This is a genomic window from Candidatus Binatus sp., from assembly GCF_036567905.1.
Classification (GTDB): domain Bacteria; phylum Desulfobacterota; class Binatia; order Binatales; family Binataceae; genus Binatus.
Map to the genome: position 1 here is coordinate 1 of NZ_DATCTO010000077.1, position 57,671 is coordinate 57,671.

The 57,671-nt window shown below is 60.9% G+C and carries 47 protein-coding genes and 1 other RNA gene (1 of these 48 running past the window's edge); 13 read left to right on the forward strand and 35 right to left on the reverse strand.

All coding sequences use genetic code 11. The annotated features are described in order from the left end of the window. Positions 1-104: 104 nt before the first annotated feature. From VIO10_RS12155 to ssrA, 3 genes are all read right to left on the reverse strand, one after another. Entirely contained in the window at positions 105-1,220 is a 1,116-nt protein-coding gene (locus VIO10_RS12155) for a type I restriction endonuclease (protein ID WP_331964394.1), read from the reverse strand. A 42-nt stretch (positions 1,221-1,262) separates the two neighbouring features. Then, positions 1,263-2,303 (reverse strand): tyrosine-type recombinase/integrase, encoded by a 1,041-nt coding sequence (locus VIO10_RS12160; RefSeq protein ID WP_331964397.1) that lies wholly within the window; start codon positions 2,301-2,303, stop codon positions 1,263-1,265. Between the two features lie 105 nt (positions 2,304-2,408). Then, positions 2,409-2,766, reverse strand: a transfer-messenger RNA (tmRNA) gene (ssrA, locus tag VIO10_RS12165). Positions 2,767-2,900: 134 nt separating this feature from the next. On the opposite strand from ssrA, the gene smpB reads away from it, so the two are divergent. Then, complete coding sequence (smpB, locus tag VIO10_RS12170; RefSeq protein ID WP_331964400.1) at positions 2,901-3,392, forward strand: SsrA-binding protein SmpB; 492 nt, start codon at positions 2,901-2,903, stop codon at positions 3,390-3,392. Here smpB and VIO10_RS12175 read toward each other — a convergent pair. From VIO10_RS12175 to VIO10_RS12195, 5 genes are all read right to left on the reverse strand, one after another. Then, the gene (locus VIO10_RS12175) at positions 3,389-4,249 is read right to left on the reverse strand and encodes a nucleotidyltransferase domain-containing protein (RefSeq protein ID WP_331964403.1); all 861 of its coding nucleotides are present in this window, start codon (positions 4,247-4,249) and stop codon (positions 3,389-3,391) included. The genes smpB and VIO10_RS12175 overlap by 4 nt on opposite strands. Positions 4,250-4,316: 67 nt before the next feature. After that, positions 4,317-5,342 carry a M48 family metallopeptidase gene (locus VIO10_RS12180; protein WP_331964406.1) on the reverse strand — a complete coding sequence of 342 codons (1,026 nt, stop codon included), beginning with the start codon at positions 5,340-5,342 and terminating at the stop codon, positions 4,317-4,319. Positions 5,343-5,370: 28 nt separating this feature from the next. Further along, the gene (locus VIO10_RS12185) at positions 5,371-5,931 is read right to left on the reverse strand and encodes a LemA family protein (RefSeq protein ID WP_331964409.1); all 561 of its coding nucleotides are present in this window, start codon (positions 5,929-5,931) and stop codon (positions 5,371-5,373) included. A gap of 140 nt (positions 5,932-6,071) precedes the next feature. Continuing rightward, positions 6,072-6,494, reverse strand: a complete 423-nt coding sequence (locus VIO10_RS12190; protein WP_331964412.1) for an Hsp20/alpha crystallin family protein — start codon at positions 6,492-6,494, stop codon at positions 6,072-6,074. 206 nt (positions 6,495-6,700) lie between these two features. Beyond that, a complete protein-coding gene (locus VIO10_RS12195; RefSeq protein ID WP_331964415.1) occupies positions 6,701-7,999 on the reverse strand; it encodes a 4Fe-4S binding protein in 1,299 nt (432 codons plus the stop codon). A 227-nt stretch (positions 8,000-8,226) separates the two neighbouring features. Here VIO10_RS12195 and VIO10_RS12200 point away from each other — a divergent pair, with 227 nt between their 5' ends. Then, positions 8,227-8,973 (forward strand): tRNA1(Val) (adenine(37)-N6)-methyltransferase, encoded by a 747-nt coding sequence (locus VIO10_RS12200; protein ID WP_331964418.1) that lies wholly within the window; start codon positions 8,227-8,229, stop codon positions 8,971-8,973. Positions 8,974-8,999: 26 nt separating this feature from the next. Here the strand turns inward: VIO10_RS12200 and VIO10_RS12205 are convergent, their stop codons facing one another. Both VIO10_RS12205 and VIO10_RS12210 read right to left on the reverse strand, forming a co-directional pair. Then, positions 9,000-9,884 (reverse strand): alpha/beta hydrolase, encoded by an 885-nt coding sequence (locus VIO10_RS12205; protein WP_331964421.1) that lies wholly within the window; start codon positions 9,882-9,884, stop codon positions 9,000-9,002. Between the two features lie 36 nt (positions 9,885-9,920). After that, a complete protein-coding gene (locus VIO10_RS12210; protein WP_331964424.1) occupies positions 9,921-11,216 on the reverse strand; it encodes a YhjD/YihY/BrkB family envelope integrity protein in 1,296 nt (431 codons plus the stop codon). A 165-nt stretch (positions 11,217-11,381) separates the two neighbouring features. Here VIO10_RS12210 and VIO10_RS12215 point away from each other — a divergent pair, with 165 nt between their 5' ends. From VIO10_RS12215 to coaE, 3 genes are read left to right on the forward strand one after another with little or no spacing between them, the layout of a single operon-like run. Then, the gene (locus VIO10_RS12215; RefSeq protein WP_331964427.1) at positions 11,382-13,835 is read left to right on the forward strand and encodes a glycosyltransferase; all 2,454 of its coding nucleotides are present in this window, start codon (positions 11,382-11,384) and stop codon (positions 13,833-13,835) included. Then, on the forward strand, positions 13,835-15,613 hold the full coding sequence (locus VIO10_RS12220) for an ABC transporter ATP-binding protein (RefSeq protein WP_331964430.1): 1,779 nt from the start codon (positions 13,835-13,837) through the stop codon (positions 15,611-15,613). The genes VIO10_RS12215 and VIO10_RS12220 overlap by 1 nt, the downstream gene beginning before the upstream one ends. Positions 15,614-15,641: 28 nt before the next feature. Next, positions 15,642-16,247 (forward strand): dephospho-CoA kinase, encoded by a 606-nt coding sequence (gene coaE, locus VIO10_RS12225; RefSeq protein WP_331964433.1) that lies wholly within the window; start codon positions 15,642-15,644, stop codon positions 16,245-16,247. Here the strand turns inward: coaE and VIO10_RS12230 are convergent. From VIO10_RS12230 to alaS, 9 genes are all read right to left on the reverse strand, one after another. Further along, positions 16,244-17,020, reverse strand: coding sequence for an adenosylcobinamide-GDP ribazoletransferase (locus tag VIO10_RS12230; RefSeq protein WP_331964436.1), 777 nt, complete (start codon positions 17,018-17,020; stop codon positions 16,244-16,246). The two genes, coaE and VIO10_RS12230, sit on opposite strands and share 4 nt — an antisense overlap. 209 nt (positions 17,021-17,229) lie before the next feature. Further along, the gene (locus VIO10_RS12235) at positions 17,230-17,949 is read right to left on the reverse strand and encodes a glutathione S-transferase N-terminal domain-containing protein (protein ID WP_331964439.1); all 720 of its coding nucleotides are present in this window, start codon (positions 17,947-17,949) and stop codon (positions 17,230-17,232) included. Positions 17,950-18,046: 97 nt separating this feature from the next. Beyond that, positions 18,047-20,512 carry a penicillin acylase family protein gene (locus VIO10_RS12240; protein ID WP_331964442.1) on the reverse strand — a complete coding sequence of 822 codons (2,466 nt, stop codon included), beginning with the start codon at positions 20,510-20,512 and terminating at the stop codon, positions 18,047-18,049. A 39-nt stretch (positions 20,513-20,551) separates the two neighbouring features. Then, a protein-coding gene (prfB, locus tag VIO10_RS12245) for a peptide chain release factor 2 (RefSeq protein WP_333783813.1) occupies positions 20,552-21,686 on the reverse strand; the annotation gives its coding sequence in 2 pieces (ribosomal slippage) (positions 20,552-21,616 and positions 21,618-21,686; 1,134 coding nt in all). 70 nt (positions 21,687-21,756) lie between these two features. Then, complete coding sequence (lnt, locus tag VIO10_RS12250) at positions 21,757-23,376, reverse strand: apolipoprotein N-acyltransferase (protein ID WP_331964445.1); 1,620 nt, start codon at positions 23,374-23,376, stop codon at positions 21,757-21,759. A gap of 2 nt (positions 23,377-23,378) precedes the next feature. Further along, complete coding sequence (locus tag VIO10_RS12255; protein ID WP_331964448.1) at positions 23,379-23,933, reverse strand: hypothetical protein; 555 nt, start codon at positions 23,931-23,933, stop codon at positions 23,379-23,381. Then, positions 23,930-24,415, reverse strand: coding sequence for an rRNA maturation RNase YbeY (ybeY, locus tag VIO10_RS12260; RefSeq protein WP_331964451.1), 486 nt, complete (start codon positions 24,413-24,415; stop codon positions 23,930-23,932). The genes VIO10_RS12255 and ybeY overlap by 4 nt, the downstream gene beginning before the upstream one ends. A 5-nt stretch (positions 24,416-24,420) precedes the next feature. Then, positions 24,421-25,368 (reverse strand): PhoH family protein, encoded by a 948-nt coding sequence (locus VIO10_RS12265; RefSeq protein WP_331964454.1) that lies wholly within the window; start codon positions 25,366-25,368, stop codon positions 24,421-24,423. 185 nt (positions 25,369-25,553) lie between these two features. After that, positions 25,554-28,241: an alanine--tRNA ligase gene (gene alaS, locus VIO10_RS12270; RefSeq protein ID WP_331964457.1), complete on the reverse strand. Its 2,688-nt coding sequence runs from the start codon at positions 28,239-28,241 to the stop codon at positions 25,554-25,556. Between the two features lie 391 nt (positions 28,242-28,632). On the opposite strand from alaS, the gene VIO10_RS12275 reads away from it, so the two are divergent. Next, a complete protein-coding gene (locus VIO10_RS12275) occupies positions 28,633-29,661 on the forward strand; it encodes a DUF445 family protein (RefSeq protein ID WP_331964460.1) in 1,029 nt (342 codons plus the stop codon). Positions 29,662-29,783: 122 nt separating this feature from the next. Here the strand turns inward: VIO10_RS12275 and recA are convergent, their stop codons facing one another. The 4 genes from recA to VIO10_RS12295 form a co-directional block, all read right to left on the reverse strand. Continuing rightward, on the reverse strand, positions 29,784-30,854 hold the full coding sequence (gene recA / locus VIO10_RS12280; protein WP_331964463.1) for a recombinase RecA: 1,071 nt from the start codon (positions 30,852-30,854) through the stop codon (positions 29,784-29,786). Between the two features lie 153 nt (positions 30,855-31,007). After that, positions 31,008-31,649 carry an RNA 2',3'-cyclic phosphodiesterase gene (gene thpR, locus VIO10_RS12285; protein WP_331964466.1) on the reverse strand — a complete coding sequence of 214 codons (642 nt, stop codon included), beginning with the start codon at positions 31,647-31,649 and terminating at the stop codon, positions 31,008-31,010. Positions 31,650-31,665: 16 nt separating this feature from the next. Beyond that, positions 31,666-32,307, reverse strand: coding sequence for a 2-hydroxychromene-2-carboxylate isomerase (locus VIO10_RS12290; protein ID WP_331964468.1), 642 nt, complete (start codon positions 32,305-32,307; stop codon positions 31,666-31,668). A gap of 50 nt (positions 32,308-32,357) precedes the next feature. Further along, entirely contained in the window at positions 32,358-33,350 is a 993-nt protein-coding gene (locus tag VIO10_RS12295) for a DUF3108 domain-containing protein (RefSeq protein WP_331964471.1), read from the reverse strand. A gap of 39 nt (positions 33,351-33,389) precedes the next feature. On the opposite strand from VIO10_RS12295, the gene VIO10_RS12300 reads away from it, so the two are divergent. Further along, positions 33,390-34,178, forward strand: coding sequence for a HEAT repeat domain-containing protein (locus VIO10_RS12300; RefSeq protein ID WP_331964474.1), 789 nt, complete (start codon positions 33,390-33,392; stop codon positions 34,176-34,178). Between the two features lie 360 nt (positions 34,179-34,538). On the opposite strand, the gene VIO10_RS12305 is transcribed toward VIO10_RS12300, so the two are convergent. From VIO10_RS12305 to VIO10_RS12315, 3 genes are all read right to left on the reverse strand, one after another. Further along, on the reverse strand, positions 34,539-36,953 hold the full coding sequence (locus VIO10_RS12305) for a P-loop ATPase, Sll1717 family (protein ID WP_331964477.1): 2,415 nt from the start codon (positions 36,951-36,953) through the stop codon (positions 34,539-34,541). Between the two features lie 187 nt (positions 36,954-37,140). After that, positions 37,141-38,772: an N-acyl-D-amino-acid deacylase family protein gene (locus tag VIO10_RS12310; protein WP_331964480.1), complete on the reverse strand. Its 1,632-nt coding sequence runs from the start codon at positions 38,770-38,772 to the stop codon at positions 37,141-37,143. A 43-nt stretch (positions 38,773-38,815) separates the two neighbouring features. Further along, positions 38,816-39,262: a DUF721 domain-containing protein gene (locus tag VIO10_RS12315; protein ID WP_331964483.1), complete on the reverse strand. Its 447-nt coding sequence runs from the start codon at positions 39,260-39,262 to the stop codon at positions 38,816-38,818. A 344-nt stretch (positions 39,263-39,606) separates the two neighbouring features. Between VIO10_RS12315 and VIO10_RS12320 the strand changes: the two genes are divergently transcribed. Next, entirely contained in the window at positions 39,607-42,432 is a 2,826-nt protein-coding gene (locus VIO10_RS12320; protein ID WP_331964485.1) for a vitamin B12-dependent ribonucleotide reductase, read from the forward strand. A 312-nt stretch (positions 42,433-42,744) separates the two neighbouring features. Here the strand turns inward: VIO10_RS12320 and VIO10_RS12325 are convergent, their stop codons facing one another. From VIO10_RS12325 to VIO10_RS12345, 5 genes are all read right to left on the reverse strand, one after another. Further along, positions 42,745-43,317 (reverse strand): hypothetical protein, encoded by a 573-nt coding sequence (locus VIO10_RS12325; RefSeq protein WP_331964488.1) that lies wholly within the window; start codon positions 43,315-43,317, stop codon positions 42,745-42,747. 56 nt (positions 43,318-43,373) lie between these two features. After that, a complete protein-coding gene (locus VIO10_RS12330; RefSeq protein WP_331964490.1) occupies positions 43,374-44,048 on the reverse strand; it encodes an SCO family protein in 675 nt (224 codons plus the stop codon). Further along, complete coding sequence (locus VIO10_RS12335; protein WP_331964493.1) at positions 44,026-44,532, reverse strand: TlpA disulfide reductase family protein; 507 nt, start codon at positions 44,530-44,532, stop codon at positions 44,026-44,028. Before VIO10_RS12335 ends, VIO10_RS12330 begins: the two co-directional genes overlap by 23 nt. 71 nt (positions 44,533-44,603) lie before the next feature. Continuing rightward, a complete protein-coding gene (locus VIO10_RS12340; protein WP_331964495.1) occupies positions 44,604-45,401 on the reverse strand; it encodes a hypothetical protein in 798 nt (265 codons plus the stop codon). A gap of 702 nt (positions 45,402-46,103) precedes the next feature. Beyond that, positions 46,104-46,766: a ZIP family metal transporter gene (locus VIO10_RS12345; RefSeq protein ID WP_331964498.1), complete on the reverse strand. Its 663-nt coding sequence runs from the start codon at positions 46,764-46,766 to the stop codon at positions 46,104-46,106. Between the two features lie 149 nt (positions 46,767-46,915). Here VIO10_RS12345 and msrA point away from each other — a divergent pair, with 149 nt between their 5' ends. Further along, positions 46,916-47,599 (forward strand): peptide-methionine (S)-S-oxide reductase MsrA, encoded by a 684-nt coding sequence (msrA, locus tag VIO10_RS12350; RefSeq protein WP_331964501.1) that lies wholly within the window; start codon positions 46,916-46,918, stop codon positions 47,597-47,599. A gap of 72 nt (positions 47,600-47,671) precedes the next feature. On the opposite strand, the gene VIO10_RS12355 is transcribed toward msrA, so the two are convergent. Further along, positions 47,672-49,462: a B12-binding domain-containing radical SAM protein gene (locus VIO10_RS12355; RefSeq protein WP_331964504.1), complete on the reverse strand. Its 1,791-nt coding sequence runs from the start codon at positions 49,460-49,462 to the stop codon at positions 47,672-47,674. Between the two features lie 603 nt (positions 49,463-50,065). Here VIO10_RS12355 and VIO10_RS12360 point away from each other — a divergent pair. Next, entirely contained in the window at positions 50,066-50,647 is a 582-nt protein-coding gene (locus VIO10_RS12360; RefSeq protein ID WP_331964507.1) for an HdeD family acid-resistance protein, read from the forward strand. 12 nt (positions 50,648-50,659) lie between these two features. Here VIO10_RS12360 and VIO10_RS12365 read toward each other — a convergent pair whose 3' ends face one another. Next, the gene (locus tag VIO10_RS12365; protein ID WP_331964510.1) at positions 50,660-51,049 is read right to left on the reverse strand and encodes an Hpt domain-containing protein; all 390 of its coding nucleotides are present in this window, start codon (positions 51,047-51,049) and stop codon (positions 50,660-50,662) included. A gap of 271 nt (positions 51,050-51,320) precedes the next feature. Then, positions 51,321-52,220, reverse strand: coding sequence for an RluA family pseudouridine synthase (locus tag VIO10_RS12370; RefSeq protein ID WP_331964512.1), 900 nt, complete (start codon positions 52,218-52,220; stop codon positions 51,321-51,323). Between the two features lie 39 nt (positions 52,221-52,259). On the opposite strand from VIO10_RS12370, the gene VIO10_RS12375 reads away from it, so the two are divergent. Further along, on the forward strand, positions 52,260-54,344 hold the full coding sequence (locus tag VIO10_RS12375; protein WP_331964514.1) for a hypothetical protein: 2,085 nt from the start codon (positions 52,260-52,262) through the stop codon (positions 54,342-54,344). Positions 54,345-54,350: 6 nt separating this feature from the next. On the opposite strand, the gene VIO10_RS12380 is transcribed toward VIO10_RS12375, so the two are convergent. Then, positions 54,351-55,133, reverse strand: coding sequence for a hypothetical protein (locus tag VIO10_RS12380; RefSeq protein WP_331964516.1), 783 nt, complete (start codon positions 55,131-55,133; stop codon positions 54,351-54,353). Positions 55,134-55,970: 837 nt separating this feature from the next. On the opposite strand from VIO10_RS12380, the gene VIO10_RS12385 reads away from it, so the two are divergent. Continuing rightward, complete coding sequence (locus tag VIO10_RS12385) at positions 55,971-56,780, forward strand: NapC/NirT family cytochrome c (protein ID WP_331964518.1); 810 nt, start codon at positions 55,971-55,973, stop codon at positions 56,778-56,780. A gap of 448 nt (positions 56,781-57,228) precedes the next feature. After that, on the forward strand, positions 57,229-57,671 hold the 5' portion of the coding sequence (locus VIO10_RS12390; protein ID WP_331964520.1) for a hypothetical protein. It continues 388 nt past the right edge of the window; 443 of the gene's 831 nt are visible here — the first part of the coding sequence; it begins with the start codon at positions 57,229-57,231; its stop codon lies off the right edge, out of view.

Genomic DNA, 57,671 nt, shown 5'->3' on the forward strand with positions numbered 1-57,671 from the left:
ATGCGACCGCACGGCAGTCTCGGCGCCTTGACGCCAGCCGAGTTCGCAGCGTTAAAAAGACGGGAAACGCAACCGCCCGAGGAGGGCGAAAAAACCGGCGGACTCTACTTATGATTGGCGGGAAATTGGGGAGCAGGCCAGTCGCCGTAAATGAGCGCGGACCTTATATCTATTTTGATCAACCGGTCGCGGATTTGAGCGAGACTGCTTTCGGCCGGAAGAAAGTGGTCATAGTTGTCTGCGCGGAACAGTTGTCCATACTGCCCGGCGTGAAACGCGAACCCATAGCGAAATATGTCCTGCCAGGTAACTGCGGCAAGATCTTGAGATAGCCCGCGATAGAATTTTCGCGACCGTGCGAAGGTCCTCAGAGCAGCGGTCGCACCGCGGCGATTCAATGCGTTCAATACCTTGAAGCCGAATAGTCCTCCAAGGAGGTCATATTCGGGTCGAGGGAAGAGCGTATGGATGATTCTGGGTGTTCCAGACCCGGCAGATAAATCTTCGATCACCTTGATGAACAGAATCTTCGTCGTGAAGTGCAGCGAGATCGCTTGAAGAGCAATGCGGGTTTGTTTCTTTTGGTCTGAACCGGTACCGCCGATAAACCGTTTTCGTTCCTCAATGATTCTGATTAGGTAAGGCGCCAGACTGGGCGCACGAGAGGGATCGTAGTTCCCTGAAGCCGAATCCAGGAATACGGCTGTTAAATCTGAAACGGTCTGATTTTTGAAATCGATCAGGATCTGCACAAGTGCGGCCGCATCAAGTGATGTTCGAATGGCGCCCGGCGGTTCGGCTGTTACAGCGTTCCACGTGCATTCCGGTATCGGAGCATACTTCAGGCGCCCGTCCTGAACGTCGATAGTTTCGGTTTTTCTGAGAAAGCGGCGCTCTCGTCCATTGGAGATAACGATGAACGAGACAGGGGTTTCGAAGAAATCACTGACAGCGTAGCTTCGAGCCTGGTTTACATCTTCCTCGGTGAGGTCGTGCGAATAACGCTTGGCTTCTAGCACGGCGTATGGATAGCCTTCAGAGAGATAAAGCCCGTCATAACGGCCCTGCTCGCCTTCTCCAACAGGCACTGTGTGCTGCGCCTGGTAATCGAGCGTATCTGGTGAGGGAAAACCTTTATGGTTGTGCAAATAAGGCAGGATCAGTTTGTCGGCCGTGTCTTGCTCAGAATATTGTCGATAAGACTGCTCGGTCAGAGGCATTCGGCTAGTTCCAAAGCGAAAAGTGTTTGGCCCGACTATCTATCACAGCCGCTGCACATCGGAAAACGTCCGCCGCACCACTTCTTCCAATCTCTCCTGCCGTACCTTGACCCACGGGTTATAGTGCCGCTCGCAGACCTTGAGTGAATTTCCCAAAAGCACCGATACCGTTTCCAACGACACCCCATTTGTGAGGAGTCCAATCGCGAAACTGTCGCGAAGCTGATGCGCGTGAAACTTCACGCCGGCGAGTTTTCCGAGCCGCGCCAAAGACCGCTGCCAATCGGCCACGCCCGACTTCGGATTCCCGATACCGGACCAAAAATAGTATTCGCCATTTCCGCATCCCGCGATCGCTGCCAAGACAAATTCCGGCAACGGCAACCACACCGGCACATTCGTTTTCTGTGAATAGAGGAACAGCTTATCGCCCTGGATTTTCTTGCGGGTGAGCATCACGCAATCGCGAATCCGCAGACCCGAATATCGAAGCACGAGAAGAAATGCTTTAATCCGCTCTCCCGTCCTCGCCCCATAGACCCCTTTTTTCGGGAATTTCTCACAAGCCGCGATCAGCTTTTGAAAATCCGCATCCTCAACCGGAAGCGTCGGGCTGAACACCAATCGGGGCGGCTTCAAAAGCGTCGCCGGATTCTTTTCGGTCCACCCGCGCTCCTGACAAAATCGGAAGAACGCCCGGAGCCGCTCGATCTTCTTCCGGGATGAAATTCCGGCCAATTTCCACGTCTGCCGATATTCCGAGAGGTCGCTCAGGGAAATCGCATCGACCGGCCGCGGTCCGAATTGCGCCTTCATCTCGCGTTCCAAAAGCCGGTATTTCCCGAGAGTCTCGAGTTTCAGGTGCCGCGCCTCGGCATCCGTAATGAATTGCACGAACGCTTCGACAACCGAAACACTGCCGCCCTCAATCCGGGCCTCCCAATCCCGCACGATTTTTTGCGCCGATTCCCAATTTCGGATCCCCAGGGACTTCTTCATCCACTGGCCGTGGAGCGTTCCCTGAACCCAGATCGGGCACGAGCATTTGTTATGCTTCCGCGTGGAGTGCTTGCACCGCGCCAAGTGCCGTCGCCACAAATTCAGCATGCGGCGAGCTTAGCAGAAAGGCACGCCATTGGCACGCGCTTTCGGCATCATCCGAAAACGTAATAAAATCAGCTAGTTAGCTGGTGGAGGCGGGGGGAATTGAACCCCCGTCCGAAGGCCTTCCGGCGACGGCCACTACACGCTTAGTCTGCGAATTTTAGCTCGCGTCCGAAACGCCCACAGACGGGCTTTGCTGACGCCAGCCGGCTGAATTTTCGGGACGCCGCCCAGCCGGTGAACTGCGGTTCCCTAGCCCACTAAATGACGCCCCGACCCGCTGCCATGGGCGAGCAGCGGCGGGACGCTAGCGGCCCTTAGGCCGCCAGAGCGTAACCGTTATTGTCTGCGGGTAAATTTCGCAGTCTGCCAGTTTTACGGGTCGACAGCACCCGGCGTGCGACCATGGCCATATTGTCTTCGTCGAATCCAGTTCGCCCCCACGGACCGTGGGTTTTCGATATGAGGCCAGTCGAAACGGTTACATCATTCAATCTAAGGCTCAATCGCCGCGTTCGCAACCTGCCCTCAACCCCCCTTATCTGCGCCGCCGCCTGCGGATAAACTCGCCCTGCGATGGCACGCGACACCCGCAATGGCAAACCGTCGAGCGACGGATTCGATCTGGTCGCCGATAACCGCAAGGCGCGGCATGATTTCTTCATCGAGGAGACGCTCGAGGCCGGCCTCGCACTCACCGGCACGGAGGTCAAGTCGCTGCGGGCGCATCGCGCAAATCTGCGCGACAGTTACGCGCGCATAAAAAACGGCGAAGCGTTCCTCGAGAGCGTCCATATCGGCGCCTACGCTCCGGCGGGCCAATTCAGCCACAAGGAGACGCGCGCGCGAAAACTCCTGATGCATCGCCGCGAGATCGATCGCCTGTGGGGCCGCGTGCGCGAGAAGGGCTATTCGATCGTCCCGCTGAAACTTTATTTCAAAAACGGCCGGGCCAAGGTTGAACTGGGGCTCGCCAAGGGCAAGCACTCCTACGACAAGCGCGACGCGATCGCGCGCAAGACCTCCGAGCGTGAAATCGAGCGCGCCCTGAAAGGACGCAACCGCTAGCGCGCCTCCGGGCTCGTCGCGAGTTGACTCAATTCCGCAACCAGGCTCTGGAAGCTATCGACGCTCGCCGATAGTTCCGCCGCGGTAGAGCCGATGCTGCCCAGCACGCTCGCGGCGGTATCGTGAAATCGCGCCGGTTTGATCGCGAATCGATGCGACTCCGCGAACGCGCCTTTCTCATTGAGAAAAAATCTGCGATTCAGCGCGTAGAGCACCAGCGTCATGAAGCCCGCCGCGCGAAACAGGCATCCCGCGACGTACATCACGTCCGCGCGCTCGGCCGGCTTCGCGGCGATTGAAATTTCGAATTCCGCGTCAAAGAGATGCTTGGCTATTGCAGCGGCCCGAAATTTTTTAGGATATTCGCATACCAGGGACTTGAGTTCGGCGATCGCGCCCGCCGGATCAAACAGCGGACGGCATACATGAACTTCGCCCGCGTAAATTTGCAAATGAAATCCGAGCGGATGACCAAGCTGATAGACGCTGCGGGGGCGTCCGGCGATGCAGTCCTCGATCGCCTCGCGCACCGCGCCAATTTCACGGTAAATGAAATCGACGCGACGGCCGCGAATCTCGAGCCATCCGCCGCCGTTCACCCCCGGCCCCCATTGGCCGAACGAAGTCACCAATCCATCAAGATGACGATCGTCCAGTTCGTGTGCAGCCGCTCCCAGAGCCGCAGTCGAGAATGGATGGGCGCCGTCGTAATAGATTCCGAGATCGATATCCGATCGTTCGTCGGCGTTACCGCGCGCGCGTGATCCGCCAAGCACGATCGCTGCTACGCCGTCGATCTTCGCGACGCGGCCCGCGACCAGGCTGAGTATTTCTTCGATTTCGCGCTGACCAGCCACCCGCCGAGCTTAAGTCGCACGTCCAACTGGAGCAACGACAAGCGCCAACGCGGTCTCGATCTCAGTTCTAACTGCCGGCTGACGTATCAGCGCCGGCCTGCGCGCCGAGTGTGGTCGCGCCAGCCGCACCCAGCAAAGCCTGCAGTCTTGCGATGCGCCGGCCAAGGGGAGGATGCGTCGAAAACAGGTTGGCAAAGAATCCTTCGCTGTCTTCGCGGATGCCCTCGCGGGGGTTGACGATAAACAGATGCGCGGTGCCGGCGGTGCCTCGTTTCAGCGGCGACTCGATTTTCGCGATGTGCTCCAGCGCGCGCAGCAGCGCACGCGGGTTGCGCGTGAACTCAACCGACGACGCATCCGCAAGATATTCGCGCTGCCTCGACACCGCCATCGCAAGCAACTGCGAAAAGATCGGCGCCACCGCCGCCAGGACAATCACCGCAACCGTGATCAGCACCGCCGCCTGATTGTCGCGATCGGAACTGCTCCTGCCGCGCGCGCCGAATCCGCCGAAGAACATCCAGCGGTACACGAAATCCGAGAGCATCGCGATTCCACCGACCATCACCGCGATCATCATCATCGTGCGGATGTCGTAGTCGGCAACGTGCGACATCTCATGCCCGATCACTCCCTGCAACTCTTCCCGGTCCATCTGATCGACCAGACCCTGGGTGACGCAAATCACCGAATGGGCCAAGTCGCGTCCCGTCGCGAACGCATTCGGCGACGGATCATCCATGAGATACGGCTTGGGCACGGGCATCCGCGCCGCGGTCGCCATTTCGTTGATCACGTCGAGCACCATCTGATGTTTCGGCGTATCGGGCGTGAGCGGGCGTGCGTGAACCGAGAGCAGCACCAACGACGCGCCGCTGTAATATGACACGATCGATTGGATGCCGGCGAAGACCAGGGCGGCGATCGTCAGTACCGGGAAGCCGATCAGGTGTCCGTCGATGATCGCAATATCGCGCGCCGCAAAATCGAGGCCAAGCCCGATCGCGCCGAACAGCAGCATGAACGCGACGACCAGCACCGCAGTCTCGCGGCGATTGGTCGCTTCGAGACCCCTGAAATTGCTTGATGCCATCGAGCATGCCCGCCCGCGACGCGTGTGCTCAGGCGCGCGGCGTGGTCATCGAAAGGTCAACCTTGGGAACCGCCTGTTCTTCCGGAGCGCCTTTGAAATATTCCGCGGCCTTGAACCCGAAATTGCTGGCGATGAGATTGGTCGGGAAGATTTGGATGCGCGTGTTGAGAGCGAGCACGACGTCGTTGTATGCCTGTCGCGCGAACGCGATTTGATTTTCCGTGGTCGTCAGCTCTTCCTGCAGTTTGAGCACGTTCTCGTCGGCCTTCAACTGCGGATAGTTCTCCATCACGGCCATCAGTTTGCCCAGCCCGGTAGTGATCTGGGTCTCTGCCGCCATGCGCGAGGCCTGGTCCGGCGCGCTGACGGCCTTGGCGCGCGCCTCGACGACCTGCGTAAGGGTGTCGCGCTCGAACTGCATATAGCCTTTGACGGCTTCGATGAGATTTGGAATTAGATCATGGCGGCGTTTCAGTTGTACATCGATCTGCCGCCACGAATTATCTACCTGGTTGCGCAGACTGACTAATCGATTGTAAGCAAAGACTACCCACGCGACGATAGCCACTACGATAAACAAAAACACCATCTGCGATTCCTCCGTTGAGAGGTCAGCCCGAGGTGGCTTCGTCGGCTGCGCCCACGGCGCCGGCAGTATCGATCATTCCGACCGCCGGCGCCTGGCGCTAAAGCTTACCTGGCCGTGGCTCGAAGCGCCCACTGCGCCTGCTAGTTCTCGAACTCGACTTTGATCTTGAACGGTTTGCTCTCGGGCCGCTTTGGCACCGTCACTTCGAGCACGCCGTCCTTGTAGGCCGCCTTGATTCCGTCGTGGCTGGCGTCGTCAGGCATCGTGAACGCGCGGCGCATCGTGCCGTACGCGCGCTCGGACAGATGGACTTCGGCGTCCTTCGACCACTCGGGCTGTTTGCGCTCGGCCTCGACGATTAGATCTCCGTCCTCGACGCGAACATCGACCGATTCGCTCGCGATGCCGGCCATCTCGAAGTAGAAATGATAGCTGTCAGGATCTTCGACCACGTCCGCCGCCGGCGCCGCCTTGCGCGCGGGTTCGAGCTCGTTCCAGAGCACGTTCCAGCGGCGCAGAAGAGAATCGTTGGGGGTCAGACCGTTCGTCATCAGCACTTCCATGCGAAAGCCTCCTGCCGGTAAATTTCTCCGGTGTGATTTTTTATCTCGGGACGCCCGGCGCGGCGAAAGCTGTATGCGTCTTTCGCTCGAAGCGCCTTGCGTCCCACGATTTCAAGGTAAGTACGAACTCGCACCCGTCAAGGCCAATCGCCGCGGCGCCGCCGCCCGGCGGACCGCATCATCAATATGTTCGGACTAATTCTCGGCTACGACAGGTCTCGGCTGCGGGCCAGCGCCGCGCGAATGAAACGCGAACGGACCTGCTCTCGGGCCAGCATCCGCTGCGCCGGCGGCAGCGCGAGAAGCGTGCGGAAGACCGCGTTGAGGAAATGCGCGCCGCGCCCGGCCCCCTCGTCAAAGAGGAGCTGCGCGAGCCGGCCGCGCTCGATCACCATGCGCAGCGTGCGCTCAAGCGTGTCCTGTGGGATGTAAGGGCGCTTCCCATCGCGCCGCATGCGCATCGCACGCTTGCGGCACGCGTCGGCGCACAGACCGCAGCCGATACAGCGATCTTCGTCGATCAGCGGGTGCAGCTCGTTGGTGCGCCGCGCCTGGCTGCGCTCGGGACGCATCGTGATCGCACCGACCGGGCAGGCCCGCGCGCAGCGCGCGCATCCGGCGCACTTGTGGGGATCGGAGTGCGGCTTGAAGCCGCTGGGGTTTACCCCCTGCAGATCGTAGCGATTGATCGACTGAAGCTGGGTGCAGCAGCATGCGCAGCAGCTGCAGATGTAGGTCGGCTCCTGGCGGACGTTGTCGGCGATATGGACCAGGCCACGGGCGCGCCCGGCGGCGAGGAGCTCGAGCGCCTCCGAGCGCTCGACGGAGCGGCCGAACTTGCGGCGGATGACGAAGTCCGCGCCGGCGTTGAGCGACATGCACGTCTCCTGCGGCGCATCGCAGGCTTTGCCGAGGTGCCCGGCCTTGTGGCGGCAGTAGCAGAGCGACACGGAGCGGGATTTTGCGTCGGAGACGATCGCGGTCGCGCGCTCATAGTCCAGCACCTCGGGGACGTCGTCAGCGAGACCCGACTCGTGGACCAGCGCGCGCCCGATTACGGTCTCTTCGCCAAAGACCTCGCGCACAAACGTGTCATCGCCGTGGATGTAGGCGTCGAGCGCCTCGGCCATGCGCTTTTTCGGGATCGAGTCCTGCGTGCGCATCATCGAAAACTCGAAGAACCCGGCCATCGGCGGCGCCAGCACGTACTTGGTCTCCGCGGTTTCGGGATGGACGAGGTCGAGCACCACGCCACGGTCGCAGAGCGCATCCAGGCGCGGCTTGAGCGCCTGGGGGTCGAGGTTGAGACGCTCGGCAATCCCGTCAAGCCCGGTGGGCGCGACCGGCAGCCGCGAGGCGAGGTCGGCCTCCTCGGGGCTGTACAGGATCTCAAGGATTTCCTTCCAGCCATTCCAAGCGCGCGGGTCGCGCGGCTCCGGAAGCGCCCCCTGGGTAGCCTCCAGGCGGCGCACGAACGCGCGGTACTCCTGCTTAAGATGGCCCAAGTGCCCCATCCGAACCTCCCCCGTTAAACCGGGATTTCCGTTTTGACGCTCCGATTCCAACTCGCCGTATAGACCCAATGGTCTCGCGCTACAAGGTTTTAGCCGGTTTTGGTCCACGGTGTTTCCAGCGGCGCCGGGAGGGGTGAGTTTGGCGGTCTTCGAGACGGTCGTAATCTCTTGCGCGAATCGCCCGGTCATCTTAAAGCTCTCCTTCTTCGGCGGTATTCATGACGGCGAATTCAAGCAACGAAAACGAAACTCGCGACACGATCCTGGACGGGCGTATCACGCTGATCCAGCCCAGGCATGGCTACCGCTTCTCGGTCGAGGCGATTTTGCTCGGCCGCTTCGCGCGCGCGAGTACGCCCGAGCGAGTGCTCGAGTTGGGGGCGGGATGCGGCGTCGTATCGATCATGATGGCCGCCCTCTATCGACCGCGCGAAGTCGTGGCGATCGAGATCCAGCCGCCGCTGGCGGGCATGATCGCCCGTAGCGCAGCGATCAACGGGCTCGAGTCGGTGAATGCAATTTGTGCCGACCTTCGGCAGAGAAGAATCGCGGGAGTCGAGCCTGCAAGTTTCGACCTGGTGGTCGCGAATCCTCCCTATCGCGCGGCGGCGGCCGGCCGCGAGAATCCCGACCGCGGCCGCCGCATTGCACGCGGCGAAAGCGCCGCGGTGCTGATGGATTTCGTCGCGGCGGCGCACCGCTACGCACGCCGCGGCGCGCGGGTTGCGTTTGTCTTCACCGCACGCAGAAGCGCCGAGCTGATTTCCGCGATGCGCTCGAAGCAGCTCGAGCCCAAGCGTATCCGTTTCGTTCATCCGCGGATTGCGACGGCGGCATCGGTGATGCTGATCGAGGCCCGCGCCGGCGGCGGAATCGAAGTAACTATCGAGCCGCCGCTGATTCTCTACGAACGTCCGGGGATATACACCAGCGAAGCGCGCGCAATACTCAGTTCGGCCGGCTGAGCAATAGTATATTCGAAATTGTACTATTACTCAGACGTGAGGAATTCGCTCGCTTGATCCGCGACGTAGCCGGGCATTTCCATCGGCATAAAATGGCCCGCGCCGGCCACATCGATCACGCGCCCGTGCTTGAGCTGCTTGGCGACTTTTCCCGATAGCGCCGCGCCGAGCGAATCGTCGCGCGCGCCGAACATTATCAACAGCGGCGCCGTGCAGCGGAGAATTCGCCCGAGTCCGTCGAAATCGCGCGACGTCTCGTAGAATTTTGCCTCGATCTCGGGCGCGCATTTGAGTTCGCGCCTGCCGTCGCTCGCCGGACGCGTACCGAACCGGCAATAGTCGCGGAGAATATCCTTCTGCCAGGTGCTATACGGCGGCTTGGTGTCGAAGCTCGAGTACATCGCCTCGACGCTGTCGAAAATGCGCCTGCGCTTCAGCGTCCGCTTGACGAACGGATCGCGCCATCCGAGTTCCGGCGCAGTCACCGACTCGAAGATTACCGGCTCGACCAGGACCGCGCGTGAGATCAGGTCCGGGCGCTCGCAAGCAAGCGAGCCGATCGCCGTCGCGCCGGCGGAATGGCCGACCGCCCGGACGCCAGCCCATCCCATGGCAGTTATAAACCCTTCGAGGTCCCGCATCGTCGAGTCCCAGTTATAGTCGCCGCCGGCTGGCGCCGAACTGTCGCCGTGGCCGCGCTGATCGTAACTGTACACGTGGCCGATCGCGCGCAGCCGCTCTGCGAGCGGCCGGTAGATGCGGCCGAGAAATCCGGTCGCGTGCAGAATCACGATTGGCGTGCCGTCGCCGCCCCAATCCAGCGTATGCATCCGGATGCCGTTGACGTTCACGAAGCTCGACGCCGGTTCACTGAATTTCGAGCTGCTGCTTTGGGGATCGATTTTTTCCATGTCTCAGTGTTGCGAGGAACTACGCTCGGGACGGATTCAGCGGTTGGCTTTGTTCTCGATCGCCGCCGACTCCCGATCGACAGCTTTGGCTTCGGGAGAGCGGATGTTTTCGAGTGTAATCGTCTTGAACAGGTCGTTGCGCAGAGCGCCCATCTTCGCCAGCACGCGGTCAACGCGCGGATCGCCGCCGCTGGCGCCGTGATCGAACTCGACGGATTTGAGCGCGTCCGCCAGGACGATCGTCGAAGCCTGGCGCGCGAGAAACAGCCCCTGATTCAGCGGACCGGCGCTCGAATCAGCCTCGATTACAAAGCCGCCGGCCTTGAGCCCGTCGAGAATCGGGATAATTGCGGCTTGCGACACGAAGAGTTCGCGGGCGAGCGTCCACGACGTGACTTCGTCACCGCCGTGATAGGCGCGATCCGCCAGCCGGATCAGGATGTGCATCGTCGCTGAATACAGAAAATCCGGCGACATTGGCCCCAGCATCGGCGGCAGGTCACCGCGCTGCACCGCGGCGGTCAGTTCCGCACCGAACAGAATCACCGACCACGCGATATAGATCCAGACCAGGAAAATCGGCAGCGTCGCCATCGCGCCGTAGATTGCCCGATAGTTGGCGACACCCACCTGGAAGCGCACGTATCCCCACTGCGCGAGCTGAAACAACACCGCGGTGACAAACGAGCCGATCAGCGCGGGAACATATTTGACTTTGGTGTAGGGAAAAAAGACGAACAGGAAAAAGAATCCGGCCCACACGAACAAGTACGGCAATAGCTGGGTGATAAATGGAAAGTGGGAAATCCGCACCGAGAAAACCGCGGTCACGCCGAGCGCCGCCACGATCAGGAACGGCACCGTGAACAGCACGCTCAAATAGTCGGAGAACTTGCGAAAATAACTGCGGCTCTGCGGCACGTTGAAGATTGTGTTGAGCGCCTGCTCGACCGTGCCCATCGTGGAAATAACCGTGATGAGCAGGAACGCGCCACCCGCCGAACCCAGCGCGGCCGCATTCACGTTCTCAACGTAGCCCATCAGCTGCGACGACGATGGGCCGAGTCCCAGGTATTGCTCGACCAGCGGACGCAATCGCTGCGCGCCGCCGAATCCTTTAACCGCGGAAAATGCGAGCGCAAGAATCGGCACGATCGATAGCGCGACCGTGAAAGTCAGCGCGGACGCGCGCAGCAGATCGTTGTTGCTGATGAATCCTTCGACCGCGTGGTTCAGGGTGTGCCAGACGCGAAGCGCGGTTGTGTGCCGCGATGCCCTGGTTTTGAGGTCCAGAGTCTTGCTCTCGAGCCAGCCGGGTGTGCGTCGCGCCACGTCAGATTACAGCTGCGATACCGGCCCGCGATTCCCACCGCACGGTCGCGCCGCCTCCGATTTGCCCTTCACGAATCGATTGTCAGGGCATGACTTGCGCGATGTCAAGCGCACGGCCGCGCGGCGCGTTGCGCGCCCATGCGCTTTGCGATTAGCTCATCGTTCATGGCTCGGCTGGCAGCGCACGGAAAATACCTTCTCGACGGGGCGGAAAAATTCTACCTTCGCGGCGTTTCGTACGGGCCGTTTGCGGCGAATTCCCGCGGCGAAAGGTATCCCGAGCCCGAGCGCGTGGCCGCCGACTTCGCCCTGATGAGCCGGCTGGGCGCCAATCTGATTCGTCTCTACGTTCCACCGCCGCCGTGGATGGTCGAGGAGGCGCAGAAGGCCGGACTGCGCATGATGCTCGGCATCCCGTGGCCGTTTCACATGGCGTTTCTGGATTCACGCGACATGATGCGCGAAATCCGCGACGCGATCCGCCAGACGGTTCTCAAGACGCGCCAATTTGGCGAGACCATCGCAGCCTACAGCATCGGCAACGAGATTCGATCGGATATCGTGCGCTGGCACGGGCCGCGCGCCGTCAGCCGCTTTCTCGCCGAACTCCGTGACCTCGGAAAACAGATCGATCCCGGCGCGCTGTTCACCTACTCGAACTATCCGTCCGCCGAATATCTTGATCTGAGTTTTCTCGATTTCATTTCGTTCAATGTGTATCTGCATCGCGAGGAAGACTTCCGCCGTTACCTGACCCATCTGATGGGACAAACCGGCGAGTTACCGCTGGTGCTCAGCGAAACCGGCATGGACACGGTTCGCGAAGGCGAGCAACACCAGGCCAAACTCCTTTCATGGCAGTGCCGTGCGGCATTCGAACTGGGATTGTCCGGCTTCATCGTGTTCGCGTTCACCGACGAATGGCACACCGGCGGAGCCGAGATCACCGACTGGGCATTTGGACTGACCCGCCGCGATCGCTCGCCCAAACTCGCCTTCGATGCGGTCGCCAAGGTCTTCGGCGACAATCTGCCGCCTCCGCTGGCGGCCGCTCCCAAAGCGACCGTGGTGGTGGCCGCCTACAACGCGGCATCGACGCTTGGCGAATGTCTCTCCTCGATTCGCGAGCTCAACTATCCGGACTACGAAACCATCGTCATCGACGACGGATCGACCGATTCGACTTCTGAAATCGCCAGCCGATCCGGAGTCCGCGCGATTCGCGTCGAGCACAATGGTCTGGCCGCCGCGCGCAACGCCGGCGCCGGCGCCGCTGCCGGCAAAGTCGTCGCGTTCATCGACGCCGACGCGCGTGCCGATCGCGACTGGCTGTATCATCTGGTCGAGACGATCGAGCGCCGCGCGGCGGCGGCGGCGGCCGGCCCGAATTTCGCCCCCGCTCCCGGATCTGCCCGCGCCGCGGCGATGGCTGCCGCGCCCGGACTGCCGCGCGAGGTGCGTGCCGGCGACGATCGCCTCGCACAACTGTGCGGATGCAACATGGCAATTACCAAAGCCGCGCTGCTGAAGGCCGGCGGCTTCGATCCGATGTTTACCACCGCCGGCGACGACGTGGATCTTTCCTGGCGCCTTGCGGCGTCGGCTGAAACGCTCGCGTATGCTCCTGGAGCGATCGTGATTCACGAGCGGCGCGCGACGCTCGCTGCCTACCTGCGCCAGCAACGCGGCTACGGCGCCGGCGAGGGCTTGCTGCTGCGCAAATATCCGCTCCGGATTGCAGACCAGGACGGGATCTACGCGGGGCCGTCATGGATCGGCTCGATGTTCGGCGGCGCGCGCGTCTATTACGGCGCTTTCGGCCGCGGCCTCTTTCAAACCGTCTATTCGACCGGCAACTCGTACGCCGACCTGCCACTGACCATTCAATGGGTCGGGTTGTCGCTGATTTTTCTGATTCTTGGCGGGGTCAATCGGCTGCTGGGCGTGCTCGGCGCTGGTGGAATCGCGCTCTCAATGCTGGCCGCGGCGGCGGGCGCAGCGTCGGCGCCCTTGCCGCGCGCGCATCGCGGCCCGGCGGCGCGAATCTATCTCTGGATCGTCAATCTGCTCGGTCCTGCCGTTCGCAGTCTTGCGCGCGAGCGCGTCAAATGGCGATTCGAGCCCGCGACTGCCGGCGGCGATTGCAACGGCCCGCTTAAATTAAACGGCCAGGTCGAGTTCGTCATGCCAGCCGGCGCCTTGCGAATCGATTCCGCGACGATACTCGTTGCCATCCGCGAGGCACTGGTTCGCCGCGGCGTCGCAGTGGCCGAGACCGACGGCTTCCAGTCCTACGATCTCGAGATCATCGTTGCGCCGATGATTCGCGTGCCGATAAACGCGTTGCTCCAGGGCGACGGCAGCATCGCGCTGCTCTGGCGTCTCCGATTGGCGCCGCGCCGGGGGCTGATCGCCGCGGCGATCACGCTGCTGATTTTGTTGGCCGCGGGATTCTCAGCGCGGGCGGGAATCGCCGGCGTAATATGCGCCGCAATCGCAGTCGGGCTGTTGGCGATCAATCGCGCGCGGCGTATCCCCGCGATCATTAAAGCCGGCGCCGCCGAAGTAGCCGGATCGCTTGGAATATCAATGGCAAAGCGCTCGGAAGACGAAACGTGATGCGCACGCTGGAACTTTACAGCCACGTTATTCGCAGGATGCGTCCGCATCTGGGCCGTCTCGCGATCGCGATCGGCGGCGTGCTGCTTGCGTCGGCGACCGAGGTGCTCAAGCCGTGGCCGCTCAAGATTGTAATCGACAATGTGCTGCGCGGCGCGCCGATGGTGAGCAAATGGATCCCACCGATGCCGCGCGGCGAGCTTCTGGCAGCCGCGTGCATCAGCCTCGTCACCTTGTACGCGCTGCTCGGCCTGCTCAACGTCATGACGAATTACGTCACCGTTTCGATCGGCCAGCGGATGGTCAACGAGTTGCGCGCGCGCCTGTTCGATCATTTGCAGAGCCTTTCGCTGTCATTTCATCGCCGGCGCGAAGTCGGCGACTTGATGGTGCGCATCACCTACGACACCTACTCGATTCAAACGATCGCCATGAATGGATTCTTCCCGGTGTTGTCGTCGCTGATTCTGCTGAGCGGGATGTTCGTTGTGATGATCAGGATGGACGCGACGCTGACGCTCGTAGCGCTTGCCATAGTACCGCTCCTGATTGGGCTGATCATGTCGATCAGCGGTCGAATCGACGCGATCGCGGGTGGCGCGCGAATCAAGGAAAGCCGTCTGTTCACCGTCGCGCACAGCGCGCTCGCCGCGATACACGTCGTGCAGGCCTTCACGCGCGAGGCCGAGTCGTACCGCGAGTTCGTCGAATCGAGCAGTGAAAGTCTGGACGCGACGCTGCGCTTGTACACCCTGCAAACGATTTACGCCGGCGCGGTCGGGGTGTTGATCGCGTGCGGCACGGCGATCGTGATTTACCTCGGCGCGCAGCACGTCCTTGATGGGCGGCTGACGATCGGTGACCTGATCGTTTTCACGACTTATCTCGCCTCGCTCTACGCGCCGGTGAACCAGATTTCCCAAACCTACGGACAGATCGAAGGCGCGAAGGCGGGACTCAGGCGATGCCTCGAGTTGCTCGCAATAGATCCTGAAATCAAGGACCGTGCGGGCGCGCAGACGCTTGGCCGCTCGCGCGGTGAGATCGAATTCGACAATGTCGTGTTCGGCTACGAACCGGGCCGGACCGTGCTCAAGGGGATCAGCTTCAAGGCTGCGCCGGGCGAGACCATCGCGATCGTCGGTCCGAGCGGCTCGGGAAAAACCACGATGGCCAGTCTGCTCGCGCGCTTTTACGAACCACAACAGGGCGCGATCAAGATTGACGGCAACGATACCCGATACCTCACCCTCGATTCGATCCGCGGCAACATCGCGATGGTCCTGCAACCGCCGCTGGTGCTCGGCGACACGATGCGCGTCAACGTCGCGTTCGGGAAGCCGGCGGTTGACGACGCGAAAGTGCTCCGCGCGATCGAAATGGCGCGGCTCGGACCCGTGCTCGCCAAGTTGCCGGCCGGCCTGAACGAAGTGTTGGGACAGGGCGGACACAGCCTTTCCGAGGGGGAGGCGCAGCGCGTCACGATTGCACGCGCGTTGCTGAAAGACGCGCCGATTCTAATCATGGATGAACCGACCAGCGCGCTGGATAGTGAAACCGAATCGCTGGTGCTCGCCGCCGTGCGCGAGGCGATGCGCGGCCGGACCACGCTGGTGATCGCGCACCGGCTCTCGACGGTTCAGAACGCCGATCGAATACTGGTGCTGCGCGATGGCGTAATTGCCGAGCAGGGAACCTTCAACGAGTTACTGGCTCAAGGCGGCTTCTTCAGCTACCTCTACAACATTCAGGCGTGGAGCCGCGAAGCCGCCGGCTAAAGGCGCCGCGCATTTGCCGGGAAGATAGATGCTTACAATTGGTCTCACTGGTGGAATCGGTTCGGGCAAGAGCACCGTCGCGCAAATCCTCGGCGAATTCGGTGCGCCGATTCTCGACGCCGACAAAATCGCGCACACCACCTATGCTCCCGGCGGTCCCGCCTACGACGCAGTCGTCGCGGCCTTCGGCGCGGCTATTGTTGCTCCCGATCGCACAATCGATCGCAAGCAACTCGGTTCCATCGTGTTTGGAAATCCCGAGCAACTGGGCAGGCTGACGTCGATCGTATGGCCCGCCACGTTCGAGAGCATCCGCCGCAACGTCGCCGAATTGCGCGCGAGCGGTACCAAGATGCCGATCGTGGTCGAGGCTGCGATTCTGATCGAGGCAAATTGGCAACCGCTGTTCGACGAAATCTGGCTGGTGCGCGCCTCGCGCGAGCAAGTGGTCGCCCGAATCGAGCGCCAACGCGGGCTGAAACCCGCTGAAACCGAGGCGCGAATCCGCGCGCAGTTGCCCGACGAGCAACGCGCGAAACATGCCAGCTTAGTGATCGACAACAATGGATCGCTCGACGAGTTGCGCGGCCTGCTGAAATCGGTGTGGTCCGATGCACTCAAGCGAAACGCTTAGGCACGAAGCGCCGCCAGCACCGCGAACGTAACGACTTCAACCAGCGCACATCCTCCCGCCAGCATGTAACCCGAGGCCCCGCCCATGCGGCGGCTGAGCACCAGGCGCATCGCAAGAATGGTCAGCGCCAGCGCGACGATCACCGCCAGCCCGAGGTTTTGATACAGCCCCATCGTGAGTCCCAGCGCGACCGCGCTGGAGACGGCGAACTCGCGAAACGAAATGCCGCCTTCATACGGGAGGCCGAGACCCCAATGCTCCAGCGGTTTCAGCCCGTAGCCGATCGGAATGATCGCCCATCGCGACAGCATCATCGCCATCACGATCGCCGCCGCCCGTCCCGCGTCGTCGATGATTCGCGACAAGCACCAGACCTCGAATGCGAACGCTATGATCGCAGCAATCGCCCCGACCGGTCCGATTCGCGCCAGTCCGGTCGAGGCCGGCCGTGTGCCGCGCCGAAGCACTTCCACCGTGTCTGCGACTGCGCGATTTGCCAGCCCCAGCGACAGCCCCGCGGCTATTATCAGCACGACGAACGAGCGTCCGACCGGTCCGGATACCAAGCCGGCGGTTCGATCGGCAATCGCGAGAACTGCGCCGAGGACAAACCCGACAATCGGGAAATAGACCATCGCGCGCACGCGCTGCGCGGCGGTGCCCTGCGATCTTTCGTCGAGGACTGGCCACAGTGTCAGCGTCGCGGCTGCCAGCACGGCTTCGAACAGCAATTCGCGCACACTTGGAAGACTCGTATCGCCCGCCGATTCCATCGCGACCCCGGTTGAATATTCGAAATCTGACTAATCACTCGCCCCCAAACCAGTTCTAACAGGGACGACGTCCCGCATCTTCATCTTAGTACCGGGTGCAGCGGGTCACCCCTGGCCGTGGCGACGGCAGCGCCGTATTAAGCCGTTGGCAGTGGCCGCGCGCGACAACGGAGCGCGGCCTTAATACCGGGTGCAGGGCTCAGCCCTGCCTAGTGCTTCTCGAACTGTTTGTCGCCGAACAGTATCTCCCAGGTTTTTTTGTCATGGGCCGGTTGATTCGCCTTTGCCGCCGCGCGCATCCTTTCTACTACCTCGCTCATCACGGCGAAGCCGCGCTGGGTCGCCGGCCGCGCGCGCAGCTCGTCGTACCATCTCTTCAGGTTCGGAAAATCTTCGAGGTTCTGTCCCTGCATCGAATGCGGCACCAGCCACGGGTAGGTCGCGATATCGGCGATCGAGTAATCGCCCGCCAGGTACTTCGCTTCGCCCAGGCGCTTGTCGATCACTGCGTAAATGCGCTTGGCTTCGTTGGTGTAACGGTTGATCGCATACTCGAGTTTCTCGGGCGCGTAGCGGCGGAAGTGATGCGCCTGGCCGAGCATCGGGCCGACGCTTGCCATCTGAAACATCAGCCACTGGATCACGTTGTACTTTCCGCGCGTGTCCGACGGCATCAGCTGGCCGGTCTTCTCGGCCAGGTACATCAGAATCGCGCCCGACTCGAAAATCGAAATCGGTTTTCCGCCGGGGCCGTCGGGATCGGTGATCGCGGGCATTTTGTTGTTCGGGCTGATTTTCAGGAACTCGGGCTTGAACTGATCGCCCGCGCCGATATTGAGCGGGATCACATTGTACTTGAGGCCGACTTCCTCGAGCATCCAGGTTACCTTGTAGCCGTTGGGCGTTGGCCAGAAATATAGGTCGATCATCCGCAACTCCTTGTGCGATTAACCGAAGCGAAGCGAAGCGTCCGTTTTATATTGCAACTTGGATCAGTCCGGCGCGCGACGCAAGATGAAATCGCGCCTAGCGCGGCATCAGATCCAATTCCGCCTCGGCCGACGACTGCGCGCGGGCAAACCCTGGATCGAGCGGATGATACTCACCGCGGCTCCAGGGGCCGATCATATCGTCGTAGTGCCGCGACGCCGGGTGATCCGATTCGCCGCTGTGATTCATTCCGAGCGCGCCTTCGGGATCGCCAAGGTCCGTAATGAACCGGTACGACGAAATCTGAGTGACCTTGAATTGATCCGGCGCATCACCACCCAAATCGAACCACGAGTTGTTCACCGTATGCCGCCCGCCTTCGGTCGGGAACGGCCCGCGGTTGAAGTACCATCCGAGCACGCCGCCGCGCTCGCCCAGCGGATGGGCAAACTCGATCGTCTCCATCGCGCCCCATCGCCACTTGCCGCGATCGTTGCCGAGTCTCTGCGCAAGCAGCGCGAGCGAATCCTTCAGACTCGCGCGCAACGTCGCATTCGCATTGCCGGCGCCGCCCGGCCACAGCGAACTTGCCGGTCGCACGATGATGTCTTCGCTCGCCGGATATGCTCCGCCGTCCTCGATCAGCATGAACGATTTGTAATCGGCGCCGAGAATAGGCTTGAACACCCGTTGCGCCATCGTCACTTCGGTCGCCGCGACAATCGCAGCCGGCCTGCTGCTCGCCGTCATGGCGCCGTCCCATCCACGGATTTCGCCAAGCGCCCATCGCACGTCTTCGTCGCCGCCGTCACCGGCCCGTACGAGCGCGTCGCGCAGCTTGAGCGCGAAGATCGATACGCGGTCGCGCTGGATCAACTTGAAATCGTCCGCCGTCATCTTGTCGCGCGCGCGGATCAAATCCGAGATACGATCGAAGCGCCACGGCGCGATCCAACTTCCATTCCAAGGTACGTCGGCCAGGCGATTGTTCGCAGTGACGATGAAATGCGAGGGCGGATTCTCGGTATGCGGCAAACTGTCGAATGGGATCATTCCGTTCCATTCGAACTTTCCGGTGAATCCCGCGGTCGGGTATTTGCCATCGAAGCCGGTGCGATTCGGGATCGCGCCAACGATATGCCATCCGATATTTCCCGAATCATCGCCCCAAACAAGATTGAGCGGCGTCGTCGTGAAGGTGCGATAGGCCTCGACCAGCTCCTTTCCCGTGCGCGCGGTGGCCGACCCGAAGCCAAACCCCGCCGCCGGCCCGGGAGTCAGTCCCGCAAATCGCAGGGAGAGCGCGTAATTTCCCCGCAGCTTGACCCCGGTCAGCGGGTTGTCCTCGCGCGCAAGCACGTCGCTGACTATGGGGCCGTGGCGCGTCGAGAGGATCGTCCGGGTCACGTCGCGCGCGTCTCTGACGTGAATCGTCACGTCGCGCCGCTCCAGCGGAAGCCATTTTCCCTGGAACTCGTAATTTTTGCCGTCGGCCGAGAGATGCTCGAGGCTGAGATCCATCACATCCGCGCACACGCTCGTCACGCCCCACGCGACATGGCCGTTGGTGCCGATCGCGACTGCCGGGGAACCCGCAGCCAGCGCGCCTGAGGTGAAGCCGTCGGGAGTGACCAGCACCGCCTCGTACCAAATCGACGGGATCGATTGCGGCAGATGCGGGTCGCTCGCGAGCATCGGCTTGCCCGAAATCGACTTGGTGCCATCGACCACCCAGTTGTTGCTCGCGGGGATGCCCATATGCCCGATGCGCGCGAAGCCGGGCGCGAGCGCGAAGCCGGATGGGAGATAGTCCGAGAACTTTGCGTCGCCGAACACCGCGGTCGTCTCGGGCGGCGGCGCCTCCAGCGGCAGCGACGGATACACCGGCATCAGCGCGGCGATCTCGCTCGGCGCCACCTTCGGCGCGAGGTTGATATACACCGATTCCTCGGTCGCGTTGTAACCGAGCAACGTCGCAATCGTCAGCGCGCCGGCTTCGAGATCTTCGGCCGTGTAATGCGCCGGCTTGATGCCGAGCAGCCGGAACGCGGGCTCCAGACTGTTCTGATGACCGTCGATATAAGCGTTGATTCCGCCGACGAACGCGTCCACTTGCGCGCGCATCTTGGGCGGATAGGTCGCGACACTGTCGCGTGCGAATTTCTCAGGATCGAACAGCCGATAGACATAATCGCTTTCGACCAGGTCGGCGCCAAACACTTCGGCCAGACGGCCCTCGGCCAGCCGCCGGCGCATCTCGAGCTGGAACAGCCTATCCTGCGCCTGCGTGTAGCCCAGCGCGCGGGCGAGGTCGAGCCGGTTCTGTGCATAGATATGCGGCACGCCGGCCGCGTCGCGAATCACCTTGACCGGCGCAATCAGCCCGCCGAGATGGACTACGCCAGACTCCGGCGCGAGCCCGCTCTGGGTCGTTTGGTAGAACAACCCCGTCATCACGGCCACAAAAATGAACGCGACCACGAGTCCGACCACCGTGCGTCTGCGCGCGCGCGGCGAACGATACTGAGGGCGCCGGGGACCCTGGCTTGGATGCTCCGTCATCGGGGTCACACTGGATCGGCGGAGACGGTGCGCGCAAGCCTAGGTGGGCATCGAATCGGTGTCGTTGTCGCCCTTGCGCACGCCCATCAGGTAGGCCTGGATGAACTCGTCGATCGCGCCGTCGAGCACCGCGCCGGTGTTGCCGACCTCGACGCCGGTGCGATGGTCCTTGACCATCTGATAGGGCTGAAGCACGTACGAACGGATCTGACTGCCCCAGGCGATCTCTTTTTTGTCCTTGCTGAACTTCTCGAGCTCTTCTTTTTTCTTGCGCTGCTCGAGTTCGAACAGCCGCGCGCGCAGTATCTTCATCGCCATCGCGCGGTTCTTGTGCTGCGAGCGTTCATTCTGGCAGGTCACGACGATATTGGTCGGGAGATGCGTGAATCGCACAGCCGAGTCGGTCTTGTTGACGTGCTGGCCGCCCGCACCCGATGCGCGGAACGTATCGATTCTCAAGTCGGCCGGATTGATCGTTATCTCGACCTTGTCGTCAACCGCCGGAAAAACAAAGACCGACGCGAACGAAGTATGGCGCCGCGCATTGGCGTCGTACGGCGAGATTCGCACCAGCCGATGAATCCCGGCCTCGGCCCTCAAATATCCGTACGCGAAGTCTCCTTCGACCGTGACGGTTGCGCTCTTGATTCCCGCGCCGTCGCCCGGTTGCAGGTCTGCAATCTCGGTTTTGAAGCCGCGCCGCTCGGCCCATCGTAGATAAAGGCGCAGCAACATCTCGGCCCAGTCCTGCGCCTCCATGCCGCCGGCGCCGGGATGTATCGAAACGATCGCGCCGAGGCGATCGTACTCGCCGCCAAGCATCAGCCGCAGCTCCTGGCGCTCGAGCTCGGCTCGCGACGCCTCCAGGGCGGCGGCAGTCTCGCGCGCCGCTTCGGAATCGTCGGCGCCTTCCTCTTCGGCCATCTGCAGAAACACGCGCGCCTCGTCCAGCTTGTCGCGCAGCATCTTGTAGCCCGCCAGCTGAGCGCGAATCTGCTCCTGCTCCTTGAGCGCGGCTTGCGCGGTGTCCTGCCGATCCCAGAAGTCGGGCTTGGCGGATTGTTCGACGAGTTGGTTCTGGCGGGCAGTCAGTGCGGGGACGTCAAAGACGCCTCCCGAGCTTTTCGGCGCGGTCGTCGAACTCGGAAAGCTGCTGTCTCATGTCGCTGAGCATCGAAAATTTACCTCACGCCGGCGCCGTCGGACGGTCAATGCCGCTATTATGTCACGAAACGCCGCGCGCATTAATGGGGCCTGCCATCGGTCGGTAGCCGCCGCGATCGAACCGGCTCAACTTCAAGCGTTGCCGCGCGCGGCCATCGCCACGCGAGGATCAATCCGATCGCCGTCAGCACGAAACAAATCTCCGCAAATAAATCGCCCACGATCGTGTACACGGTCCGCACCGGCCGCCACGACACGTCCACTATCACCGCGGCGCGCGTGAACAGCGGCGTGCGATCGGTGATTTCCCCCGACGGCTCGATGAGCGCGCTGATTCCCGTGTTCGCCACCCTTACCATCGGGACCTTGGTTTCGACCGAGCGCATCGCCGCCATTGCGAGCACCTGGTACGGCGCCGAACTCTCGCCGTACCACGCGTCGTTGGTGATGTTGACGAGCACATCGGCGCCCCGGTTCACCTCGCGCCGGGTGAAGTCGGGAAAGATACTCTCGTAACAGATCAAAATTCCCAGTCGCGCGCCTTTGAGGTTGAACAGTGTCTGCTCTTTGCCGGGAACCAAATCGCCGAAGCCCTGCACGACGCGATTGACGAAGTAGCCGAGGATCGAGCGAGCCGGAACATACTCGCCGAACGGCACCAGCTCGATCTTGTCGTAATGCGCGGCCACTTCGCCCTGGGCCGACACCAGGTACGCGCGATTGTAAAATCCCAGGCGCCCGTCCGCACGCGCCAGCGCCGGCGCCCCAAACAATATCGGCTCGCCCATATTGCGCGCGAGCGTGAGCAGCGCCGTGCGGTACGCCGCGTCGCCTGCGAGCTCGGCGGGATATTGATCGTCGGGCTGGAACAGGAACGCCGCCGCTGCCTCGGGCCAGACGACCAGGTCGGCGCCGCGCCTGGCCGCGTCCGCGGTTTCGTCCTGGTAGACTTTGTAGCTCTCGGGCAGGAACTTCGGATCCCACTTGAGCGATTGCGGGATATTTCCCTGCACCATCGCGACCTTGAAGCTCCCCGCGTGCGGTGCGTCCTTGAGATTGCCCATCCGCCACGCGCCAAATCCGACCAGCGCGATCATTATCGCGGTCAACGCGCTCAGGCTGATGGTCTGCAAGCGATAGGCGCCGCGGTGGAAAATCACGACATACACCACGGCGTTGAAAAACACGATCAGCGCCGAAACGCCGTAAACGCCGGTGAATTCGGCGAACTGGATCAATTCCAGATTGCGGTAAGCCGCGTAGCCGAGCAGATTCCACGGGAAACCGATCGGGAAGTAGGTGCGAATCCATTCGACCGCCGTCCACGCAACCGGCATCGTGAGCACGGCCGGAATTCGCGTCCGCCGCGCGACGAATTCACCCGCCCAAATGGCAGCCGCCGCGTAGATCGCGACGATGCCCGCCAGCAGCAGCATCGGAAAGATCGCGAACTCCATTCGCACGTCGGCGAAGTCGTGCAGCGGAATCGGAATCCAGTAGAGCGATACGAGGTACGCGGCGAAACCTTGCAGGTATGCCCACGCGAATACGCGCCGCATGCTTTCGCCTTCGATCACGTAAAAGAGCGGCACCAAGGCCACCCACGCCAGCAGCCCGTAATCGAACTTCGGGAATGCCAGTCCCAGCGCGAGACCGCTGGCTACGGCGAGCGCCGCGCGCGTTGCATTGTTCGACGACATCGTCAGGCAGGCGAGCCAAACATCTCGGCAATCGGAATCACGCCGGCGCAGGGCGGCCGGCCGTCGAAGCGCTCAAAAATCTCGTCCACGTCCCTCCAGGTTTCGACCAGCGCAGCCGCCAGCGGCGGCTCGAACGCGAGATCGCCGGCGGCGCGCCATTCGCGCTCGAAGCTCCAATCGACCGGCGGATCCTTGTCGATTTCAAGAGACACCACACGCCAACTCTCTTCCGGAGCGAGGATTTTTTCCGCCTCGCGCCATGGCAGGTAAATCACCGGCCGCGCACCCATCGTGAAAGCATACCGCTTGTCCACCGCGATCCCGAACGGTTCATAACGGCGACGATTGCGCCGGTCGAGGATCGTGCGCAGCTGCGCAATCGGCACGTCGAACATGCAAACCGCGGGACGCGCGCCGCGGACCATTCGGCTTCCACCGCGAATGACGCCGTCCTTGAGAATCGCCACCAGGTTGTCCAGCGCCGACGCGGCGGTCGAGGCGCGGGTGAAATGCGTCAGCATCGCGACCGCAGGAATCCTGACCGGCTCGCGTTTCATCGCGCAAATTCGCCCCCCTTTTCTTCCATCTTCGCCGCCAGCGTTCGCTCGCGCGCAAACATCCGCCGCGCGCCGGCTGCCGAGCGTTCGTGGTCGTAACCGATCAAATGCAGAAATCCGTGAATCAGAAGCCGGCGCAATCGCGACGCGGGGCTCACGCGAAGCTCGCGCGCCTGGCGGATTGCCGTATCGATCGAGATCACCACGTCTCCGACCGGAAGTCCCGGGCTGTTCTTTACGCTGCGTGGTTCCAATGGCGCGGCGCCTGCCTGTTCAATCTGCGAGAAGGAAAGAACGTCGGTGGCCGCATCGACTGCGCGGAAATCACGATTCAGCCTGCGGATCGCGCGATCGGTTGTGAGCGTAAGCGACAGCTCGCAGTCCGCAAGCCCCGCCGCGCGCATCAGCCGGTCCGCGTCGGCGCGAAGCCCGCGCGCGTAGCATCGTCCGCGCGCCGTCGCGCATCGGAACTCCACCGCCACGCGCTTCAATCCCGATGGTTACCGGCAGTTTGCGGCGCCGCCGCCGGTCCTTCAACGTTGAACGATTCGTACGCCTTGATGATCGATTGCACCAGCCGATGCCGCACCACGTCGCGGTCGTTGAACCTCACGAAGGAAATCCCCGCCGTGTTGCCGAGCACGATGCTGGCTTCCTTGAGGCCCGACAGCTTGCCGCTGGGCAAATCGATTTGCGTGACATCGCCGGTGATGACCGCCTTGGAGTTGTAGCCGAGCCGCGTCAGGAACATCTTCATTTGCTCGGAGGTCGTGTTTTGCGCCTCATCGAGAATGATGAATGAATCGTTGAGCGTGCGCCCGCGCATGAACGCCAGCGGCGCGACTTCGATCGTCCCGCGCTCGAGCATCCGCCGCGCCCGATCGAAATCCACCATGTCATGCAGCGCATCGTAGAGCGGCCGCAGGTACGGATTCACTTTCTCCGCGAGGTCGCCCGGCAGGAAGCCCAGCTTCTCGCCCGCTTCGACCGCCGGCCGGCACAGCACCATCCGCGTGACCTGGTTCTTCATCAACGCCGCCAGCGCCATCGCCATCGCAAGGTAGGTCTTGCCGGTGCCGGCGGGACCGATGCCGAAGACGATGTCGTGGCTGCGAATCGAGTCGATGTAAAGTTTCTGGTTGATGCTCTTGGGCGAGATGACGCGCTTGTTCGGGGAGATGTAAACCGTGTCGAGAAAAATATCCTTGAGCTCGGCGTTGCGGTCGCCGCGAATAATCCGAATCGCATACTCGACATCGCTCGGAAAGATCGGGTAGCCGTGCTTGAGCAGATCGTAAATCTCGCCGATCACCTTGCCCGCGAGCGCCTGCTCGGCGTGCGCGCCGGAAATTTTCAGCGAGGTTCCGGTCACGCCGATCCGGACTCCCAGCGTCGCCTCGACGGTGCGGACGTGCGCGTCGTGCTGGCCGAGCAAATCGGTGAACAGGCGGGGATCGTCGAAATGGAGTTCGAGCGAATCTTCGGTGGCTAACTGGGGAATCGCCGGGGCCTCTTGAGGTACTGATTTCGTCTCTGTCGCCCGCCGGCCATGCAGTCGTTCAAGCGCCGGCGAAGCTAATCGTAATCATTTCGCCAGTTGTATGAAAGTGCTTCCAAAGGCTACTTCAACAGCGCGGCGACTTTGGCCAGGGCCTCGTCGAGCTTCGAGGCGTCGCGGCCGCCCGCCTGCGCCAGCTCCGGCCGCCCGCCGCCGGTGCCGCCGACGATCGGCGCGATCTGCTTGATGATGTCGCCCGCTTTGATCTTCGCCGTTAGGTCAGCCGTCACCGCGACCAGGATCGCCACCTTGCCCTCGCCCAAGTCGGAGCCGAGCGCGACCACGCAAGAGCCGTGCTTCTGACGCATCCGATCCGCCATCTCGCGCATCGTGCGCGGATCGACGCCATCGAGCTTGCGCGTCACGACTTTGACGCCGCCGGCCTCGCGCACTTGTTCTTCGGCCTCCGCGCCGCCGGCGCCCGCGGCCAGCTTCTGCTCCATCGCGCGGAGCTTTTTCTCGAGCTCTTTTTCGCGCGCCAGAAGTTTTTCGAGCCGCTCGACGGCCGCGCCGTCGCGCGCGCCGAGCTGCGCGCCGATTTCCTCGAGGATCTTCTCGCGCTTGCGAATCATTTCGAGCGCGCCATTCCCCGTCACCGCCTCGATTCTCCTGACTCCCGCCGCGACGCCCGACTCGGCTTCAAGTTTGAAAACGCCGACGTCGCCGGTGCGCGAGATGTGCGTGCCGCCGCATAGCTCGACCGAAAAATCGCCCATCCTGACTACGCGGACGCGGTCGCCGTACTTGTCGCCAAAAAATGCGAGCGCGCCCGCCTTGATTGCGTCGTCGTACGCCATCTCGTCAGTCGTTACTTCGGCGTTCTCGCGGATACGCGCGTTGATCTCTTCCTCGATCGTCGCCAGCGCGTCGTCCTTGACCGGCCCGGTGTGGGCGAAGTCAAAGCGCAGCTTGTCGGGATCGACCAGCGAGCCCGCCTGATGCACGGTATTGCCCAGGATGTCGCGCAACGCGTAATGCAGGATGTGCGTGGCGGAATGATTGAGCATCGTGGCGTCGCGACGGATTCGATCGATCTTGAGCTTGACGCGTGCGCCGCGTGCGAAGTCGCCAGCCTCGCCACGCAGAATCCGCCCGACGTGAACGATGGAGCCGTCGGACTTGCGTGTGTCCGACACTTCGAGAATTGCGCCTGAGGCGGTCTCGATTACGCCGCGGTCTCCGACCTGGCCGCCGCCCTCGGGATAGAAGGGCGTCTCCGCGACGACGACCGCTACGTGCTCGCCGTCCTTGCCGTCGGCGGCGAGCACTTCGGACTCGCCGTCGTAGCGGTGATAGCCGACGAATCGCGACGCAGTGCCCGCGCCGAGACTGATCTCCGGCGCGCCCGCATCATTTTTGCGGGCGGCGCGTCCGCGCTCTTTCTGCTCGTCCATCAGGCGGTTGAAGCCCTGCATGTCGATCCCAAGCTGGTTTCGGGAAAGCTCCTCCTCGATGAAATCGACCGGGACGCCGTGAGTATCGTATAAGTCAAAGGCTTCTGACCCAGAAAGAAAACCTGGGCCCTCTTGCAAGAGGCGCAGGATCTTCGGACGGAGTAACTCTCGCCCTTCATTGATTGTCAGCAATGCCTGTTGCTCAGCTTCATCAACAACTCGACGAATTTCATCTCGTGCGGCGATTAGTTCCGGGTATCCGTCGGACATTGCGCGAACTACGGATTCGCATACGAGTCCGAGAAATGGTCCGTCTATCAGGATCATTTGACCGTGCCGAACCGCGCGCCGAATCAGTTTCTTCAGAACGTACTCCACTTTGTCGTTGCCCGGCCGTACACCATCGGAAATGAGGAAGGTGATTGACCGGGCATGATCCGCGATCGCTCGTATGTGTATATACGCGTCCGCCACGGTCGCGAATTTGATATCTGCGCCATCTGGATGCTGAGCCGCTAGCCGAGGGTCTAGTGGCTTGGATTGCGCGAGTCGTTCGATCACTTGAATTATTTGCTTGAAGAGGTCGATGTCGTAGTTGCCGAGCAGCTTGCCCTGTTCCAGCCCCTGCAACACCGCGGCGACGCGCTCCAGGCCCGTCCCCGTATCGACGTGCTTCTTCGCCAGCGGCATCAGCGCGCCCGACGCGTCGCGGTTGTATTGAATGAAGACGAGATTCGCCAGCTCGATGTATCGCTCGCATCCATCGACGTTAACGCCGCATTTCGTCCCCGGATGGGGCCGGCCGTCGCACGCCGCCGCGCCGCGATCGATGTGAATCTCCGAGCACGGGCCGCACGGCCCCGTGTCGCCCATCTGCCAGAAATTTTCCTTGTCGAAGCGCAGGACGGGGTTCAGGAGCACTCCGAGCTTCTTCCAAATCTGCTCGGCCTCGTCGTCGTCCTTATAAACGGTGGCATGGAGCAGCTTCGGATCGATTTCCCAGGTCGTGGTGATGAGCTCCCAATGCCACCGAATCGCTTCATCCTTGTAATAGTCGCCGAACGACCAGTTGCCGAGCATCTCGAAAAACGTGTGATGGTAAGTGTCGCGGCCGACCGCTTCGAGATCGTTATGCTTGCCCGAGATCCGCAGGCATTTCTGACAATTCGCGACGCGCAGGTGCTGCGGCGTGCGCACGCCCAGGAAATAATCCTTGAACTGCACCATCCCGGCGTTGGTGAATAGCAACGTGGGATCGCCCTTGGGAATCAGCGACGCCGACGGCACAACGGTATGGCCGCGCTCGGCGAAGAAATCGAGAAACGATTGGCGAATTTTCGCGGTAGTCCAGCGCATGAACTTTTAATTGTAGCCGGGGAAGGGTAAATCACTCAATTGATTGAATGTGAAAGCAGGGGTGACCCCTGGCCGTTGGCACGGCTGGCCAGTATTAAATCGCTGCGCTGCCGTCGCCACGGCCAGGGGCTGCGGCCCCTGCACCCGCAGTGAGAAGACGTAAGAATCTGCGCAGCGCATCTTTTCGCGACTACGCGATGGAACAGACCGCTGCGCGCGGGGCGGTCGCTGCGGCGACGACGCAGTGTGAATCGCGAAATCCCGTGGACGGTCTTTCGCTCTCAATCGCTGACGGAGAAAAAGATGCATTGCGCAGATTTTTCGATTGCCGTTTGCGACGGCAGCGCAGCGATTTAATACTGGCCCGTCGTGCCAACGACCAGGGTTTGGGGTGCGGCGAGCGGTTGGCCTGGCGCGAAAGGTCGGCCAAACTGGAGCCATGGACATCAGCATCGACGCGACCGCCCGCAGCGGAGAGCATTTCTCCTTCACCAATTTTTTTCTTTCCCACAAAGGCGATCTGACGCTGGCCTTTTCGGCGTTCGTTTACCTCGTGAGCCTGTCAGCGCTGATGCTCACGCATTGGAGAACCTCGTCGGAGATTGCGGTCTCGATGGCGGAGGCGGCGCTGATCGGCGGCCTGTGCGACTATATCGCGCTCAAGATGATCTTCGAGCGGCGGTGGTACCTGCCCAACTCCGGCGTGCTGCCGCGCAATCGCGCGAAGTTGATCGACGGAATCGCCGCCACTATCGAGAACGAATGGCTCACGCCGCAGATGATCGGGCGCAAGCTGAGCGATATGGACCTCGTCGGCCGGCTCGGCTCGTATCTCCAGGAGCTCAAGCTGCACGACGTGCTGGGACAGGCCGGCCTGGAGCGGATACTGAGCCGGGCGATCGAATACCTCGAATCGCCGGAGAAACGCGATCGGCTTGAAGCCGTCCTCAAGCGGATGCTGCCGAAAACGGTGACGCGAATCTACGCGGTGATGAATCGGCTCGGCGCGGATTCGATTGGTGCGCGGATCGCGGCGAATTTGCGCAAACGGCTGCCCGAGCTGCAAAACGATCCCGAGCTTCGCGACACGCTCGAAAGCGCAATTCACGAGTTTGGGATTCAGCTTCATGATCCCGAGAGCTACGCGAATCAATTTGCACAGCGATTGATCGACAACCTGGTGCGCAGGACGGTCGAATCAAGCCGCGGTCAGATAACGCAGATGGTCCGCGAGAATCTGGCACGGCTCTCTGACGACCAGATCAGGATTCAGATTGAATCGAAGACGCGCACGCATCTGGACTGGATTCGCGTCAACGGCGGCCTGTTCGGCGCCTTCTTCGGGCTGCTGTTCGCGCTATCGCGAATCCTTTCGCACAACGGCCCCGCAATTCTCGCCCACTTCCACCTGGCGATGTGAGGCAGGGGGCAGGGGTGACCCCTGGCCGTGGCGACGGCAGCGCAGTATTAAGACCCGTTGGCAGGGGCCGCGCCCGCCAACGGCGGGCGGCCTTAATACCGGGTGCAGGGGTCACCCCCTGCTCAGCCCTTCTTCTTGGGCGGCGGCGCGGGGGTCTCCGCCGGCTCCTCGAGCGGCGCGCTGGGCGGCAGCGCGACCGGCCTGGCCGCCAGCTTTTCGCGCACCTTGGCTTCGATCTCGTCGGCCAGCTTCGGATTCGCCTTGAGCAAATCGCGCGCGTTCTCGCGTCCCTGCCCGATCCGCTCGCCATTGTAGGAGTACCAGGCGCCGAGCTTCTCGATGATATTGTGCTCGCTGGCCATATCGACCAGCTCGCCTTCCTTCGAAATCCCGGTGCCGTACAGGATGTCGAACTCGGCCTCGCGAAACGGCGGCGCGACCTTGTTCTTCACCACTTTGACTTTGGTCCGCGAGCCGATCACTTCGGTCGCGTTCTTGATCGTGCCGATTCGCCGGATATCGATTCTCACCGACGAATAAAACTTGAGCGCGTTGCCGCCGGAGGTCGTCTCCGGATTCCCGAACATCACGCCAATCTTCATCCGGATCTGGTTGATGAAGATAACGATGGTGCGCGAGCGCGATATGATCGACGTAAGCTTGCGCAGCGCTTGCGACATCAGGCGCGCCTGCAGCCCCATCTGCGGCTCGCCCATCTCGCCTTCGATTTCCGCGCGCGGCACCAGCGCCGCCACCGAGTCTATTACCAGCACGTCGATCGCGCCCGATTGCACCAGCGTCTCCGTGATCTCCAGCGCCTGCTCGCCGTTGTCGGGCTGCGAGATGAGCAGGTCCTCGACCTTGACCCCGAGCTTGCGCGCGTAGGCCGCGTCGAGCGCGTGTTCCGCGTCGATAAACGCGCAGGTGCCGCCGGTCTTCTGCGCTTCCGCGATACATTCCAGCGCCAGCGTCGTCTTGCCCGACGATTCCGGGCCGTAGATTTCGACCACGCGCCCGCGCGGCAATCCACCCACGCCCAGTGCGAGGTCGAGTCCGAGCGAGCCGGTCGATACGACCGCGATATCGGCCGAAATCGCCTGCTCGCCGAGCTTCATGATCGAGCCCTTGCCGAACTGTTTCTCGATTTGGCTCAACGCCAGGTCGAGCGCTTTACTTTTGATCTCTATCGCCATCGAATGTGTCCATGCGGGATATGTTTATCGTGATGCGAATCTTGCCACAAACTCGCGTCGATAGCTCTATCCGCGCCGGCGCTCGCGTCCACAGGGGTGTTGAGCAGACGGCGCCGGTGTTGCCAAAAGACCAAAGGGCGGCACTGCGACCCGCTAACGCGACTGGAACAGAAACGTCGCGAGCGCTTCGTAGCTGGATCCGTCGGGCCCCAGATGGCTGCGGTAGAGCGTGATCGATTCGATCCTCGAGACGCCGAACTCGCGCTCCCGCGCCGCGTGTAGCGCCTGGCGAATTTTGCCCGCAAGCGGCTGATCGCCAACCCGCCCGATCGTCAGATGCCCGCTCCAGCGCCGCTTCTCGCGCTCGAATCCATACTCAGCCGCGACCGTCTCCACCCGCGCGGCCAGCGCGCCAAGCACCCCCGATTCCACACTATGCAATCCCACCCAAATCGTGCGCGGATGGTCGAGGTCGGGGAACGCGCCGACGCCGGACGCGGCGACCTCGAATGGCGCCGTCCTGGTCGCGAGCTGATGAAGCCCGGCGGTGAGCCGCTGCAATCGATGCGAATCCACTGCCGGTCCCAGAAACTTGAGCGTGATATGCAGATTTGCCCGCGGCACCCATCGGACACCGTCGCGCGGACGCTTCAGCTCGTCGATCGTCTCCGCCACCGAGTGCTCGACCTGCTCGTTCATCCGGACTGCGACGAACGCGCGCACTCCCCCGGCTTCGTGCTGCCCGAGGTCGTCGCGCAGATGCGCTGGTACCTGATCTTCCGCCCAATGCGTCATTCGATCCTGATTGAAATTAAGTTGAGCTGCCCGATACTTCGTTTAAGTCCCCGCCGGCTCCCACCGCCAGCTCATGCTCGACCAGAGGCAGCCGATCGTTGCCGAAGAACATCGATCCCTCGACGAACATCGTTGGCGATCCAAAACCGCCGCGCGCGATCAGCTCCTCGACGTTCTCGCGCAGCCTGGCCTTGTACTCATCGGAGGCGATCTTGGTGAAAAATTCTTTTTCGTCGAGGCCCGTTGCGCGCACGATTTCGCGCAGTACGCCGTCCTTGCTGATGTCCTTGTCTTCCCCCCAATAGCTCTCGAACACGTGCCGGGAGTAATGCGCAATTACCCGATGCTCGTTGGCGACGAACGCACCACGCATCGCCTTGACTGAATTGACCGGGAACACCGTAGGGTTGCCGATCTTGAGGCCGTAGAATCGCGCCCAGTCGGCCAGATCCTTGACGTAGTACCGGGCCTTGGCCGGAACCGGCCTGGCGCGACTTTCGTACACCGAAGGATTGACCGTGTTGAACAGGCCGCCCACCAGGATCGGCCGCCAGATCAGTTCCGCATCGTGGCGCCGCGCGACGTCCTCGATCTTGGTGAACGCCAGGTATGTCCACGGGCTCGAGCAGTCGTAGAAAAATTCGAGCTTCTTGGGCATCGTCCGATTCCCCCGGTTCGATAGTAGCTCAGTGAGCCACGCTCGAACCATCATTTTTGCGCACTCTCGACTCCGTCCTTGCCATCGATCTTGATCAAGTCCGCCCGCACGTACCCGATGAACGCCTGCGCCTCGATCCGCAGCGGCAGATGGCGCTCGTCCGCCGATATCCACAACACCGTTGCGTGCGCCTGACTGCGCAGCTCGCCGTCGCTGACGTACCAGACGTCGGGCACGATGCGCCATGCGTCGAAGTCGCCGATCGAGAGGTGAATCTTCTCGCGCTTTTCGACCTCAAATGCGAAAACATAGCGCTGGCTGCCGCTGAACACGTCGAAGGCATAGGTCTTGCCCGGCTCGAACTTCTGCGTCAGCGCCATCATCGCGCCCGAAATCGGTCCCCACGGATCTGACGCGATGAACTCCTTGCTCTGCGTTCCTTTGTGATTCTTCTTCGTCATCGTGACCATCTGCGCGGGCCGATCCATGGTCACGTCGTAGTAATTGAGCCGCGATTTTTCGTGTTGGACCAAATAAACACCGCTGGTGTGGAGCGTGTCATCGGCCATGCTCTCCCGCATGTAGTCGCGCATTTTGTAGAACACATCCACAAACGGGTTGGTCTCGATCCAGATTTCCCCAATCCATCGCGAAGGATCTTTCGGCCCTTTGTGGAACTCGAGGCGCGCCTGCGCCGCCGGAATCCCAACCCACGACGCCTGGTAGATCAACTGCTCGCCGTCGTGAAACGGTATCGGCCCCGGTTTGTACGCCGGAACCTTCGCCTTGACCTGCGGCGGCAGCGCCATCGGGGTCGGCGCCGGTGTCGGCAAATGGCGATGCATGAGTGGGTGCGCCGGCCGAGGCTGTGCCGGCGGATCCGAATACGATGGGCCGAATGCCAGTATCGGCGCCGCGATAGCGACCGCGCCGGCGGCGACTATAATGAGCATGAACGCGGCGGCGATAATGCTCGCCGGCGCATCGCCACGAACATTCCCGCGCCTCGCCCCGGCGCCGAGCTTCCTTGCAATACCTCTCATTATCACCAATAATTCTGGCCGATTGCGGAGGTGCGGGAAATGACTAGCACGCGAAATTTATTTGCGGTCTTCGCGCTTGGCGTCGCTCTTGCGGTACCACACCTCGCCTTTGCGCAGTATGGCGGCCAGGGATTGGGCAGCGCTCTCAGTTCCAGTCCAATGTCGCATCAGGGGCAAGTGAAACCCGGCGTTGACGATATGACGAATCGGGCGATGCAGGAAACGCCGTTCAAGATCATCAAAGACGTAAAGCTGGGCCTCAAGGACGCCGACCCCGTCGCGCGCGTCGCCGAACTGGAGAAACTCCGCTTTCTGCAGGATCCGGAAGTCAACCAGATCCTGATGACCTCGCTGTCCGACCCCGACGTGCGGGTCAAGATCAAGGCCGTCGATATCCTCGGCGCGCGTGAAGCCAATGAGTCCGTGCCGCCGATGTCCTCGATGCTATTCCTGCGTTCCACCGAGCCCATCGTCAAGCTGCATCTGGTGGCGGCGCTTGGCAGGATCGGCGATGCGCAAGGCGCGGTGCCCGTCATGCAGTATCTCGGCGAAGATCAGGACGAGCGCGGCCGCGGCACCGCCGTCTTCGCCCTTGGCGAGATCGGAAGCGACAAGGCCGTTGGGCTGCTGAACACGGTCGTTGCCGAGGATCAAAGCCCGATAGTCCGTCGCCTCGCGAAGGAAGCGCTGCAAAAGGTCAGCGGCGAGATGCCGACCGAGCGCGCCAAGACTGTTGCTTCCAATTCGAGCAAGCAAAACGAGCCGACCGACCAGAAACTCGCCAAACTGCGCGAGATGGACAAGAAGATGTCGGACGCGGAGCGCTGACCGCGCCCCTGCGCGCCCGCGATTGTTCCCCTTCTGAGATTACCTCGCCCGTTATCATACGTGAGAGGAGGCCGGCCGCTTGTCGGCCGCAGTGAGGGTGCCGCCCCCGCGTCGATCGCAACCCTCGCGATGGTCGAGAATGGACGCCGGGAGAGGCTTTCACCGAAGGCTCGTGGACATCGGCGGTGAGATGGTATACGGCTCCAACGCCGGCGGCTCAGTGTGCGCCCAACCGATCGATTTCCGAAAGTAGAAGGGCGCAGGAAAGGAGCAACCGGAGTCAGAAACACGGAATCAGAATGTTACCGTCGAAAGTCGTAGCGACGACGGCTATGAAGCTGGGCTCCGGGTAAAAGACGGTCAAGAAGGGCGTTTGAGAAAAAGCGAAGGCTGTGACGCGTCTCTTTGAATCTCAAGGTAAGAATGAAATGACTTGTGGATCCTAAATCGAGGCGGCCTTCCGGACCGTTCCTGGAGTTTGCGCGACAACACCCAGTTTTTCCTCAGTTCATTCTCATCGCTCGCGAAATCAAACGCATCTTCGTTTATCTCCAAGCCCAGAAACCCATACGTGAGCAAAAACTCAGCGGCGGCCGCAAACCGGTCGGACTCGAAGCCCGCCTTGGACATGAATTTCTCTAGTTCTTCTTTCTCCAGAATTTCCTTGGCTCCCGCAAACTCGTACAGTAACTTCGCCAGTTCGGGAAATTCAGCCATCGCCTCAGTTTCAATTGTGTCTAGGGCATACTGCGAATATTGTTTCTCAGCCCCAAAGACGTCTGCTTCTTCTACTCGGGCATGCCCTCGGTTTATTGCCGTTGATACGGCTGCTCTCGTCAAATACACAATGTCTCTGGGCCTCGGCAACGTCCTCGACACCAAATATTCTCTTATCGGAATACCCGTGACGCGTGGCGTGAAGAAGCGTTCCCATACCTCCTCGGCGGAACCGGCATCGGTCGAAGCAATCAACCGCTCCTCAAGAACACGCGTCAGCAGCTCAGGATCATCCCACGTAATTCGAGAAAACGACAGCTTGTCGGGTTCACGCGCGGAGCGCGTGAGGTAGTTGAAAATGTCAGTCCTCAGAAATACCCCCAAGGTCATTTTCACGGCCTTCCGACGATGACGTTCTTTAGCGAAATCGGCTTGCATTCCCTCGGCCGCGCCAAGCAATCCGAAAATCAACTCGCCAATATGATCTAAGTCGCCGCCTCGCAGCCACGCCCGGTCAAGATTGTCTATCAATACAGCCACTCGTTCACGCTCGTTCAGCGCTTCACCAAGCTGGATCCGCAGCTTCGAAATCAAGCCCGCATGCAAAACCTCTGATATGGCAATTCTTGTTGCTTCGATTCCATTTGATTGGCGCACTGGCTCTAAAGACTCGAGAACGCGCTCAAGTCTAATGGCGAAATCGCCACGCAAGGGAGAAGCTGCTGAGCTATAACTCTCCAGAAGATCTCGCTCAGCCGCGGAATACGCATGCGAAGGTCTGGCTCGAATGCTCGCGCAAGCAGCCTGCCCTATCTCACTATAAATGAGAAACTTCCAGAGACTGTCGACGAGGTAACCTTTTGCGTCTCGCTCCTGGTAGCTCCTTAGTAGCTTAGTTAGACCTGCCAAATCATAACCGACCGGTTGTATGACGACCACGAGGTTACGGGGGTCGGCCCTGAGCTGAGAAGCTGCTCGCAGAAGGTTCGCTGTTTTGCCGGTACCCTTCCGTCCCAAAAAAATGGAATGGCGTCCGTCAAGCACCTCGCGGTAGGCTGACGTTTCGACAAAGTAATCGTCAAGGTGTTCGGCCTCGTTCTCGGCAACGTATTCGCCAACCCTCAGGCTCCTAAGCTCGGTTGCAAGTTTGATGGCACCAGATCTTTCGATCCGAATTGGGTGCACCAAAGAAAGATAGGAATTCCGCGTTCTAATCAGAAATACTTCCGCATAGCCTACAGCCTCACGAGCGGTAGAGTAGTTTATGAGCTGATCTTTATAGTCGAATGGTGCCGTATAGTCGTGCTCCGCAAGAATCAGATTCGGTTTCCCAAATCCTGACGCCATTCCACATACGAAGGCCCCTCGCGCATTGTGTATCCGGCCGTCTTCGCGGTCTTCGCTGCACAGGTGAGCGAGAATGCCTACGGACGAATAGATGCTCTGTCCGTACCACGCCAATGGTTGGACGCGGGTTTCGTTCGGATCGTCTATCGTGCATGGCAGACCTTCGCGCGCGTGGCGAGCGACAGCCTCGCTGATCTTTCTATCCGCGTCGGTCTGGTACCGACTTCGCAAATATAGGACTCCATTGGAATCAGGGTTTCCGAGAATCGGTTCGATCTCAGTGCCGAAGATGGTCCTTCCTAAATCTCCGGCCGCAAAATCCTTATAGAAACCGTTAACAATATCCTGTGAATTGAGGTAGGCGCAGTAACCGACGCCGGTTAGAAGTCTGAACTTCTCGTAATCTCGTTGGTAAGTGAGGCGGGAGTCATCAAATATCAGCCAGACCGGCTTCTTCGACGCGATTGCATAACCCAACTCAAACATCACGTTTGGATTGATCCCTGTGACATCAGCTACAAATAAGTCGGATCCGTCAATGAGGCGACAGAGCTCGGTTATTACCACCTTGCCACCGACGCGAGCATTCTCCCAGAGGGTCACCTCGTACGCCGGACCGTTCAGCCGCTCAAGGGCCGTACGGATCGTTTCCCCGAGGGCGGGCGGGCGAGATGGATATGCAGCGAAGACTTTGGTGGGCTTATCCGGCATAGACTTCTGGTTAAGGTTGGCAACTAGCAGTTTGCCTTGTCAAGTTGAAGTGTCCGCTTTGCTCCACACATGGATGCGATTTTCGGCGCAGTGCGGGCGTCGTTTCCGGGTCCTTGGCGGACGCCAGTGGGCTCGGAATAGGATGAAAGGCGGCCTTTCCGAAGCTCGGCCGCGAGATCTCGCGCGCCTATTTCCGGGCGATCCACTCGCCGGCCATCACGCCGTCGCCGCACCACTTGCCGTCGGCGACCACCGCGCTTGCGTTGACCATCACGTGCTCGATTCCAACCGGCGCCACCGTCGGCGTTTTGGCATCCGCGGCGCATCCGATCGTTTCCGGATTGAATATCACCAGGTCCGCCGCGTATCCCGGACGCACCAGGCCGCGAGCGCCCAGCCGCATCCGCTGGGCCGCCATCCCGGTGGCCTTGTGAACCGCGTCTTCGAGCGTCAGCAGTTTCAACTCGCGCACGTAATGCCCCAGGATTCGCGGGTAGGTGCCGAAGCTGGCGGGATTGTGATGCCCGTAGGAGGTGAGAATCGTGTCCATCTCGAACATGTTCAGCGGATGCTTCATCGCCTCCCGCAGCGCATGCTCGTCGCCGTAGTCGTCGCCGCTGTATAGATGGTTCAGCACCCGCGCGCGCGTTCCGCTCTCACGCGCGATAGTCAGGTACGCATCGATCGGATCGAGCTTCAACTCATCTGCGATCTGGCCGAAGAACTTGCCCTCGAGATGACTGAGTTCGGGCTTGACCGCCCACATGAGCTGAACCGCGTCGGCGATGAACGGCGCGAGCGGCCGGAATCCGGCGCGCAATTTCGCCCACCCGTCCTTTGAATCGAGCAAAGCTTCGAGTCCGGTTTGCGCCCACGCCGGAAAAATAACCCGAATCGTCGTGTTGCCGCAGGTGTAAGGGAAAGTGTCGAACGCGATATCGACCCCGGCGCTTTGGTGATGCTCGACTTCGGCAATCGTGTCATCGACCGTCGCCCAGGTTTGCGGGCCGACAAAAATCAGATGCGAAACTTGCAGCGGTACGCCCGCCTCGCGCGCGACATTGGCCATCTCGCGCACGGCCAGGATGTTGTGTGGAACCGCCCGGCTGTCGAAGAACAATGAGCGCTCCGTGTATGCGCGCAGATGCGAGGTCAACACGCCGCCCGCCGCCGCAGCCACCCGCGCCAGAGCTGCCAGCTCGGCCGGCTTCGCGATCATCCCCGGAAAATAGCCAAGCCCGGTCGAAAGCCCCACCGCGCCGTCGGCCATCGCGCCCTCGACCATCGCCTGCATTGCGCGCAACTGCTGCGCCGACGGCTCGCCCGCGTCCGAGCCCATCACGCTCAGGCGGATACTGCCATGGCCGGCCAGATGCGCGACGTTGAGCGCGAGCCCGCGGCGCTTGAGATACGCGGCGAAGCCCGCCACGTCGTCCCATTCCCAATCGAACTTCCGCTCGGAGCATAGGCGGCCCGACTCGTCGAGCATCCGCTGCCGCTCGCGCATCACCGGCGCCACCGAGAAGCCGCAATTGCCGCCGACAAACGTGGTCACGCCTTGCAGCAGAAATGGCTTCAGGATTTTCCCGTGATCGGCAACCGGCAGAACCCAGTCGGAGTGCGAATGCATATCGATGAAGCCCGGCGCGATCGCCAGCCCGGTCGCATCGATTTCGCGCGCTGCCGATGCGCTGGCGGCGTCGCCCGGATCGATCAGCGCGGCTATTTTGCGATCTTTGATTGCCACGTCGGCGCGGTAGCGCGGCGCGCCGCTACCATCGACCACGACGCCGTTGCGGACGACTACGTCATATTCCATGAACGCGATTATTCGCGAATCGTGGCGTCCAGCGCAAACCCCATCACCTCGAGGCGCGGCCCCACGCCTCGATCAGCCGCTCGAACGCCTTGCGCAACTCGGGATCTTTCAACTCCGGCAGCTCGATCGATTTCCGTGTCGCGCGCGGCACCGTGCGCAGTTTCGGCCGCTCGCGCCGGCTTAGCCGTCCCTGCACAAATCGCAGCTCACGCACGACGTCGTCGCCCAACCGCTCCGTCACGCGCGCGAGAATTTGCGACTTCATCAGGTTCAGTTCTTGTATCCACATCGCACCCGACACTTTCACGACCGCGGTGTGGAATTTCAGCGAGACGATTTCCGTGCGCCGCGCGATCGTCTCGCCGGCGATCTCCGGCCATGCTTTCGCCAGGCGCACGATCGCGAAATGACCTTCGCGGTCGATGCGATCGAGTAGCGGCTGCATCGCGGCGCCGATCTGTTCCGGAGCCCTGTGGCGTCGAGTCGGCATGAGCGCTCCACGATAGCGCCCCACGCATCGCACGCATACCAAGTTGCTTGCTCGGCGACTTCCGGCGCGCACCTGAGTCGCCGGATTCGAGCGTAATATCCATTAGCAGGACTGATTCAAGACCATCGGTCAGCCATAAATTTCAAACACAAGCGAAGATTTACCAAAAGTTATCAACAACCTAATATATGGTTTATGAACAGATTGTCCTACACTACCTGTAGGGGTTTGGGGCTTGACAGATCGCATGGGCTGCGCGCATATTGTCGCCCACGACTCGCTTGGCGACTCTAGATTGAATGCGGGCGTAACGCGCATGTAACTGAGGCGGGGAGGATGCGGTGATGGGCGGGGGAGCGATAGATTTGGAAATGGGTCCGAAGTCAAAAATAACCGACCGCGCACCAGCCCCCAACGCTGCGCCCGCCGACTCTGCCGCGCCCGGTCGCGGTATCGTGCTCGAACGTTTCTTCACCACCGCCGGCGTGGATCCCTATTCCGAGGTCGAATGGGATCTGCGCAGCGCCGTCATCTCGGGCGAAGACGGCCGCGTAGTCTTCGAGCAGAAGGACGTCGAGGTGCCGCGCGGATGGTCGCAGACGGCGACCAACGTCGTGGTCTCGAAATATTTCCGCGGCCCGCTCGGAACGCCCCGGCGCGAGACCAGCGTCCGCCAGCTCATCTCTCGCGTCGTCGATACCATCACCGGATGGGGCGAGAAGCAGGGCTACTTCGCCGGCGCTGAGGCGCGCGAAACCTTCCACGCCGAGCTCAAGTACCTGCTCCTCAATCAAAAGGCCTCGTTCAACAGCCCGGTCTATTTCAACGTCGGCATCGAGGCCAGGCCGCAGTGCTCCGCATGCTTCATCCTCAAGGTCGATGACAGCATGGACTCGATCCTGAGCTGGTACCGCAATGAAGGTATGATCTTCAAAGGCGGCTCCGGCGCGGGCGTGAACCTGTCCGCACTGCGCTCTTGCCGCGAGAAACTGTCGTCGGGCGGGACCGCGTCGGGACCGTTGTCGTTCATGAAAGCCGCCGACGCGAGTGCCGGCGTCATCAAGTCGGGCGGCAAAACGCGGCGCGCGGCCAAGATGGTGGTGCTCAACGCCGACCATCCCGACATCGTCGATTTCATCAAGTGCAAGGTCGAAGAGGAAAAGAAGGCTTGGGCGCTGATCGAAGCCGGCTACGACTCCTCGCTCGACGGCCCGGCTTACGGCTCGGTGTTCTTCCAGAACGCGAACAATTCCGTGCGCGCCACCGACGGGTTCATGCAGGCGGTCCTCGATGACGGCGAATGGCAGACCCACTTCGTTAAGTCCAGCGAAGTCGCCGAGACCCGTCCCGCGCGCAAGGTGCTCCACATGATCGCCGAGGCCGCGCACGCATGCGGCGACCCCGGGATGCAGTTCGACACGACGATCAACCTGTGGCACACCTGCCCGGCCAGCGGACGAATTAACGCGTCGAATCCGTGCAGCGAATACATGCATCTGGACAATTCGGCCTGCAATCTCGCTTCGCTCAACCTGATGAAGTTCATCGACGATCGCGGCGAGTTCGACGTGCGCGCATTCCGCCACGCGGTGGACGTGATGATCACGGCGCAGGATATTGTCGTCGATAATTCCTCGTATCCGACCGACGAGATCGCCCGCAACGCCGGCGCGTACCGCGAACTCGGGCTTGGCTACGCAAACCTGGGCGCGCTGCTGATGGCGCTCGGGATGCCCTATGACTCCGACCAGGGGCGCAGCTACGCCGCCGCGATTACCGCGCTGATGACGGGCGAGGCCTATCTCCAGTCGGCGCGAATCGCCGGACAAATGGGTCCGTTCGCCGGCTACGCGCCCAATCGCGAGCCGATGCTGAAAGTGATCGAGCGCCACAAAGCCGCCGCCTACAAGCTCGACTCCTCCTACGTTCCGCTCGACCTGCTTCGCGCCGCGCGCGAGTCATGGGACGACGCGCTCAAGCTCGGCACCTCCTCCGGCTACCGCAATTCGCAGGCCACGGTGATCGCGCCGACCGGGACCATCGCATTCATGATGGATTGCGACACCACCGGCATCGAGCCTGACATCGCGCTCATCAAGTACAAAAAGCTGGTGGGCGGCGGGATGCTGAAAATCGTCAACAACACGGTGCCGCGGGCGCTCAAGCGCCTGGGCTACGACTCGAAGGAAGTCCAGGAAATCGTCGAGTACCTCGACGAGAACGAGACCATAGAAGGCGCGCCGCAGCTCGCCGACGCGCATCTCGCCGTCTTCGATTGCGCCTTCAAGCCGCGCGCGGGCGCGCGCACGATTCACTACAACGGGCACCTCAAGATGATGGGCGCGGTGCAGCCGTTCATCTCCGGCGCGATTTCCAAGACCATCAACATGCCCGCCGAAGCGACCGTGGACGAAGTCGCCGAGGCTTACGTCACCGCGTGGAAGCTTGGGCTCAAGTCGGTCGCGATTTACCGCGACGGATCCAAGCGCGTACAGCCGCTCAACACGGGCAGGAAAGAAATAGAGAAAGCGGTGGACGCGGTCGCGTCGATCGCGCCGGCCGACGATCGCATGCAGCGGCGCAAGCTGCCCGACGAGCGCAAATCGATCACCCACAAATTCGATATCGCCGGCCACGAAGGTTACATCACCGTCGGCATGTACGAGGACGGCGCCCCGGGCGAAATCTTCGTCACGATGTCCAAGCAGGGTTCGACGATCTCGGGCCTGATGGACTCCTTCGCGACCGCGATTTCCTTCGCGCTCCAGTACGGCGTTCCGCTGCAGTTCCTGGTGGACAAATTCTCGCACATGCGCTTCGAGCCGTCGGGCTTCACCAAGAATCCGCAGATTCCGTACGCCAAGTCGATCGTCGATTACCTGTTCCGATGGATGGCGTCGAAGTTTCTTGACGAGGAAGCAAAGCGCGAGGTCGGAATTATCGAGTCGGAGAAAACGCTGTCGGCAAAATCCGAAGCAGCGCACGCGCCGGTGGCGACCGTAGCGATGGCTCCAGTAGCCAGCCTGCGCGAAGGCAAGGACGGCGGCATTCGCCAGGCCTTCATCAATCAGGCCGACGCGCCGCCGTGCCCCGACTGCGGCAGCATCATGGTGCGCAACGGCGCCTGCTACAAGTGCATGAACTGCGGCACCACCAGCGGGTGCTCATAAGGAAGGAGTGTCAAGGGTCCCGGAGAATTAGGCGGAGGAGGCCTTCGAGAGACTGGCAATGAGAATGAGGTGGATGCGGACGGGCAGGTAGGTACAAGAGGCGGCGGCGAAAAGTATTAGCCAGTCCTCGGAGAAAATGGGGATGACGAATTCTTCGGGGCCCACCTTGAATGCAGGCGCGGCAAGGGCCGCGCCCTAAGAGGGTTGTGGTGGGGCGGCGGATGTGGTGACGGCAGGGGGCTGGGAGCAATCCCAGCCCCCAAATTCTTTTCTGGATACCTCTCCCGTAAAGTAACGGGCGAGGTATGGGACTCACTGGGAAGGGCTATTGCCGGTTGATGCGGCTGCATCAAGCAACCGCTGCAAATGACCGGCGGGAGAATCGCGCCCGGCGTGGCCATCGTGGCCGCTATTCAAAGCGCAGGCTGGCACAACCCGCGTACGCGGTGGCTTGAATTCTGAGGGGAGCAAACGCTCGCGAGCCGCCCACTGATCGAAGCTGCCGGAACTGCTCGCCCGCACGCGAAATCGCATGCAGACGGTTGCGCAGCCACAACCAGAGTCGCAATTTCCGTAGAGCTCGCCTGGTGACTTGACGACCAGATCGAGCGGGCGCGTCTTGCCGGGCACGATTTCCACGGAGTCCTTCATCCCAACAATCCAGAAGCTGTGGAGCACGTCGGCGGAAGCAAGCTCGAGCCGAATGTCGGTAGCGCTTGGAACGTACAGAACATCGCTGGTCTTGATGCCCAGAGAGGGGTAATCGAATTCCCACCACCACTGATGCGCGACCACTCGGACCGTGAGCACAGGCCGGCTCACGCCAGCATCGAGGATTCGACCGAGAAAGATCGCGCAGGCGCAGATGCACGCCAGACCCATCATGGCTCCCACGAATGGCCTTGACGATTTCATGCGTCCACTGCTCGGGAGGTGACCGCCTAGTTGGCGCCGGCGCCAGCCGTCACCGGCTTGCGCGCCGCGGCTCGCTCCACGTCGCTCGCGACCCGATCCGGTTCGGCCTTTTGACCTATGTACTGAAGCAATTCACGACCGTTCGCATCGACCAGGAAGAATTCGAGAACGTGATCGACCGTTCCATCGGCTTCGCGCTTTCGAATCACGTTGAATCGCGCCATCACGTCTTCGATCTGTTTGGGCGTTCCCGTCAGGAACAGCCAGCCGCTAACGTCAGCACCCTGTTTGTTCGCATACGCGAGAAGCTGCGCCGGGTGATCGTGTTCGGGATCGACTGTTATCGACACGATGCGGGCCTCGGTTCCAAGCCTGGGTCCGAGTCGATTTGCGACCTGTTTCATCTGAGTCGTGAGCAGAAGACACGGTCCGGGACAGCTGGTGTAAATAAAATCGAACAGCACCGGTTTCCCCTTCAGCGAGGCCAGGGAAACGTTGCGGCCATGCTGATCGACCAAGGTGATGTCGGGTAAGCAGTCGGAGCTATTGCTGACCGCAAATCCTCCGCGCTCCCCAATATCTTCGGCCGTCCGGCGACAACCAGTTAGAGTCACCACGCCCACGATGACAACCAGCATCGTCAGAGCCAGGCTTGTACCGAGACTCTGCTCCTTGAGATTAAGGTTTAGCGTTGGGGTCACCTCGATTGCCTGAAGCCGGCGCCACGGGTTTCTCCGCCAGCAGCGGTAGCACTATGTCGGCGAGATCTTTCTCGGTAACCGCCGATTGGCCGGGTGTGAGCTTCGCGCGGATGACTCCGCTGCGATCTACAACGAAGGTGACGGGCATAACGTCGGGCGGACTGAAATCGTTGACTTTCGCGTCATACAGCATCGCCGCCGGATAGCTGAACGACCGCATGACCTTGAGCACCTCGGACCGATCGTGCGGGCCGTCGACGCTGAGACCGATCATCTCGAGTCCCTGGCCATGATAGCGCCGATAGAAGGCGTCAAGAGCCGGCATTTCGTAGCGGCAAGGCGGACACCAGCTAGCCCAAAAGTTGAGGACTACGACCTTCCCGCGCAGCGCACTCAGATCGAATGTGCGACCGTCCAGTTCGGGCACGACCAGCGCCGGCGCCGCGCCACCCACAGTCGCGGAGGCCAACGCCAATGCAGCCATACACAGGATCATGCCGACTCCTGCCGCAGCGGACCACAATGCCATTCGCCTCACGATTGTCTTCCCACGCTTCAGAAACTGTAACTCAGGATCAGTTTGGTCGCGAAGGGCGCGGTCAGCTGATAACCCCTCATGTTTTGAAAAATTGGGACCTCAATGTCTGCGTAAGCCCGGATGACTCCGAGTTGGATCTCGCCTCCCGGGGCAACCATGAAACGGGTGTAGCCGCTGTCGGCAGGCATGGCGTTATTTCCCGTATCCCGCGTACGGTCAGCGGCGAGAAAGGTAAGCATCGGAGCGAGTTCGCTCAGAGGACCTACTTTGCCGAAGTCGTAGTAGGCTCCCACCGCCCCATCGACTTCCCTACCGGGCGTGTATTGGTCCTGTTCCCAGAGCGGCAAATCGTAGTTGACCTGCACGAAGTAGTTGAAGGGGCGTTCCATGAAGGTCAACGGCAACGTCCCCAACTTCGTCGGTAATGTTCCGAGGTGGTAAACCCCCATGAGAAGATCAGTGCTACCCGTGCCAATCTGCGTGTCCCGATCGTAGGGTGGATAGGTCCAGTCGCCGCTGGGGACCTTGACTCCCATCAGGAGTCCGGTCGACATGTCCTCCGACAGGCCCGTGTACATCCCCTGGATCCGGATATCGCCTATGGAGTTGTTCTGGTACCAATGGATGCCGTCGTTGTTGCCCGCATAAGCACCTTTGTAATCGCGCACCCAATAGGGCACCTCGAGCATCACTCCCCAGTCCCGATTGAACATATACTGTACGCCAGCTTCCATGAAGTTTGTTCGGATGTACTTGTCGTTGTTGTAGAAGGCGGAGGCCGGCTGGGTCGCGTGGAAGTTTATGTGCTGATCCATGAATTCATATTGTAGCCACACCTGGCCTCCGGACCCCTGAGGAAACAGTGACGCGGTTCCTACCTCGAAAACACCACACCCGCATGCACAGGCCCAGCTCAGACTGGGCGTTAGCCCGACGAGGAAAACAGCCGCCACCAACAAGCGTCTGCACGTTTTCCCGACGTCATGCAGGGAAACGGCCGCCTTGCCCAAAAGGACAGCCTCAGAAATCCCTCGCATAGAACATCTCCCAGCGGACACCTTGTGGTACGCCGCTTGCCTGAACGAAAAAAGACTGGCGCCGGGAACCCATATCGGGAACGCCGTCGAACGAAGGTCTTCAGACGGGACGCTTTGGCGGCGGAGTGTCGGGGGCAACCTGACCGTCGACTAATCGCACCGTCTCTTTTACCGCGGTCGAGCCCAGATGGCGGAGAGTGAGCTCCGGCAAGAGCGTCGCAGGGCGTGCGAGCAATGTGTTCGACCCGCGGTCGAGCATTTGAATCGGCTGGCAAATGTTTACGGTCAATTCCGGCCGGCTCGGTCCGGAGACGACGACAAACCCGGGATTCGAGGGGACGCTGGTCAACAACATGACGATGGCCACGATTAAACTCAGGTCCCGCAAGTCCGCCTTTGAAAACAACCGCCTCATACCGCAGCGACCACTTCTAAGGCAATCCCCGCTCGCGTTCAAGATCCACTGGCTTGATGTTCATTTTATCCGCGCAGCAAGCGGGTAACCAGAAAAATTGCGAGCATCCCCATACAGGTGGCGACGCCAACCAATGGAGAGTCGTGCTCGCGAGCTTCCGGCAGCAGATCCGAGGCCCCGATGTAAAGAAAAGAGCCGGCGAAAAATGCAAGCAGCCACGGCAGCAGTCCCGCCCTCAAATTGAACATCAGCGTCGAGGCCGCACCGAGAACCGGCGTCAACATATCCACTATCAGCCAGAAAACGGCGCGTCTGGGCGAATTTCCATGCGCGAGAACGACCGACACGGTGTTCAGCCCGTCGCTGAAATCGTGCGCGATTATGCCAAACGCAATTAACAGTCCCATCTCGACGCTCGTCTGAAAGCCAACACCGATTGCAACGCCGTCCAGGAAACTGTGAAACGCCAGGCCGGCCGCGGACACCGCGCCAAGCTCCATCTCATGGGATGGCGCCAAGTGAGGATGTTCGCGAGCACGGTGCATCGCCGTGTAACGTTCAAGTCCGAAGAAGGCAAGGAATCCAAGCGCAGTCATCGGCATGTACGATGCGCCGTGAGGGAAAGCGAAGACTTCCGGCAGTATGTCGAACAGCGCCACCGCCAACACCGCGCCGGAACTGAAGCCGAGCAGCAAATGAAGCCGGTCGCGCAAGCGCATGGCTGCCATACCGCCCAACCCGGTGGAGATGAGCGTGACTAGAGCAAGAAGTATCGGCGCGAATCGCATGGATGATTTTGCTCAGAGTTCAATACCGACGGTCAAAAAGCCAGTCGCGGTACGCCGCGTTCCTCGAGAATTCCTGGATGCTAGTATGAATGAAGACGGAGAAACATACGCGCGCTGTACCCGGAGAAGCCACAACGATGACGTCACGAACGAAGTGGATCCTAACGCTCTTGCTTGCCGGCGGCGTTTTATTCGGTCTGACGCCGATCGACGTTTTGGCCGAGGCCAAGGGCAACGACCGCGCTACCGCGGTTTTTTCGGGCGGCTGTTTCTGGGGCGTGGACGGCGTCTTCAAGCATGTGAAAGGCGTGTCCAAAGTTGTTTCCGGGTACGCAGGAGGAGATGCAGACACCGCGAACTATGAAACCGTCAGCACAGGAACGACGGGACATGCCGAGTCGGTGCAGGTCACTTACGATCCGTCGAAGGTTTCGTACGACGATCTGTTGAAAGTATTTTTTTTCGTCGCTCACGATCCGACCGAGCTGAATCGACAGGGCCCGGATTCAGGAACTCAATATCGGTCCTCGATCTTCTATGAGAACGGCGGTCAGAAGAAGCTGGCGGATGACTACATCGCCCAACTCGAACAGAGACATTCATTCTCCAAGCCAATCGTAACCACGGTAGTTCCGCTCACCGCCTTCTACCCGGCCGAGGACTACCAGCAAAACTACCTGGCTCTGCACCCGGACCAGCCCTACATCGTCATCAACGATATGCCGAAACTCGAACGGCTCCGGCAAGACTTCCCCGGGCTCTACCAGCCATAGTCCCGAAGTCGGAGAAGCGCGCTACTGCGCGTAGAGCAGCCCAGCCAGCGATGCAAAACGATCGCGCCGCGATCATGCAGCGGCGTCGCCGCTACTGTCGATTTGACGAATCGCGTCGGCGCGCGTGCGGGCCTGGTCGGCGGCATGGCGCGCTGAATCCGTTGCGTGGTAGAGCTCGAGATCGGCGCCGAACTCGTCATCAGCGACCGGGCTGAGCGCGACATCGGTATAACGCTTCGACGCCGGATCGTTCTCGATCTTGCGTCGCAGCCGCTCCAGCCGCCACATGAACCACAGACCGGGCACATAGGTCGCTGACATCTCGCGCGCGCGCCGCATAAAAAACCTGAGCGGGTTCTCGCGCGGAAAACCAGGACGGCGCTGCGTGCGCGGCTTGCGCCGAATGATCCCGCCTTGCAGCGGATGCACCCGCTCGTAGGCGTGACTCCCATAAAAATAGAGAATCATCGAGGTCATCCGCCGCGTGCGCATTCCACTGGCGACGGCCCGCTTGATCAGCGTCTCGATGTGCGCCGGCGAATAGTACAGATGCCATGCGCGCTGGTAGATATCCTGCCACTCGGCAGCGCTCATCCGCGGATGATCGGCGGCCGCGTGCTCGGCGTCATACTTGTTGGTATCCGCTTCCATCCGCTCGCCGCGCAGGTACATCTCCTGGTGATCCTTGGAGCCGGGCAGCGGCGTCAGCATAAAGAACTCCATGATGTCGATCGGGAGTTCGCGCTGGATGATCTGGATGTCGCGCTCGATGCTATCGGGCGTGTCGGACGGGAAGCCGAGGATGTAGCCGGCGTAGGTCAGAACCTTGGCGCGCTTCCACGCCTGAAGCATCCTGCGGTATTCGGTGATGCAATTCTGACCCTTCGATGCGCCCTTGAGGCTGTCGGGATTGATGCTCTCGAGCCCGATAAAGACTTTCTTGCACCCTGCGCGCACCGACTTCTCCACGAAATTCGGGATTTTGTGGCACATGGTGTCGACCTGCATGATGATGTTTATCTTCAGCCGGTCGCGGCGCTTGAGTTGGATGATGCGGTCGAGGATCGCTTCCCAGTTCCGATTGCGCGCGAAATTGTCATCGGTAATGAAGAAGCTGCGGACACCCTGCGCCGCGTGCGCGCGAATCAACTGTTCGATGTCGTCGGCGCTGCGATGACGTGACTTGCGCCCCTGCACATTTATGATCGTGCAGAAGCTGCAGCTGAACGGGCATCCGCGCCCCGCATCGAAGCATCCGATCGCCCCGGCATAGCGCTTGACGTATTTGATTGGAAGGAACGGCAGCGGCTCGCCGTCCATCGCCGGCAAATCGGCCATGAAGTTGTAAACCGGCGGGAGACGATCCTCGAACGCAGCGACCAGCAGCTCGTCGAGCCGGTGCTCGGCCTCGCCCGCGAACAGCGTGATTCCGAGCGCGAGCGCGTCCTTCATCTCGGGCGGCATCTCGGGGAGCATCGCGAGACATCCGCTGACGTGGAATCCGCCGATCGCGACCTGGATTCCGGCAGCGCGCAGTTCGCGCGCGATATCAACCGCGCGGGCAAACTGGTTGGTTTGCACTCCGATCATCAGCACGACGCCCCGGTTCAAGTTGCGCTTGAACCGGCGAATTATCGAACGCACCGGGACTCTCGCGTTAGTCTCGTCGTGCGCCGCGATCTCGAGATCAACTCCGTCGCCGAGGACGGCCCGCGCCTGCGCGTCGAGGGCGAGGCCGTAGATACTCGACAGCGAGCTCGACGGCACGAAGCCGCGCCACCATTGGATGAGATAGCCGTCGTCGTCGTAATGCGACGGCTTGATCAGCTCGACAAGAAATCTGGCGCGACCCGCTTCATTCATTTTTTTCCCAGGCATGAGCCATTCACTCTACGGGTTGTCCAAAATTATCGCTACCTGCCGCATCGTCCTCTGCGCGATTGGATCGAGTCGATAGAAAGAGTAGGTATTGCGCTGGTATGAGTTGGCGTACGCTCCTATCCGGGCATCGATAGGACGCGAATCATAACGAGCAGTTACACAACGGCGCGAGCTGCGCATAGCAAGCGCGCCAAAGGAGCGAATCTTGGACCTGGAAAAATTAGTGGCGGACTTGAGGGAGGAGAGCGACAGGCTCGGTCGAGCTATTGCGGCGCTCTTGGGATCGGCCTTGTCAGGGGGCGGCGAGAAGACGCGAGTCGGCAGGCCAAAGGGGACCACGTCGAAAAGGCGCAAGCGCGGAGGCCTGACTCCCGAAGGCAGAAAGCGGTTGTCAATCGCGATGAAGAAGCGTTGGGCAGAGCGCAGGAAGATGGGTTTGTAGCGAACTGCTCGAATCGACGCGAAGACATAGGCTTGCGCTGTGCGCGCGAGTTGGCAGCGCCAATCGGCGGGAGGCGATTGCAGCCGCCCGCCAGTTGATGCGCAACTTGTTTACTCAAACCCGGTAATCAAGGGGAGAGCAGGATGGCTTTACTTGTAACGCAGTTGGGAATCGAAGAAGTAAGGGCGCATCGTACCTGGTTTCTCTGCCTGGGAGCGGTGCTGATCGTCATAGGCACCATAGCGATAGGCAGCGTCGAACTCATGACGATGGTTTCCGTGATTTTCCTCGGATGGCTGCTGATCTTCGGCGGCCTGTTCGAAATCATTCACGGGTTTGCGCGACGCGCGTGGGGCGGCTTCTTCATTAATCTCATGAGCGGCGCGCTATACGCAGTTACCGGCATCCTGATGGTCACGCATCCGGAGGTGGCTGCCGTGACGCTGACCTTGATGATCGCGATGCTGCTGATCGCCGCCGGCACTTTTAGAATTTTCGTAGCCTTTTCGACTCCGATCCATCATCGGGGATGGCTGATCTTGAACGGCGCAATTTCGCTGTTCCTCGGATTTTCGATCATGAGCTGGTGGCCGAGCTCAGGACTGTGGGTCATCGGACTGTTCATCGGCATCGATATGATTTTCGACGGCTGGACTGAAGTGATGCTTGCGTTGAGCAGCGGGCGCAGCGGAGGATCTGCAACCGCTCAAACCGCGGGTGCGTGATCCGGCCGCAGATTATCCATCAGCGCCGCGCATATGGCTCGATCGATAAGCTTCCAGCGCGGCACGGACTCGTTGCGTTTCCGCGACCATGGAATCGATCGCCGTTCGAAGGCCGTCGGTTTGTTCGTGCCTGACCCGGCCTTCGATCTCACGCGACAACTCCATCAGGCGCACCGCGCCAAAATGACTGCAGCTGCCCTTGACCGCGTGTGCGGTCGCCGCAATTCCGGCACGGTCGTCGTGGCTCATCTGCAAGCCGATCAGGCGTACCCGTTCGCTCAAGTCGGCAAGAAATACCTCGATCATTTCGGTGACAAATTGCTCGCCCAGTTCATCGCTTTCGGCGAGCCGGGTAATCGCGCACATGTCGATCGCGGGAACGCTGGCGGTTTCAATGCTCACTCTTTTTCATCCGGTCGCTGGTTCACTCGCTCCCACCAGACACGCACAGCACGCCTTCGCGCCTGATCGATCCAAGTTGCGTGCCGCCGCAACACAACGGCCTGCCAAGCGTGACCGACGCCGCCAATGATTGGCTGTGACGGGCAGTCGCGCGCCTTATGAACTCCCGGGAATTTTGAGCGTCGATGCGAGGTCCGATGCGCGAGCGTCGAGAGTCGTCAAAATCGCACCGCAGTGTCATTTGTTTGCCGCTGCGGGATTCGCGGATGTTTCACTTTGCGCGTGCGACTCCGCGCGCTTCGATCAGCGCCATCAGCCGGCTTGGGATAGCGCTGCGGAAATCCATCGAGGCGCCCGACACCGGATGGCAAAACTTCAGCTCGCACGAATGGAGCGCCAGCCGCCGGGCGGGATCGCTGGTCGCGCCATATTTACGATCGCCGACGATAGGATGACCCAAGCCAGCCATCTGCACGCGAATCTGATTTTTGCGGCCGGTTTCGAGCGTAAGTTCGACGAGCGACCTGTCTTGACCGGTTCGTAAAACGCGATAGTGCGTGATTGCAGGCTCCCCACCCCGCTCGACGCGATGCATCTTGAATGACTTGCTCTCTACAAGATTGTCCCGAATCGTTCCAATTGCCTTCGAGGGCGCGCCCTCCACGACGGCAAGGTATTTTTTGATGACGCTCTTCCAGTTCTGCTGAAGGACCGCCTGGATCGGGCGACTTCTTGCGAACATCATCAGGCCGGAGGTCTCGCGGTCGAGTCGATGCACGATGAAGGCCTGTTGCGCCGGCGATTTTGTGAGCGCCTTGAGATGTTCGTTGAGGATCCGATGCGCGGTTCTCTCTTTCTCGCCCTCCGATCCCATCGAAAGCAGCCCCGCTCGTTTGTCAACCACGGCGATATCATCGTCGAGATAGATGATTTTCAGGCCATGACGCTCGATCGACGCGGCCGGGATTTGCTTGCCCGCGGCGATAGTCACAACGTCGCCCGGCTCCAACTGGGTATCATGCCTGACGGCGGTCATTCGCTTTACGCTAACCGCCCGGAAGCGCAGAAGATCTTTCGCCTGTTTGCGCGACAGTCCGAGCGGAATGCTGAGCAGATACGGCAGCAGTTCGCATCGCGACGAGACGCTAAACTGATGGTCGCGCGTGGGCATTGCGTTAATATGGTCGCCCACTATTGATGAAGCGGCAAGATGAGTAGCCCGAGTCAGTATATCGCCGACAGGTTTCCGTGGCTCACGCGCGCACGCGCGGTGGCTGGCGCCTTTGGCATCGCGCTGCTGATCATTTTCATCTGGCCAGATGCTCGGGTGGTGACCGATTTGGTCATCGTCACGGCTATTCCGGGGACGATCGGGGCGATTGTGTTCGGCTTGACGTTTTGGTCGAAGGCCCGCGTTCAGATTGGGCGGCGACAGCTTCGATACAAGGCGGTGCGACAAGTCGCGGGCATCGTTGCCCTGGCCTGCCTGCCTTTTATCCTCATGCAGCGCGCTTCGATCTATCTTCGCGGCCCGCGCGTGGTTGCCTCTGAAAGTCCGGAAGCCTACCCGAACATGAAGCAATGGCGCATGCGTGTCGTCGTCGCAATTGCGCATCTCGAGGGGGACGATGGCAAGCAACTCGAAGGGCGGTTGCGCGACGCGCTTGCTGACCTCGATCGCCGCCTGAGCATCACGCCAATCATCCTGAACCGCACGATTGCGGTTTCGGGCCGTCCGCAAGGAATCGCGCACCTTGACGCGCTTGGAGCGGTAACCGATGTGCGCGTCGAAGCGTTGATCTGGGGCGGCGCGAAGGGCGTCGCGCAGCCGGCCGTTGGTCCGCTCTACGAGACGATGTTCGGCAGCGATGCGCAATTCGGCGGGGCGTACCTTCCCGGCGACTTCAAGCTGCCGGGATTGCCGGTGGACGATCTGTGCACGGTGCTGCGTTTGATCGCCGCGACTCAAAGTGCCGAGTTCATGCAGCAGTGGGATTACAAATTTGGCGATGCGCTGGAGCCTCTGATCAAGCAGGTCCGCGCGATCGCCGACGACTCCCGCAAGACGTCGGGCTGGACGGCGGACACCCGTGCACGAGTGAACCTGGCGGTCGGTATCGCGAGCAGCATCTCAGGTATCGAACTCGACTCCGAAGATTCTTTACATACGGCAATCGCTTACTTTCAGCGGACGCAGGCCGATTGGACACGCGAACGCGATCCGCTCGAATGGGCGATGGCGCAGCAAAATCTTGGGCTGGCGCAGAGATCGCTGGCCGGGCAGAACCTGCAGGTTGCGCCTCTGCAGGCGGCAGCGACCGCTTACCAGAACGCGCTCGGGGTGTACCAGTCGCGATCCGATCGGCTCGATTCGGCGAATATGCAATACGCGCTCGGACTTACGTTCGAAAGAATCGGGCGGCATGAGACGGGTGTCGAGAGCCTGCGTAAGGCGGAGGATTATTATCGTGCAGCGGTGAACGGATTTGACGCGCGCTACTACCCGACTAGCTGGGGAGAAGCTCAACTCAACCTTGGCAATACGCTCAGGGTGCTGGCCCACCGGGATGGGAGCACGAAAGAACTCGAGGATTCCATCGCGGCCGATCAGGAAGCATTGAAAGTCTATCATAAGAGTTCAGAGCCAATATATTGGGCGTCGGCCCAAGGCCAACTTGCTCAGAGCCTCGACACGCTAGGCGAGATGACGTCGAATCGCGACGATTTCAAGCAGTCGATCGCGTTGTTCCGGCAAATTCTCGATGGATATCCACGCGAGCGCGATCCGCTGGTGTGGGCAGAAGTCCAGATTAATCTCGGCGGTGCGCTGATGGACCTATATGACCTTGATCCGGATTCAGAGCGCAATTGCCTGGAACCAGCCGCAAGAGCCTTTCGCACCAGCCTGGAGGTGCTATCGCTCGAGCATCAACCGACCTCTTGGGCAATTGCGAAAACCGGTCTCGGAAATGCTCTGCTGAGTTTGGGCGAGAACGGGTCAGATACTTATTATGCCGAGCAGGCAATTGACGCGTTCAAAGACACGCTCAAGGTCTATAAGCCGGATCGACAACCGATAGAATGGGCAACGGCAAAGTACGACATGGGCGACGCGCTGGTTGAGCTCGGCGAGCGGGGCGCAGGAGTCAGGTATCTCGAAGAAGCAGTCGATAACTATCGTGAAGCGCTGACCGTGTTGTCGAAAGACAAGTCGCCGGATTTGTGGGGAAAGATACAGCACAGTCTCAAGATCGCGCTCGACGACCTGCACCTGCGCGGATGGAAGGGCGGTTGATCGAAACTACTCGCGGCTCGCAGTCGCGGCAAGCGCGGGAGCATCTTCGGGCTCGTCGAGAACGATCGTCTTGTAGGCGAGCGCGGGCCCGGCGAGCGCAGTCGTCGCCATCGCGACCAGCAGCATATCCAGGCATCCCCTGGCGGCCGCCGCAAGGCCGGGAGGGTGATATCCGATTCCCCAATCGAGAATTTGGCGGATGACGTGGAATGGAGCAATAGAAAGAATAACGATCGCGGCAAGCCGCTCGATATTTCCCCTGCTTTGCTTCCACGCGGCCGATATTCCCGCATACTTCCGGATGGCGATCGCCGGAAAAACGAAGGCGAGCCGGACGAATCCGATCGCAAATAGAATAAGTCCTGCGACCAGAAGCACTCCCGCCGCCGTAATGACCTGGTGGTCAAAGTTTCGCTGGCCGTAGCGCAAGAGCGCGGCTGACGGACCAACGAGGATCGCGAGCGAGATCATCATCACGGCGGTCGCCAGCAGGTATAACCATTGAGTTCGCGAGTAGGCGAATGGAGGATCGGTTGCGATCGCCGGGCGGCCATAGATCGCGAGCTTCGACCAGGTTACGGAAAACGGCGTGAACAGAACAAAATGCGCAACCATCAGGACGCCCGTCGCATATCTTGAGGCATCCTCGCGCGCCAGCAGAAAGCTGATCGCTCTTGCGGCAAGAGTCAGCAGAAACGGTATCCCGCCATACTTTACGAGTTCCGGCAGATACTTGAACGGCAACCCCAATGACTCCGCCACGATCGGGAAGATGGGCAGTTCGATCACCGTGAATCGCCGCTGACTGTTTGTTTGCCTGTTCGTTGTTCGCCACCGCAAGACCGATCAATTCGATCGTGCACGAGTCTGCCAATGGGATCGCGAGCTGGCAAGTGAACCCTTACTCGGGCGAGGCAATTTAGAAAAAAGAGCCGGGGTCCCTCGGCTTCGCTCGGGATGACAGGAAAACTCGGGACGACGCAGGGAGGATGCCTGCGCGGTCTGAGGAAAGCGCGATTGTGTCGATTCGCGTCAGTAGGTGGTGCTAAGGGCAACAGCTTCGATCTGAGCGAATGAGAACTTAGATTAATAATTCTAATAACTTTGCGAATGGTTTCGCGAAGTCATGCAGATTTTCTCTTTGTTACGAGAGATGCAATCGAACCGGCACGTCTGTTGCACTAATGCCGGGATAGAAATTTAACTCCGACGCCGTGCATCAATATGCAAGACCTCGGAAGACGGGTGGGTCGCCGAATGCGTTCGTTGATTTCGGTTGCGCTAGTAGTACTGCTACTCGCAGCGCCGGCTTGGGCGCGGGGAGAGCGGCCGGTCAAGGGCTCTGAAGCGCCAGCGACGTCGCCCGAGACTGCGGCGGTCGAGCCCGGCATACTCTATCCTCCGCTGCCCACCGATCTGACGCCGCCGACCTACGACTATGCGGCGCCCGAGACGTGCGCCGGGTGCCATTTTATACTTGGCCTCGACCACACTTCGCGCGTATTGGGCGTCTGGTATGAGAGCGCCGCCCTTGTCAACGCTTCGTGTACCGCCGGTCCTACGACTACGACCCCTGGCTCTCCATATGCGTGCTGTGAAGGGAAAGGGACAGGCACTTGCGCGAGCATGTGGCAATTGACGGGCAGCGGATGGCTCGCCTCGCGGCACGCGCAGTCCGATCATGGCTCGACCGAGAACGGGTTTTGCGCAAAGTGTCATTCGCCCCTTCAAGCTTCCGCGAGTGCAGCCTTCAACAATGGAGTCGTCAATGCCGGCCCTATTCCGCAGCAGAGATTCCAAGCCGTAACCTGTGCAACGTGTCATCCTCCGGACAACATCACCGCGCAGATCGGCGCGCTGAATCCGGATGCTATAGACGGCGGGGCGATCGCAATCTATCTCTGGAAGGGCGTCAACAATCCCGCCTCCTATCAGACTCTGAGCACCGGAGTGAACGCCGACGGCACTTCGACGGAAGACCTGCTCTGCCTCAACTGCCATGAGCAGCGTCACAACTTCGCCGAGGGCAAGGGCACACCCATGTATGATATGATGGTGACCACGCACAATCATCTGATCCCTGGCGGTGGTCCTGTCCGATGCATCGATTGCCACATGTCGACCTATCAGTCCATCGGCGGCGGTACCACCGGCCTACCGGTGCTCGAGGAAAGGTTTCACGACTGGAACGTTGGCGCGGACCTTCCTTATTCCTGCGGCGCGATAGGATCAGTGTCGAACTGTCATAACAGCTCATATAGCAAGTTCACTGTAACCGACGCGCAGAACCTCATCCCGTACATTAAAGAGCAGCACATCGATTGGTGGTCCCTGCCGCCGTTCAATGGGGTGGCACAGGCCGCAGTGCCGGCGCACGGGGCGCTCGTGGAGTTCAAGGTACTAGAGCGAGAGATATCGAAAATTGACGCTATGTGAGCGCAGCAGGAAGATGATGAATATCAACGCCGCCACCTCGAGGCGACTATCGCAGCTACGTCCGGAGGCTTTTGCTGGTCCGGTCCGGCTGCACGGGCGCCTGCAAATCGAGAGACTGGCTCGAATCGCTGCGATCCTCTGTGCGTTGATCCTCGCGTGGAATGCTCAGGGTTCATGCGCCGGTCCCCTCCCCGTGAACCTGGACCGCCCCGACTATAATTACGCCAGCGTTACCTGTATGTCCTGCCACTTTGCCGATCAAGTAGAGCACCAGTCGCGCGCCGCCGGTGTTTCGTATGGCAACGCTGCGTGTTTGAGTAGTGGATTTCCATCTGCGTGCTGTACAGGGGCCGGGACAGGCACTTGCGCGGCGGACCAGTGGAATCGAACGGGCCATGGTTGGTGGGATTCGCGGCACGCCCAGTCACAGAACGGCTGGTCAAGTACGGTGATCAATTACGGCTGGACACAAGCCCCCGGGCCATACGGCGAGAACGACAATACTTTCTGCGCATCCTGCCACTCGCCGCTCCAGGCCAGCACAACCGTGCCAGGAATGTTCGCCCTCGGCGCCGTGACCAACCCGGTCACAGTTTCGAGCTTTACAGGCGTGTGGTGCAGCTCGTGCCATCCGAGCAGCAGCCTCGGCACAGCGATCCTGGCGAAATATCCCACTGCGGAATCGGGTGGCGTAACGGCTACGCTCACCCGCGGCGCGAATCCGGCACTAGCAGCCTCGTGGATGCCGATACTTCCGGGTTTCGCCCCCGATGGCATTAAGTATGAAAGCCATTTCTGCCTGACCTGTCACGAACAGGATCCGCATAATGCGGCGTCGAATGGGGTCTTTCAGGCGATGTACGCTGCCGGTGTGTCGTGTATCGATTGTCA

What these genes read in the sequence shown, in the direction of transcription:
- VIO10_RS12235 (WP_331964439.1), bottom strand. Translation starts at nt 17,949, where the DNA reads ATGATCGACCTATATTTCTGGCCAACGCCCAACGGCTACAAGGTAACC.
- VIO10_RS12315 (WP_331964483.1), bottom strand. Translation starts at nt 39,262, where the DNA reads ATGCCGACTCGACGCCACAGGGCTCCGGAACAGATCGGCGCCGCGATG.
- VIO10_RS12300 (WP_331964474.1), top strand. Translation starts at nt 33,390, where the DNA reads ATGACTAGCACGCGAAATTTATTTGCGGTCTTCGCGCTTGGCGTCGCT.
- VIO10_RS12355 (WP_331964504.1), bottom strand. Translation starts at nt 49,462, where the DNA reads ATGAATGAAGCGGGTCGCGCCAGATTTCTTGTCGAGCTGATCAAGCCG.
- VIO10_RS12290 (WP_331964468.1), bottom strand. Translation starts at nt 32,307, where the DNA reads ATGCCCAAGAAGCTCGAATTTTTCTACGACTGCTCGAGCCCGTGGACA.
- VIO10_RS12255 (WP_331964448.1), bottom strand. Translation starts at nt 23,933, where the DNA reads ATGAAACGCGAGCCGGTCAGGATTCCTGCGGTCGCGATGCTGACGCAT.
- VIO10_RS12335 (WP_331964493.1), bottom strand. Translation starts at nt 44,532, where the DNA reads ATGGCTGCATTGGCGTTGGCCTCCGCGACTGTGGGTGGCGCGGCGCCG.
- VIO10_RS12220 (WP_331964430.1), top strand. Translation starts at nt 13,835, where the DNA reads ATGCGCACGCTGGAACTTTACAGCCACGTTATTCGCAGGATGCGTCCG.
- VIO10_RS12190 (WP_331964412.1), bottom strand. Translation starts at nt 6,494, where the DNA reads ATGGAAGTGCTGATGACGAACGGTCTGACCCCCAACGATTCTCTTCTG.
- VIO10_RS12310 (WP_331964480.1), bottom strand. Translation starts at nt 38,772, where the DNA reads ATGGAATATGACGTAGTCGTCCGCAACGGCGTCGTGGTCGATGGTAGC.
- VIO10_RS12360 (WP_331964507.1), top strand. Translation starts at nt 50,066, where the DNA reads ATGGCTTTACTTGTAACGCAGTTGGGAATCGAAGAAGTAAGGGCGCAT.
- smpB (WP_331964400.1), top strand. Translation starts at nt 2,901, where the DNA reads ATGGCACGCGACACCCGCAATGGCAAACCGTCGAGCGACGGATTCGAT.
- VIO10_RS12375 (WP_331964514.1), top strand. Translation starts at nt 52,260, where the DNA reads ATGAGTAGCCCGAGTCAGTATATCGCCGACAGGTTTCCGTGGCTCACG.
- msrA (WP_331964501.1), top strand. Translation starts at nt 46,916, where the DNA reads ATGAAGACGGAGAAACATACGCGCGCTGTACCCGGAGAAGCCACAACG.
- VIO10_RS12340 (WP_331964495.1), bottom strand. Translation starts at nt 45,401, where the DNA reads ATGGATCAGCACATAAACTTCCACGCGACCCAGCCGGCCTCCGCCTTC.
- VIO10_RS12305 (WP_331964477.1), bottom strand. Translation starts at nt 36,953, where the DNA reads ATGCCGGATAAGCCCACCAAAGTCTTCGCTGCATATCCATCTCGCCCG.
- coaE (WP_331964433.1), top strand. Translation starts at nt 15,642, where the DNA reads ATGCTTACAATTGGTCTCACTGGTGGAATCGGTTCGGGCAAGAGCACC.
- VIO10_RS12180 (WP_331964406.1), bottom strand. Translation starts at nt 5,342, where the DNA reads ATGGCATCAAGCAATTTCAGGGGTCTCGAAGCGACCAATCGCCGCGAG.
- VIO10_RS12325 (WP_331964488.1), bottom strand. Translation starts at nt 43,317, where the DNA reads ATGATGGGTCTGGCGTGCATCTGCGCCTGCGCGATCTTTCTCGGTCGA.
- VIO10_RS12230 (WP_331964436.1), bottom strand. Translation starts at nt 17,020, where the DNA reads ATGGAATCGGCGGGCGATACGAGTCTTCCAAGTGTGCGCGAATTGCTG.
- VIO10_RS12205 (WP_331964421.1), bottom strand. Translation starts at nt 9,884, where the DNA reads ATGGAAAAAATCGATCCCCAAAGCAGCAGCTCGAAATTCAGTGAACCG.
- VIO10_RS12345 (WP_331964498.1), bottom strand. Translation starts at nt 46,766, where the DNA reads ATGGCAGCCATGCGCTTGCGCGACCGGCTTCATTTGCTGCTCGGCTTC.
- lnt (WP_331964445.1), bottom strand. Translation starts at nt 23,376, where the DNA reads ATGTCGTCGAACAATGCAACGCGCGCGGCGCTCGCCGTAGCCAGCGGT.
- alaS (WP_331964457.1), bottom strand. Translation starts at nt 28,241, where the DNA reads ATGCGCTGGACTACCGCGAAAATTCGCCAATCGTTTCTCGATTTCTTC.
- recA (WP_331964463.1), bottom strand. Translation starts at nt 30,854, where the DNA reads ATGGCGATAGAGATCAAAAGTAAAGCGCTCGACCTGGCGTTGAGCCAA.
- thpR (WP_331964466.1), bottom strand. Translation starts at nt 31,649, where the DNA reads ATGACGCATTGGGCGGAAGATCAGGTACCAGCGCATCTGCGCGACGAC.
- VIO10_RS12155 (WP_331964394.1), bottom strand. Translation starts at nt 1,220, where the DNA reads ATGCCTCTGACCGAGCAGTCTTATCGACAATATTCTGAGCAAGACACG.
- VIO10_RS12295 (WP_331964471.1), bottom strand. Translation starts at nt 33,350, where the DNA reads ATGAGAGGTATTGCAAGGAAGCTCGGCGCCGGGGCGAGGCGCGGGAAT.
- VIO10_RS12320 (WP_331964485.1), top strand. Translation starts at nt 39,607, where the DNA reads ATGGGCGGGGGAGCGATAGATTTGGAAATGGGTCCGAAGTCAAAAATA.
- VIO10_RS12215 (WP_331964427.1), top strand. Translation starts at nt 11,382, where the DNA reads ATGGCTCGGCTGGCAGCGCACGGAAAATACCTTCTCGACGGGGCGGAA.
- VIO10_RS12240 (WP_331964442.1), bottom strand. Translation starts at nt 20,512, where the DNA reads ATGACGGAGCATCCAAGCCAGGGTCCCCGGCGCCCTCAGTATCGTTCG.
- VIO10_RS12200 (WP_331964418.1), top strand. Translation starts at nt 8,227, where the DNA reads ATGACGGCGAATTCAAGCAACGAAAACGAAACTCGCGACACGATCCTG.
- VIO10_RS12185 (WP_331964409.1), bottom strand. Translation starts at nt 5,931, where the DNA reads ATGGTGTTTTTGTTTATCGTAGTGGCTATCGTCGCGTGGGTAGTCTTT.
- VIO10_RS12385 (WP_331964518.1), top strand. Translation starts at nt 55,971, where the DNA reads ATGTGGCAATTGACGGGCAGCGGATGGCTCGCCTCGCGGCACGCGCAG.
- VIO10_RS12370 (WP_331964512.1), bottom strand. Translation starts at nt 52,220, where the DNA reads ATGCCCACGCGCGACCATCAGTTTAGCGTCTCGTCGCGATGCGAACTG.